This is a genomic window from Pseudonocardia sp. TMWB2A (assembly GCF_017312135.1).
The window spans coordinates 5001-62486 of record NZ_QKQY01000002.1; the positions used below are offsets into that span (position 1 = coordinate 5001).

General features: G+C 74.3%; 53 protein-coding genes (1 of these 53 cut by a window edge). 20 read left to right on the forward strand and 33 right to left on the reverse strand.

Going from position 1 to position 57486, the window contains the following annotated elements:
- The 9 genes in view from DMP17_RS14335 to argC are tightly spaced (at most 34 nt apart) and all read right to left on the reverse strand, a layout consistent with a single transcriptional unit that may run on beyond the window.
- A protein-coding gene (locus DMP17_RS14335; protein WP_374203849.1) for a DNA-3-methyladenine glycosylase crosses the window boundary here: on the reverse strand, positions 1–319 show its beginning. The gene continues 347 nt to the left of window position 1, outside the view; only the first 319 of its 666 coding nucleotides appear in the window; its start codon is at positions 317–319; its stop codon lies off the left edge, out of view.
- A gap of 2 nt (positions 320–321) precedes the next feature.
- Entirely contained in the window at positions 322–1545 is a 1224-nt protein-coding gene (locus DMP17_RS14340; protein ID WP_337829797.1) for an aminotransferase class I/II-fold pyridoxal phosphate-dependent enzyme, read from the reverse strand.
- Complete coding sequence (gene argH, locus DMP17_RS14345; protein ID WP_337829798.1) at positions 1542–2987, reverse strand: argininosuccinate lyase; 1446 nt, start codon at positions 2985–2987, stop codon at positions 1542–1544. Before argH ends, DMP17_RS14340 begins: the two co-directional genes overlap by 4 nt.
- Positions 2984–3541: an arginine repressor gene (locus DMP17_RS14350; RefSeq protein ID WP_226356508.1), complete on the reverse strand. Its 558-nt coding sequence runs from the start codon at positions 3539–3541 to the stop codon at positions 2984–2986. The genes argH and DMP17_RS14350 overlap by 4 nt, the downstream gene beginning before the upstream one ends.
- Complete coding sequence (argF, locus tag DMP17_RS14355) at positions 3534–4457, reverse strand: ornithine carbamoyltransferase (RefSeq protein ID WP_337829799.1); 924 nt, start codon at positions 4455–4457, stop codon at positions 3534–3536. The genes DMP17_RS14350 and argF overlap by 8 nt, the downstream gene beginning before the upstream one ends.
- A complete protein-coding gene (locus DMP17_RS14360) occupies positions 4457–5650 on the reverse strand; it encodes an acetylornithine transaminase (protein WP_226356506.1) in 1194 nt (397 codons plus the stop codon). Before DMP17_RS14360 ends, argF begins: the two co-directional genes overlap by 1 nt.
- Entirely contained in the window at positions 5647–6567 is a 921-nt protein-coding gene (argB, locus tag DMP17_RS14365) for an acetylglutamate kinase (protein WP_224387912.1), read from the reverse strand. The genes DMP17_RS14360 and argB overlap by 4 nt, the downstream gene beginning before the upstream one ends.
- A gap of 34 nt (positions 6568–6601) precedes the next feature.
- A complete protein-coding gene (gene argJ, locus DMP17_RS14370) occupies positions 6602–7774 on the reverse strand; it encodes a bifunctional glutamate N-acetyltransferase/amino-acid acetyltransferase ArgJ (RefSeq protein WP_337829800.1) in 1173 nt (390 codons plus the stop codon).
- Positions 7771–8805, reverse strand: a complete 1035-nt coding sequence (argC, locus tag DMP17_RS14375; protein ID WP_226356723.1) for an N-acetyl-gamma-glutamyl-phosphate reductase — start codon at positions 8803–8805, stop codon at positions 7771–7773. Before argC ends, argJ begins: the two co-directional genes overlap by 4 nt.
- A gap of 167 nt (positions 8806–8972) precedes the next feature.
- On the opposite strand from argC, the gene DMP17_RS14380 reads away from it, so the two are divergent.
- Positions 8973–9809, forward strand: coding sequence for a hypothetical protein (locus DMP17_RS14380; RefSeq protein ID WP_337829801.1), 837 nt, complete (start codon positions 8973–8975; stop codon positions 9807–9809).
- A gap of 39 nt (positions 9810–9848) precedes the next feature.
- Here DMP17_RS14380 and pheT read toward each other — a convergent pair whose 3' ends face one another.
- The 7 genes from pheT to uvrA form a co-directional block, all read right to left on the reverse strand.
- Positions 9849–12356 (reverse strand): phenylalanine--tRNA ligase subunit beta, encoded by a 2508-nt coding sequence (gene pheT, locus DMP17_RS14385; RefSeq protein WP_226356503.1) that lies wholly within the window; start codon positions 12354–12356, stop codon positions 9849–9851.
- Positions 12357–12394: 38 nt separating this feature from the next.
- A complete protein-coding gene (gene pheS, locus DMP17_RS14390; RefSeq protein ID WP_337829802.1) occupies positions 12395–13450 on the reverse strand; it encodes a phenylalanine--tRNA ligase subunit alpha in 1056 nt (351 codons plus the stop codon).
- Between the two features lie 37 nt (positions 13451–13487).
- Positions 13488–14324 carry a TrmH family RNA methyltransferase gene (locus DMP17_RS14395; protein WP_337829803.1) on the reverse strand — a complete coding sequence of 279 codons (837 nt, stop codon included), beginning with the start codon at positions 14322–14324 and terminating at the stop codon, positions 13488–13490.
- A 46-nt stretch (positions 14325–14370) separates the two neighbouring features.
- Positions 14371–14754, reverse strand: coding sequence for a 50S ribosomal protein L20 (gene rplT / locus DMP17_RS14400; protein ID WP_020623392.1), 384 nt, complete (start codon positions 14752–14754; stop codon positions 14371–14373).
- 77 nt (positions 14755–14831) lie between these two features.
- Positions 14832–15026 (reverse strand): 50S ribosomal protein L35, encoded by a 195-nt coding sequence (gene rpmI / locus DMP17_RS14405; RefSeq protein ID WP_020623393.1) that lies wholly within the window; start codon positions 15024–15026, stop codon positions 14832–14834.
- Between the two features lie 98 nt (positions 15027–15124).
- Positions 15125–15763 (reverse strand): translation initiation factor IF-3, encoded by a 639-nt coding sequence (gene infC, locus DMP17_RS14410; RefSeq protein WP_062402817.1) that lies wholly within the window; start codon positions 15761–15763, stop codon positions 15125–15127.
- 229 nt (positions 15764–15992) lie between these two features.
- The gene (gene uvrA / locus DMP17_RS14415; RefSeq protein WP_337832686.1) at positions 15993–18995 is read right to left on the reverse strand and encodes an excinuclease ABC subunit UvrA; all 3003 of its coding nucleotides are present in this window, start codon (positions 18993–18995) and stop codon (positions 15993–15995) included.
- 369 nt (positions 18996–19364) lie between these two features.
- Here uvrA and DMP17_RS14420 point away from each other — a divergent pair, with 369 nt between their 5' ends.
- Complete coding sequence (locus tag DMP17_RS14420) at positions 19365–20039, forward strand: MBL fold metallo-hydrolase (RefSeq protein WP_062404714.1); 675 nt, start codon at positions 19365–19367, stop codon at positions 20037–20039.
- A 3-nt stretch (positions 20040–20042) separates the two neighbouring features.
- Here DMP17_RS14420 and DMP17_RS14425 read toward each other — a convergent pair whose 3' ends face one another.
- A complete protein-coding gene (locus DMP17_RS14425) occupies positions 20043–20885 on the reverse strand; it encodes an AraC family transcriptional regulator (protein WP_337829804.1) in 843 nt (280 codons plus the stop codon).
- A 49-nt stretch (positions 20886–20934) separates the two neighbouring features.
- On the opposite strand from DMP17_RS14425, the gene DMP17_RS14430 reads away from it, so the two are divergent.
- The gene (locus DMP17_RS14430) at positions 20935–21378 is read left to right on the forward strand and encodes a DUF2000 domain-containing protein (RefSeq protein ID WP_226356500.1); all 444 of its coding nucleotides are present in this window, start codon (positions 20935–20937) and stop codon (positions 21376–21378) included.
- Here DMP17_RS14430 and DMP17_RS14435 read toward each other — a convergent pair.
- Entirely contained in the window at positions 21353–21652 is a 300-nt protein-coding gene (locus DMP17_RS14435; RefSeq protein ID WP_226356499.1) for a hypothetical protein, read from the reverse strand. The two genes, DMP17_RS14430 and DMP17_RS14435, sit on opposite strands and share 26 nt — an antisense overlap.
- A gap of 17 nt (positions 21653–21669) precedes the next feature.
- Complete coding sequence (locus tag DMP17_RS14440) at positions 21670–23043, reverse strand: MFS transporter (protein ID WP_226356498.1); 1374 nt, start codon at positions 23041–23043, stop codon at positions 21670–21672.
- Positions 23044–23265: 222 nt separating this feature from the next.
- Between DMP17_RS14440 and DMP17_RS14445 the strand changes: the two genes are divergently transcribed.
- The 12 genes from DMP17_RS14445 to pqqE all read left to right on the forward strand — a co-directional run bounded on the left by DMP17_RS14445 (position 23266) and on the right by pqqE (position 34502).
- The gene (locus DMP17_RS14445; RefSeq protein ID WP_337829805.1) at positions 23266–24660 is read left to right on the forward strand and encodes a hypothetical protein; all 1395 of its coding nucleotides are present in this window, start codon (positions 23266–23268) and stop codon (positions 24658–24660) included.
- A gap of 23 nt (positions 24661–24683) precedes the next feature.
- Positions 24684–25175, forward strand: a complete 492-nt coding sequence (gene rnhA, locus DMP17_RS14450) for a ribonuclease HI (protein ID WP_226356496.1) — start codon at positions 24684–24686, stop codon at positions 25173–25175.
- A gap of 24 nt (positions 25176–25199) precedes the next feature.
- A complete protein-coding gene (locus DMP17_RS14455; protein ID WP_226356495.1) occupies positions 25200–27296 on the forward strand; it encodes a prolyl oligopeptidase family serine peptidase in 2097 nt (698 codons plus the stop codon).
- Positions 27297–27554: 258 nt separating this feature from the next.
- Positions 27555–27761 carry a rubredoxin gene (rd, locus tag DMP17_RS14460; RefSeq protein WP_337829806.1) on the forward strand — a complete coding sequence of 69 codons (207 nt, stop codon included), beginning with the start codon at positions 27555–27557 and terminating at the stop codon, positions 27759–27761.
- A gap of 19 nt (positions 27762–27780) precedes the next feature.
- Positions 27781–28542, forward strand: coding sequence for a ribonucleotide-diphosphate reductase subunit beta (locus DMP17_RS14465; RefSeq protein ID WP_226356494.1), 762 nt, complete (start codon positions 27781–27783; stop codon positions 28540–28542).
- A 552-nt stretch (positions 28543–29094) separates the two neighbouring features.
- Positions 29095–29559 (forward strand): MSMEG_3727 family PQQ-associated protein, encoded by a 465-nt coding sequence (locus DMP17_RS14470; RefSeq protein ID WP_226356493.1) that lies wholly within the window; start codon positions 29095–29097, stop codon positions 29557–29559.
- Between the two features lie 13 nt (positions 29560–29572).
- Positions 29573–31261, forward strand: a complete 1689-nt coding sequence (locus DMP17_RS14475) for a PQQ-dependent dehydrogenase, methanol/ethanol family (RefSeq protein WP_337829807.1) — start codon at positions 29573–29575, stop codon at positions 31259–31261.
- 50 nt (positions 31262–31311) lie between these two features.
- Positions 31312–31404 (forward strand): pyrroloquinoline quinone precursor peptide PqqA, encoded by a 93-nt coding sequence (gene pqqA, locus DMP17_RS14480; RefSeq protein ID WP_060712366.1) that lies wholly within the window; start codon positions 31312–31314, stop codon positions 31402–31404.
- 67 nt (positions 31405–31471) lie between these two features.
- Positions 31472–32365, forward strand: coding sequence for a pyrroloquinoline quinone biosynthesis protein PqqB (pqqB, locus tag DMP17_RS14485; protein ID WP_337829808.1), 894 nt, complete (start codon positions 31472–31474; stop codon positions 32363–32365).
- Between the two features lies 1 nt (position 32366).
- On the forward strand, positions 32367–33074 hold the full coding sequence (gene pqqC / locus DMP17_RS14490) for a pyrroloquinoline-quinone synthase PqqC (RefSeq protein WP_337829809.1): 708 nt from the start codon (positions 32367–32369) through the stop codon (positions 33072–33074).
- Entirely contained in the window at positions 33061–33423 is a 363-nt protein-coding gene (gene pqqD, locus DMP17_RS14495) for a pyrroloquinoline quinone biosynthesis peptide chaperone PqqD (RefSeq protein ID WP_226365495.1), read from the forward strand. Before pqqC ends, pqqD begins: the two co-directional genes overlap by 14 nt.
- Entirely contained in the window at positions 33420–34502 is a 1083-nt protein-coding gene (gene pqqE / locus DMP17_RS14500) for a pyrroloquinoline quinone biosynthesis protein PqqE (RefSeq protein ID WP_337829810.1), read from the forward strand. The genes pqqD and pqqE overlap by 4 nt, the downstream gene beginning before the upstream one ends.
- Positions 34503–34530: 28 nt before the next feature.
- On the opposite strand, the gene DMP17_RS14505 is transcribed toward pqqE, so the two are convergent.
- The gene (locus tag DMP17_RS14505) at positions 34531–35187 is read right to left on the reverse strand and encodes an SMI1/KNR4 family protein (RefSeq protein ID WP_337829811.1); all 657 of its coding nucleotides are present in this window, start codon (positions 35185–35187) and stop codon (positions 34531–34533) included.
- Positions 35188–35306: 119 nt separating this feature from the next.
- Here DMP17_RS14505 and DMP17_RS14510 point away from each other — a divergent pair, with 119 nt between their 5' ends.
- Positions 35307–35684 carry an FKBP-type peptidyl-prolyl cis-trans isomerase gene (locus DMP17_RS14510; RefSeq protein ID WP_226356486.1) on the forward strand — a complete coding sequence of 126 codons (378 nt, stop codon included), beginning with the start codon at positions 35307–35309 and terminating at the stop codon, positions 35682–35684.
- The gene (locus DMP17_RS14515) at positions 35681–36184 is read left to right on the forward strand and encodes a metallophosphoesterase family protein (protein ID WP_226356720.1); all 504 of its coding nucleotides are present in this window, start codon (positions 35681–35683) and stop codon (positions 36182–36184) included. The genes DMP17_RS14510 and DMP17_RS14515 overlap by 4 nt, the downstream gene beginning before the upstream one ends.
- Before the next feature lie 6 nt (positions 36185–36190).
- On the opposite strand, the gene DMP17_RS14520 is transcribed toward DMP17_RS14515, so the two are convergent.
- The 4 genes from DMP17_RS14520 to DMP17_RS14535 form a co-directional block, all read right to left on the reverse strand.
- A complete protein-coding gene (locus DMP17_RS14520) occupies positions 36191–36430 on the reverse strand; it encodes a hypothetical protein (protein WP_226356485.1) in 240 nt (79 codons plus the stop codon).
- Between the two features lie 19 nt (positions 36431–36449).
- Positions 36450–37547, reverse strand: coding sequence for a sodium:calcium antiporter (locus tag DMP17_RS14525; RefSeq protein ID WP_337829812.1), 1098 nt, complete (start codon positions 37545–37547; stop codon positions 36450–36452).
- A gap of 180 nt (positions 37548–37727) precedes the next feature.
- Positions 37728–38822, reverse strand: a complete 1095-nt coding sequence (locus DMP17_RS14530) for a TerC family protein (RefSeq protein ID WP_226356483.1) — start codon at positions 38820–38822, stop codon at positions 37728–37730.
- Between the two features lie 260 nt (positions 38823–39082).
- Positions 39083–40777: a metallophosphoesterase gene (locus DMP17_RS14535; protein WP_337829813.1), complete on the reverse strand. Its 1695-nt coding sequence runs from the start codon at positions 40775–40777 to the stop codon at positions 39083–39085.
- 233 nt (positions 40778–41010) lie between these two features.
- Here DMP17_RS14535 and DMP17_RS14540 point away from each other — a divergent pair, with 233 nt between their 5' ends.
- A complete protein-coding gene (locus DMP17_RS14540; RefSeq protein ID WP_337829814.1) occupies positions 41011–44142 on the forward strand; it encodes an ATP-binding cassette domain-containing protein in 3132 nt (1043 codons plus the stop codon).
- Complete coding sequence (locus tag DMP17_RS14545; protein WP_337829815.1) at positions 44139–45035, forward strand: ABC transporter permease; 897 nt, start codon at positions 44139–44141, stop codon at positions 45033–45035. The genes DMP17_RS14540 and DMP17_RS14545 overlap by 4 nt, the downstream gene beginning before the upstream one ends.
- Before the next feature lie 45 nt (positions 45036–45080).
- Here the strand turns inward: DMP17_RS14545 and DMP17_RS14550 are convergent, their stop codons facing one another.
- From DMP17_RS14550 to uvrB, 4 genes are all read right to left on the reverse strand, one after another.
- Entirely contained in the window at positions 45081–45848 is a 768-nt protein-coding gene (locus DMP17_RS14550) for an acetoin reductase (RefSeq protein WP_062402766.1), read from the reverse strand.
- Between the two features lie 136 nt (positions 45849–45984).
- Positions 45985–47190 carry a GAF domain-containing protein gene (locus DMP17_RS14555; protein WP_255655657.1) on the reverse strand — a complete coding sequence of 402 codons (1206 nt, stop codon included), beginning with the start codon at positions 47188–47190 and terminating at the stop codon, positions 45985–45987.
- A gap of 169 nt (positions 47191–47359) precedes the next feature.
- Positions 47360–48649: a glycosyltransferase 87 family protein gene (locus DMP17_RS14560; RefSeq protein WP_337829816.1), complete on the reverse strand. Its 1290-nt coding sequence runs from the start codon at positions 48647–48649 to the stop codon at positions 47360–47362.
- 130 nt (positions 48650–48779) lie between these two features.
- Positions 48780–51020: an excinuclease ABC subunit UvrB gene (gene uvrB, locus DMP17_RS14565; protein ID WP_226356476.1), complete on the reverse strand. Its 2241-nt coding sequence runs from the start codon at positions 51018–51020 to the stop codon at positions 48780–48782.
- A gap of 81 nt (positions 51021–51101) precedes the next feature.
- On the opposite strand from uvrB, the gene DMP17_RS14570 reads away from it, so the two are divergent.
- Positions 51102–51626 (forward strand): DUF402 domain-containing protein, encoded by a 525-nt coding sequence (locus DMP17_RS14570; RefSeq protein ID WP_337829817.1) that lies wholly within the window; start codon positions 51102–51104, stop codon positions 51624–51626.
- A gap of 115 nt (positions 51627–51741) precedes the next feature.
- Here DMP17_RS14570 and DMP17_RS14575 read toward each other — a convergent pair whose 3' ends face one another.
- The 5 genes from DMP17_RS14575 to rpsA all read right to left on the reverse strand — a co-directional run bounded on the left by DMP17_RS14575 (position 51742) and on the right by rpsA (position 57240).
- On the reverse strand, positions 51742–52533 hold the full coding sequence (locus DMP17_RS14575) for a hypothetical protein (RefSeq protein WP_337829818.1): 792 nt from the start codon (positions 52531–52533) through the stop codon (positions 51742–51744).
- On the reverse strand, positions 52530–53315 hold the full coding sequence (locus DMP17_RS14580) for an RNA polymerase sigma factor (RefSeq protein WP_337832687.1): 786 nt from the start codon (positions 53313–53315) through the stop codon (positions 52530–52532). Before DMP17_RS14580 ends, DMP17_RS14575 begins: the two co-directional genes overlap by 4 nt.
- Positions 53316–53538: 223 nt before the next feature.
- A complete protein-coding gene (gene coaE, locus DMP17_RS14585) occupies positions 53539–54666 on the reverse strand; it encodes a dephospho-CoA kinase (protein ID WP_226356473.1) in 1128 nt (375 codons plus the stop codon).
- Positions 54667–54708: 42 nt separating this feature from the next.
- Positions 54709–55512, reverse strand: coding sequence for a hypothetical protein (locus DMP17_RS14590; RefSeq protein ID WP_226356472.1), 804 nt, complete (start codon positions 55510–55512; stop codon positions 54709–54711).
- A 237-nt stretch (positions 55513–55749) separates the two neighbouring features.
- Positions 55750–57240: a 30S ribosomal protein S1 gene (rpsA, locus tag DMP17_RS14595; RefSeq protein WP_208826920.1), complete on the reverse strand. Its 1491-nt coding sequence runs from the start codon at positions 57238–57240 to the stop codon at positions 55750–55752.
- Between the last annotated feature and the right edge of the window lie 246 nt (positions 57241–57486).

Consider the following 57486-nt stretch of genomic DNA (forward strand, 5'->3'; position numbering starts at 1 on the left):
CGGACAGGCACGAGACGTTCGCGCAGAAGTGCATGCCGTAGACGAAGTAGACGTACAGGTGCCCGGGCGGGCCGAACATCACCGCGTTGCGCGGGGTCCGGCCGCGGTAGCAGTGCGACGCGGGGTCGTCACGGCCCCGGTAGGCCTCCACCTCGACCAGGCGCACCGCGACCGTGCCGTCGGGGGTGTCGGCCTCGAGGACGCAGCCGAGCAGGCGTCGTGCGGCGGGCAGGACGTCGACGGCCAGGGCGGACCGGTCCAGCAGACCGGCGGGGCCCGGCCGGTCGTCCCGGCCGGGCCCCGCCGTGTGGTCGTCCACCGTCAGCGGCGCGCGAGCGCCAGCTGCACGCAGGTCACGACACCGGCCATGGCCTTCTCGACCTCGTCGAGCGGGGGCAGGGTCGGGGCGAGACGGATGGTCGCGTCCTGCGGGTCCTTGCCGTAGGGGTGCGTCGCACCGGCCGGGGTCAGGACGACCCCCGCCTCCTTCGCCAGCCGCACGACCTCCGAGGCGAGGCCGTCCGGGACGGTCAGGCTCACGAAGTAGCCACCCCGGGGCTTGGTCCAGGACACGCCCTCCACGTCGGAGAACGCCTCGGTCAGCAGCCGGTCGACCGCGGCGAACTTCGGCGCGATCAGCTCGCGGTGCGCGGCCATGTGCGCCCGCAGCCCGGCGGCGTCCTTGAGGAACAGGGCGTGCCGCAGGTGGTTGACCTTGTCCGGGCCGATCGTCTTCTTCGACGCCAGCTTCAGCCACCAGTCGACGTTCGCCTGCGAGGCACCGAAGAACGCGACGCCCGCACCGGCGAGGGTGATCTTCGAGGTGGACCCGAAGACGAACGGGCGGTCCGCGTTGCCCGCCTCGGCGGCCAGGGTGAGGATGTCGGCGATCTCGACCTCCTCGGTGGTCAGGTGGTGCACCGCGTAGGCGTTGTCCCACATGATCCGGAAGTCCGGGGCGGCGGTCGGCATGGTCGCCAGCCGGCGCACGACCTCGTCGGAGTAGACGGCCCCGTCGGGGTTCGAGTACTTCGGCACGCACCAGATGCCCTTGATCGACGGGTCGTCGGCGACGAGCCGCTCGACCTCGTCCATGTCGGGGCCGTCCGCGGTCATCGGGACGGTGACGAGGTCGATCCCGAGCCGCTCGCACACGCCGTAGTGGCGGTCGTAGCCGGGGACCGGGGCGATGAACGCGACCCGGCCGGCGTCGACCCAGCGGGTCGGGGCGCCGGGCAGCGCGGTCAGCAGCGCGTGCACGAGCGTGTCGTGCATCAGCTCCAGGCTGGAGTTGTTCGACGCCACCAGCTGCCCGACCGGGACCTGCAGCGACGGCGCGAAGATCTCCCGCAGCTCGGGCAGCCCCTGGCCGCCGCCGTAGTTGCGGGTGTCGGTGCCGTCGGCCGCGCGGAACTGTCCCGCGCCCGGCAGGCCGAGCAGCTCGTGGGACAGGTCCAGCTGCTGCGCGGACGGCTTGCCCCGCGTCAGGTCGAGCTTCAGGCCGGCGGCCTTGAGCTCCTCGTAGGCTGCGGCAGGGTCGGTCATGCGGTTCCTCCGGTGAACTCTCGCGCTGCTGCGACCGCGGTACGCAGGTCGGTGAGCTGCTCGGCGACCCGGTCGCCGGCCGTCCCACCGCGCGCGTTCCGCGACGCGATGGAGCCTTCCACGGTCAGTACGTCGCGGACACTCGGGTCGAGTGCCGGGTGCACGGCGGCCAGCTCGGCGTCGGTCAGGTCCTCCAGCCCGACGCCGCGGGCCTCGGCGGCACGGACGCAGCCGCCCGCGGCCTCGTGCGCCACCCGGAACGGGACGCCCTGCCGGACGAGCCACTCGGCGACGTCGGTGGCGAGGGTGAACCCGGCCGGGGCCAGCTCGGCGAGCCGCCCGGTGTGGAAGGTCAGGGTGGCCACCATCCCGGCGACCGCGGGGAGCAGGAGCTCCAGCTGCGCGACCGAGTCGAACAGCGGCTCCTTGTCCTCCTGCAGGTCCCGGTTGTAGGCCAGCGGGAGCCCCTTGAGGGTGGTCATGAGCCCGGCGAGGTTGCCGACGAGCCGGCCGGACTTGCCGCGGGCCAGCTCGGCGACGTCGGGGTTCTTCTTCTGCGGCATGATCGAGCTGCCCGTGGAGAACGCGTCGTCGAGGGTGACGTAGCCGAACTCGGCCGTCGCCCAGAGGATGATCTCCTCCGACAGCCGCGACAGGTCGACCCCGATCATCGCGAGGACGAACGCGGCCTCGGCGGCGAAGTCCCGCGAGGCGGTCCCGTCGATCGAGTTGGCCGAGGACCCGGTGAAGCCGAGCTCGGCGGCGACGGCCTCCGGGTCGAGCCCGAGCGAGGACCCGGCGAGCGCGCCGGAGCCGTAGGGCGACCAGGCGCTGCGCCGGTCCCAGTCGGCGAGCCGGTCGACGTCGCGCAGCAGGGCCTGGGCGTGCGCGGCCAGCTGGTGGCCGAGCAGCACCGGCTGGGCGTGCTGCAGGTGGGTGCGGCCGGGCATCGGCGCGCCGGGGTGGGCCTGCGCCTGGGCGACGAGGGCGTCGACGACGTCGAGCACGCCGGAGCCGACCCGTCGCGTGGCGTCGCGCAGCCACATCCGGAACTGGGTGGCGACCTGGTCGTTGCGCGAGCGACCGGCCCGCAGCTTGCCGCCCAGGTCGGCGCCGGCCCGCTCGATGAGGCCGCGCTCCAGTGCGGTGTGCACGTCCTCGTCGCCCGGGTCGGGGCCGAACGCCCCGGAGGCGACGTCGGCGGCGAGCTCGTCGAGTGCCTTGTGCATCCCCGACAGCTCCTCGTCGGTCAGCAGACCGGCGCGGTGCAGGACCCGGGCGTGCGCCTTCGAGCCGCGGATGTCGTAGGGGGCCAGTGCCCAGTCGAAGTGGGTGGACTTCGACAGCGCCGCGAGCGCGTCGGCCGGACCGGACGCGAACCGGCCACCCCACAGCGCTCCGCCACCGGCGGCCGCGCCCTCTCGGGGGTCCGCGTCGGTCATGTCGGGTCTCCTTCTCGTTCGTCGTGCGTCCCGGCGGCCGCGTGGGCCCTCCGGGGCAGGTCCTGCAGCCGTTCGGCCAGCTCCGCCCCGGTGAGGGGCTCGCGGGCGACGACGATGACCGTGTCGTCGCCGGCGATGGTGCCGACGACGTCGTGCAGTGCGGCCCGGTCGAGTGCGCTCGCGAGGTAGTGCGCCGCGCCCGGCGGGGTCCGCAGGACCGCCAGGTTCCCACTCGCGTCGGCCGACACGAGCAGCTCCCCCAGCAACCGGGCGAGCCGCCCGGTGCCGCCCTCGACCCCGCGCACGGGGCTGCCGTCCTCGGGGATGCGGTAGACGGGCTGCCCGCCGTCCGCGCCGCGGAGCTTCACCGCGCCCAGCTCGTCCAGGTCACGCGAGAGCGTGGCCTGGGTCGTCTCGATGCCGTGCCGCTCGTGGAGCAACCCGATGATCTCCACCTGGCTGCTCAGCTCGTAGTTCCAGACCACGTCGATGACGGCCGCCTGCCGGCTGGCCCGGCTCACCGGGTTCCTGCGGTCGCGGTCCCCCTCACCCATGCCGCAGGAGCCAGGTGAGCAGCGCCTTCTGCGCGTGCAACCGGTTCTCGGCCTCGTCCCAGACGGCGCTGGCGGCGCCGTCGAGGACCTCGTCGGTGATCTCGTCGCCCCGGTGGGCCGGCAGGCAGTGCAGCACGATCGCGTCGGGTGCGGCTCGCTCCAGCAGGGCGGCGTTGACCTGGTACGACCGGAACGGCGCGACCCGGTCCAGCCCGTCCTCCTCCTGGCCCATCGAGGTCCAGGTGTCGGTGACGACGACCTGGGCGCCCTCGACGGCGGCGAGCGGGTCCGCGACGAGCGCGACCGAGCCCCCGGTCTGCTCGGCGCGGACCTTCGCGTCGCGCAGCACCTCGTCGTCGGGGGTGAACCCGGCGGGCGCGGCGATCCGTACGTGCAGCCCGGCGGTGGCCCCGCCGAGCAGCAGCGAGTGGGCGATGTTGTTCGCGCCGTCGCCGAGGTAGGTCAGGGTGAGCCCGGCGAGGCGGCCGAACCGCTCCCGCACGGTCTGCAGGTCCGCCAGGATCTGGCACGGGTGGAACATGTCGGTCAGCGCGTTGACCACCGGAACGGTCGCCGCGGCGGCCATCTCCTCGATCCGCTCCTGGCCGCTGGTGCGCCACACGACCGCGTCGACGTAGCGCGACAGCACCCGGGAGGTGTCGGAGATGGTCTCGCCGCGCCCGAGCTGGCTGGTGGTGCCGTCGAGGATGATCGCGGTGCCGCCGAGCTGGGTGATCCCGGCCTCGAAGGACACCCGGGTGCGGGTGGAGGACTTGTCGAACACGACCCCCACCGCGCGCGGCCCGGCCAGCGGGCGCTCGGCGAACGGGTCGGCCTTGAGCCGGTCGGCGAGGTCGAGGACCTCGGCCTGCTCGGCCGGGGTCAGGTCGTCGTCGCGGAGCAGGTGGCGGACCATCAGTTCCCCTGCCCCTCGTGCTGGGCCGCGGCGGCGTCGAGGACCGCCGGGAAGGCCGTCAGGAACTCCTCCGCCTCGCCGTCGGTCAGGGTCAGGGCCGGGACCAGCCGGAGCCGGTCCGGGGTGGCGTTGTTGACCAGGATCCCGGCGTCGCGGGCGGCCGCGGCGGCCTGCGCGGCGACGGGCGCGGTCAGGCCGATGCCGATGTGCAGGCCGGCGCCGGAGACGTCGCCGACCAGGGGGTGGCCGAGACCCTCGATCCGGCTGCGGATCTCCTTGCCGAGCCGGTCGACGTGGCCGAGCAGCCCCTCGGCCGCGACCGTGTCGAGGACGGCGAGCGCCGCGGCGCACGACACCGGGTTGCCGCCGAAGGTGGTGCCGTGCTGGCCGGGCTCGAGCAGGGCTGCGGCGTCGCCGAACCCGATGCAGGCCCCGATCGGGAGTCCGCCGCCGAGGCCCTTGGCCAGGGTGACGACGTCGGGGACGATGCCGTGCGCCTGGTGGGCGAACCAGTACCCGGTGCGGCCGATCCCGGTCTGCACCTCGTCGAGGACGAGCAGTGCGCCGCGCTCGGCGGTGATCCGCCGGGCCTCGGCCAGGTACCCCTCGGGCGGCACGATCACGCCGGCCTCGCCGAGGATCGGCTCCAGGAACACCGCGGCGGTCCGCTCGGTGACGGCGGCGTCGAGTGCGGCGACGTCACCGAACGGGATGTGGGTGACCCCGGCGGGCATCGGCTCGAACGGGGCCCGCTTGGCGGGCTGCCCGGTCAGCGCGAGCGCGCCCATCGTTCGGCCGTGGAACGCGCCCTCGCAGGCGATGATCTCCGGCCGCCCGGTCCGGCGGGCGATCTTGAAGGCGGCCTCGTTGGCCTCGGTGCCGGAGTTGCAGAGCAGGGTGCGGGCGTCCTCGCGGCCGAGCAGGGCCTGCAGCCGCTCGGCGAGCTGCAGCGCGGGCTCGGTGATGAAGAAGTTCGAGGTGTGGCCCAGGGTGCGGACCTGCTCGGACACCGCCTCGACGACGGCCGGGTGCGCGTGGCCGAGCGCGTTGACCGCGATCCCGGAGTAGAGGTCGAGAAAGCGGCGCCCCTGCGCGTCCCACACCTGGGCGCCCTCGCCGCGGACCAGGGTCAGCGGCGGGGTGCCGTAGTTGTTCATCAGTGCGGCCTGCCACCGCTGCGCGTGCGTGGTCATGTCGTTCCCCCAGCTGTGGCGTCCGGCAGCACCATGGTGCCGACGCCCTCGTGCGTGAACACCTCGAGCAGGACCGAGTGCGGCACCCGCCCGTCGATCACGTGGGCCTGTCCGACGCCCGACCGCACGGCGCGCAGACAGGCCTCCATCTTCGGGGCCATGCCGCTCTCCAGGCGGGGCAACATCGGCTCGAGCTGGTCCGCGGTCAGCGAGGTGATGATCGACTCCGGGTCGGGGTAGTTCGCGTAGAGCCCCTCGACGTCGGTGAGCACCACGAGCTTCGCGGCGTCCAGCGCGCCGGCGAGCGCCGCGGCGGCGCTGTCGGCGTTGATGTTGTGGACCTGGCCGTCGGCGTCCGGCGCGATCCCGGCGACGACCGGGATGCGGCCCGCGGCGATGATGTCCAGCACCGCGTCCGGGTTGACCTTCGTGACGTCACCGACCAGGCCGATGTCGACGGGCTCGCCGCCGACCAGCGCGGTGCGCTTCTCGGCCGTGAACAGGCCCGCGTCCTCCCCGGACAGACCGACGGCGAGCGGCCCGTGGGCGTTGATCAGCCCGACGAGCTCGCGCCCGACCTGGCCGAACAGCACCATCCGGACGATCTCCATCGTCTCCGGGGTGGTGACGCGCAGGCCTCCGCGGAACTCGCCGGGCATGCCGAGCCGCTTCAGCATCGCCGAGATCTGCGGCCCGCCGCCGTGCACGACGACCGGGTGAATGCCCGCGAGCCGCAGGAACACCATGTCCCGGGCGAAGGCCTGCTTCAGCTCCTCGTCGATCATGGCGTTGCCGCCGTACTTGACGACGACGATCCGGCCGTGGAAGCGCTGCAGCCAGGGCAGCGCCTCGGCGAGCACGCCGGCCTTCTCCCCCGCCCGCTTCAGCCGGGCCGGGGTCTCCGGGGACGGCGCGATCTGCGGCTGCGGCAGCGCGTCCGGGGCGACCGGCTCAGGAGGAGTAGGCACTGTTCTCCTCCACGTAGGCGTGCGACAGGTCGGTGGTCCGGATCTCGGCGGTGTGCCCCTCGGCCCCGCCGGACAGGCCCAGCTCGACCTCGATCAGCACGTCCTTCCCGGACAGGTCGCAGTCGGCCCGGTCCCCGGCGACGACGGCGCCCTTGCACAGCAGCACGCCGTTGATCGTGACGTCGAGGCGCTCGGGGTCGATCTCGGCGTCGGCGTACCCGGCGGAGGCGGCGACCCGGCCCCAGTTGGGGTCGGACCCGAACATCGCGGTCTTGACCAGGGAGTCGCGGGCGATCGTGCGGGCGACGGTGACCGCGTCGTCCTCGGAGGCGGCACCGGTGACCCGCACGGTGATCCGCTTGGTGACGCCCTCGGCGTCGGCCTGCATCTGCTCGGCGAGGTCGCGGCACACGCGGGTGAGCGCGGCGGTGAACACCGCCGGGTCGGCCTCGACGCCGGACGCGCCGGAGGCCAGCACCAGCACGGTGTCGTTGGTGGACATCGAGCCGTCGACGTCGAGCCGGTCGAAGCTGTAGCGGACCGCCTCGCGCAGCGCGGCGTCGAGCGTCGCCCGGTCGAGGACGGCGTCGGTGGTGAGCACGCTGAGCATGGTCGCCATCGACGGGGCGATCATCCCGGCGCCCTTGGTGGTGCCCCCGACGGTCCAGCCCGCCGGGTCGGTGACCGCGGACTCCTTCGGGACGGTGTCGGTCGTCATGATCGCGGCGGCGACGGCGGACCCGGCCTCGGGCCCGGACGCCAGCTCCGCGGCGGCCGACCGGACCCCGGCGAGCACGGTCTCCCGCGGGAGCTGCTCACCGATCAGGCCGGTGGAGCACACGGCGACGTCGATCGCGCCGCAGCCGACCACCTCGGCGACCTGCTCCGCGGTGGCGTGCGCGACCTGGAAGCCCTCGGCGCCGGTGCAGGCGTTCGCCCCGCCGGAGTTGAGGACGACCGCGCGCAGCGAGCCGGTGGTCAGCACCTGCTGGGACCACAGGACGGGGGCGGCCTTGACCTTGTTGCGGGTGAAGACCCCGGCGGCCTCGGTGCGCGGGCCGTCGTTGACGACGAGCGCCAGGTCGGCCTTGCCGGACTTCTTGATCCCGGCGGCGATCCCGGCGGCCCGGAAGCCCTGGGCTGCGGTCACGCTCACGGCGCCACTCCCGTCGTCGGCAGGCCGGTGGTCTCGGGCAGACCGATGGCCAGGTTCATGCACTGGACGGCGCCGCCCGCGGTGCCCTTGGTGAGGTTGTCGATCGCGGAGACGACGACCAGCCGGGCGGCGTCGACGTCGACGGTGACCTGCAGCGCGACCATGTTGGAGCCGAGGGTCTGCGCCGTGGTGGGCCACTGGCCCTCGGGCAGCAGCCGCACGAACGGCTCGTCGGCGTAGGCCTTCTCGTAGACCGCCCGGACCGCCTCGGCGTCGGTCGCCGGGTCGATCAGCGGGGCCGAGCAGGAGGCGAGGATGCCGCGCGGCAGCGGCGCGAGCACCGGGGTGAAGCTCACCGACACGGGCGAGCCGAGCGCGGTGGACAGGTTCTGCGCGATCTCCGGGGTGTGCCGGTGCACGCCGCCGACGCCGTACGCCGACAGCGACCCCATGACCTCCGCGCCCAGCAGGTGCGGCTTGAGCGACTTGCCCGCGCCGGAGGTGCCGGTGACCGCGGTGATCACGACCTCGGGGGCGACAAGGCCGGCGACCAGGGCCGGGACCAGCGCGAGGCTGGTGCCGGTCGGATAGCAGCCCGGCACCGCGACGCGACGGGTGCCGGTCAGCGCGGCCCGGGCGCCGGGCAGCTCGGGCAGCCCGTAGGGCCAGTGCCCGGCGTGCTCGCCGCCGTACCAGCGGTCCCAGGCGGCCGGGTCGGTGAGGCGGTGGTCCGCCCCGCAGTCCACGACGAGCGTGTCCGGCCCCAGCTGCGCCGCCAGCTCGGCGGACTTGCCGTGCGGCAGTGCGAGGAACACCGCGTCGTGTCCGGCGAGGTTCTCCGCCGTGCTCTCGCCCAGGACGCGGTCCGCGAGCGGGGTCAGGTGCGGCTGGTGCTCGCCCAGACGCGTCCCCGCGTTCCCGCCGGCCGTGAGGGCGCCGATCTCCACCTCGGGATGTGCGAGCAGCAGCCGGAGGAGCTCTCCCCCGGCGTAGCCACTGGCTCCCGCCACTGCGATGCGTACCACGTGGATGAGTATGCACGTCGCCGGAAAGCCATGCAATCGGGATTCACGATCGCGACCGGGCGGTGCGGAACCGGGCCCGGCGGCTGCGTGCGACGCCTAGTTTCCCGCGGGTGCGGCGACGGGTGACACGCGGGGTGGGGCCGGGCGCGGGCGCGCCCGCACGGGGACGGTCGGTGGCCGTCACGGCGGCGGTCGCGGCGGTGCTCGCGGGGCTGCTCGGCGGGTGCGCGTCGACCGTGTCGGGGACGCCGTGGCCGACCGGCCAGGGGCCCGCGCTGCCGTCGTCCGGGGCGGCACCGGTGGAGCCCACGCGACGGCCGCCGACGTCGTTCACGGTGCCCGGGCCGCTGTCGAGCGGGCCGCTCGACGCCCCGACCACCGACGGCCGCCCGACCACGACGGTCCCGCCCGTCCCGGTGCCGCCCTCTTCCGGAACGCCGGTCCCGTCCGGTCCCCCCGACGGCGGGGCCGGTGCGGCGCGCACGGTGCCGCCGGTGCCGGTCGGGGACGGTGCGTCCCGCGTCCCGGACGGGCGGGCCCGGCCCGCCCCGGGAACGGCGCGCGCCACGGCCCGGCCCACCGCACCGGCCGCCCCGGCCCCGCTGACCTCGGACGTCGTGGCCGACGAGTGCCTGCTCGACCACGCCGCGCTGACCGGGCTGCTGGGCGGCCCGCCGGTCGCGCCCGCGACGAACGCCGTGGTCACCCGCACCGACGGCACCCGCACCCGGGCCTGTTTCGCGCTCGCCGACGGCGTGACGGTGTCGGTGAACGTGTACACGACGAACCGGGGCACGCCCGCCGGCTACGTCGCCGGCGCACGGCACGGCAGCACGGTGACCGGCCTCCCGGCGGGGACCTCCGCGGCGGTGCTCGACACCGTCGCCGGGCCGACCCTGCAGCTGGCCACCGCCCGGTACCTCGTGACGGTGGCGGTCGCGGGACGGACGCCGTCCCGCGACCAGTGGCGGGCCGCCGCGGTGGCCGCCGTCGCGGCGGCCCCGCGCTGAGCAGGCCGGGCCCGGCGCGGGCCCGCCACTGGCCGGGGGTCAGCGCAGCGCGGCTCCGTGCCGGGCCGTGGCCTCGGCGACCGCCGCGTCCCGCGCGGCGTTCGCCTCCTCGCTGGTCAGCGTGCGGTCCGCGGCGCGCAGCCGCAGCGAGAACGCCAGCGAGCGGCGACCCTGTCCGACCTGGTCGCCGGTGTAGACGTCGAACAGCCGCACCGACTCCAGCAGCTCCCCCGCGCCCGCGGTGAGCGCGTCGGCGAGGTCCGCGGCCGGGACCGCCTCGTCGGCGACCAGCGCGACGTCCACCGCGACCGGCGGGAACGCCGACACCCGCGGCACGGGCAGGTTCTCCCGCAACGGGACCGCGTCGAGGTCGATCTCGGCCGCGGCGGTGCGGGCCGGCAGCCCCAGCGCCTCGACGACCTTGGGGTGCAGCTCCCCGGCGTACCCGACGACGGTGTCGGTGCCCGCGACGACGAGCTCCGCGCACCGGCCCGGGTGCCACGGCGCCCGCTCGGCTCGGCGCGCCCGCAGCTCCACACCGGCGGCGGCACCGGTCAGCCGGGCCGCCTCGACCGCGTCCTCCCAGGCCGCGGGACGACCCTTGCCCCACCAGCCGCGCGGCTCGCGGTTCCCGGCCAGGACGACCCCGACGTGCACGGGCTGGTCGGGCAGCGCGGCGCGCAGGGCGGCGTACTCGGCGTCGGACGGGCGGCCGGTGACGGCCGGGTCGGGCATCGCGGGGGTGGTCTCCCTCGGCTGCACGACCTGCGCGATCGCGTACAGCGCGAGGTCCTCCGCGCCACGGGAACGGTTGCGCACCAGCATGTCCAGCAGGCCGGGGAGCAGGGTCGTCGTGAGCCGGGACCGCTCGGCGTCGAGCGGGTTGGTGACGGCGACGGTGCGGCGGCGCTCGTCGTCGGCGGGCAGGCCCAGGTCGTCCCAGACGGCGTCGGAGACGAACGGGAACGGCAGCACCTCGACATGGCCGGCCTCGGCCAGCGCGCGGGACACCGCACGGCGGCGCTGCTGTGCGGCGAACAGGCCGCGTCCGGCCGGGGCGGTGGGCAGCACCGAGGGGATGGCGTCGTAGCCCTCCAGGCGCAGCACCTCCTCCACCAGGTCGGCGGCCATGGTGAGGTCCGGGCGCCAGGTCGGCGGGGTCGCGACGACGACCCCCTCGCCACCGGCACCGGTGTCCAGCGCGACGGCGCAGCCGACCTGGGTCAGGCGGCGCACGGTGGCCCCGCGCGGGTAGTCGACGCCGGCGACGCGGTCGGGCATCGACAGCGGCATCCGCACGCTCGCGACGGCGGGGACCCCGCCCTCGTCGGTGCGGCCGTCGGCGAGGGTCCCGCCGCCGAGCTCGACGAGCAGCTGCGCGGCGCGCTCGGCCGCGACCGGCGGCAGCGCCGGGTCCACGACCCGCTCGAACCGCTTGGACGCCTCGCTGGGCAGCTTGTGCCGGCGCGCGGCGCGCGCGATCACCGGCGGGGAGAAGTGCGCGGCCTCCAGCAGCACGTCGACCCGGGCTCCGTCGGCGAGGTCCTCCGGCGCGGGGATCTCGGTGGACGCGCCGCCCATGACACCGGCGAGCCCGATCGGGCCGGAGTCGTCGGTGATGAGCAGGTCGTCGGTGTCCAGCGCACGGGTGTGGCCGTCGAGGGTCTGCAGCTTCTCCCCCGTCGTCGCGCGGCGGACCTCGATGGCACCGGTCAGGCGGGTCGCGTCGTAGGCGTGCAGCGGCTGGCCGAGGTCGAGCATCACGAAGTTGGTGACGTCGACGATCAGCGAGATCGGCCGCATCCCGGCCGAGAGCAGCGCGCGCTGCATCCACCAGGGGCTGGGAGCGGCCGGGTCGACGCCGTCCACCCGGCGGGCGACGAACCGGGGGCAGGCGTCGGCGTCGGCGAGCCGCACCGGCCACGCGTCGCCGGTGGTGTCCGGGACGGCGACCCGGGTGACCGGGTCGGTGTAGTCGGCGTCGAGCGAGGTCGCGAGCTCGCGGGCGAGACCGCGGACGGCGAAGCAGTAACCCCGGTCCGGGGTGACGGCGAGCTCGACGACGGGCTCGGACAGGCCAAGGACGTCGAGGGCGTCGTCGCCGGGCTCGGCGGTGCCGGGCGGCAGCACGAGGATGCCGCCGCTCTCGGCGCCGAGGCCGAGCTCCTTCGCCGAGGCGATCATGCCGTCGGAGACCTTGCCGTAGGTCGTGCGCTGGGCGATCGCGAAGTCACCGGGCAGCACCGCACCCGGCTCGGTGACGACGACGAGGTCGCCGACCGCGAAGTTCCGGGCGCCGCACACCACGTAGCGGTGGCGCTGCCCCTCGAAGCCCACCCGGCAGTACCGGATCGGCTTCTTGAACTCGGTGAGCTCCTCGATCTCCTCGACCCGGGCGACCGTGACCGGCCCGGTGACCGCGGGGGCCGGGTGGATCTCCTCGACCTCCAGCCCGACGCGGACGAAGGCGTCGCCGATCGCCTCGGGACCGGCGGGCAGCGCCGCCGGGTCGATGTGCCGGGCGAGCCAGGACGCGGACACTCGCACTGCTCAGAACTCCTCGTGTGGAAGCGGGGTGGGCCGGGTCAGACGCCGAACGCGGTCGAGAAGCGCACGTCGCCCTCGACCATGTCCCGCATGTCCGGGATGCCGTTGCGGAACATCAGGGTCCGCTCGATGCCCATGCCGAACGCGAAACCGGAGTAGACGTCGGTGTCGACGCCGCAGGCGCGCAGGACGTTGGGGTTGACCATGCCGCAGCCGCCCCACTCGACCCAGCCGGGGCCGCCCTTCTTCTGCGGGAACCACAGGTCCACCTCGGCCGAGGGCTCGGTGAACGGGAAGTACGACGGCCGCATCCGGGTACCGGCCTCCGGGCCGAACACCGCGCGGGCGAACGCGTCGAGCGTCCCCTTGAGGTGGGCCATGGTCAGCCCGCGGTCGACGGCGAGGCCCTCGACCTGGTGGAACACCGGGGTGTGGGTGGCGTCGAGCTCGTCGGTGCGGAAGGTCCGGCCGGGGCAGGCCACGTAGACCGGCAGCTCGCGCTCCAGCAGCGACCGGACCTGCACCGGCGAGGTGTGCGTGCGCAGCACCGTGCCCGAGTCCTGCCCGCGCTCGGGGTCACCCAGGTAGAAGGTGTCCTGCATGGTGCGGGCCGGGTGGTCCTTGCCGAAGTTGAGCGCGTCGAAGTTCAGCCACGACGCCTCGACCTCGGGACCCTCGGCGACCTCCCAGCCCATCCCGACGAAGATGTCGGCGATCCGCTCGGACAGCTGCGTGATGGGGTGGCGCGCGCCGCGCGGGCGACGGTCCCAGGGCAGCGTGACGTCGACGGCCTCCTCGGCCAGCACCCGGGCGTCGCGCTCGACGAGCAGGACCTCGCGGCGCGCGTCGAACGCGGCCTGGGCCTCCACGCGGGCGGCGTTGACCCGCTTGCCGGCGTCGGCGCGCTCGGGGCCGGGCAGCTGCCCCAGCGACCGGCGGGCCATCGGGATCGGGGCGCGGTCGCCGAGGTGCGCGGGCTTCGCCGCGGCCAGCGCGTCGAGGTCGCCCGCCTCGTCGAACGCCGTGCGGGCGGCCTCCACCGCGGCCGTCAGTGCATCCGGGTCGAGGGGGCTCGCCGTGTCGTTCTCACTCATGGTGCCCACGATCGTAGAGGGCGGCCGCGAGCCGGTTTCAGTCGCGCGCCGGGGACAGCTGCGGGGCGACGCCGGCGCGGGCCCCGACCGTCGCGTACAGGCAGACCGCCGCGGCGGTGGCGAGGTTCAGCGACTCGGCCCGGCCGTGGATCGGGACGCGGACCCGGTGGTCCGCGGCGGCGTGCACCGCGGCCGACGGGCCGTGCGCCTCGCTGCCGAGGATCCAGGCGACGGGCCCGGCGAGGGTCGGGGTGACGGCGGGGTCGTGCAGGTCGACCTCGCCGTGCCCGTCCGCGACGAGCGTGGTCAGCCCGGCCGCCCGGCACATCTCGACGACGGCGGGCGCGTCCCGGTCGCGGGCCAGCGGCAGGTGGAACACGCTGCCGGTGGAGGCCCGGACGGCCTTGCCGTTGTGCGGGTCGACGGTGTCCCCGGCCAGGAGGACCGCGTCGCAGCCCGCCGCGTCGGCGACCCGGATCACGGTGCCCACGTTGCCGGGGTCGGAGATGCCGTCGCAGACCGTGACGAAGCCGGGGACCCCGGCCAGTGCGGTGGCCACCGGAACGTCGAGCAGGTCGCAGACGGCGACGATCCCCTGCGGGGTGACCGTCTCGGACAGACCCGCGGCGGCCTTGTCCGTCACCGGGGACACCCGGGCACCGGAGCGCTCCGCGGCCTCGACCAGCTCGGGGTGGCGCTCGGCGGCGCCGCCGGTGACGAACAGCTCGTGCACCGTCACGGCGGCGAGGGCCTCGCGGACGGCCTGGGCCCCCTCGACGAGGAAACGCCCGGCCCGATCGCGCCCCGCGCGTCGCAGCAGCTTGCGTGCCGCTGCGACGCGGGGAGTGCGTTCGGTACCGGGCGTGGAGTCCACGGAGCGCTCGCCGGCGCCGCGCGACTCGATGTCGCCTCGGGTCACCTCAGGCCGCGGAGCCCTGCTCGGTGCCGACCGGCAGGTTCTCCTTCGCGACCGCGACGAGCGCGGCGAAGGCGGCCGGGTCGCTCACGGCGATCTCGGCGAGGTTCTTGCGGTCGACCTCGACACCGGCGGCCTTGAGGCCCTGGATGAACCGGTTGTAGGTCATGTCGTTGGCGCGGGCCGCGGCGTTGATGCGAGTGATCCACAGCTGCCGGAAGTCGCCCTTGCGCGCGCGACGGTCCCGGTAGGCGTAGTTCATCGAGTGGAGCATCTGCTCCTTGGCCTTGCGGTACAGCCGCGAGCGCTGCCCGCGGTAGCCGGCGGCCGACTCCAGCGTGGTGCGGCGCTTCTTCTGGGCGTTCACGGAGCGCTTCACGCGTGCCATGGGGTATCTCCTGGGGCTTCTCCGGCACTACCGCGATGGGGGTACGGCGTGCCGGGGTTCGTGAAAGGGGCGGAAGGTCAGTGACCGAGCAGCTTCTTGACGCGCTTCACATCGGCCTTGGCGAGCTCGACGGTGCCCGACAGGTCGCGCTTCTCCTTGCGCGACTTGACCTCGAGACGGTGCCGCAGCCCGGCCTGCTGGCGCATGAGCTTGCCGCCACCGGTGATGCGGACGCGCTTCGCGGTCCCCTTGTGCGTCTTGTTCTTCGGCATGACGTATCCGTTCGATGTCGGCCCCCGAGGTTCCGGGGGTCGGTGCGGGTACTGCGTGTCCCTCCCGTGCCCGGCTGCGGCCGGGCACGGGAGCGGGCTCACGCCTCGGCTTCGGCGGGGGCGTCGGCCGGGGCGTCGGAGCTGGCTGCGGCCGTCGTCTTGCGCGACGCCGGCTTCTTGGTCGGTGCCAGCACCATCGTCATGTTGCGGCCGTCCTGTTTCGGAGCGGCCTCGACGACGGCCATGTCACCGATGTCCTCGGCCAGGCGCTGGAGCAGGCGGTAGCCCAGCTCGGGACGCGACTGCTCGCGACCACGGAACATGATCGTGACCTTGACCTTGTTGCCGCCTTCGAGGAAGCGGATGACGTGACCGCGCTTCGTCTCGTAGTCGTGCTTGTCGATCTTCGGCCGGAGCTTCTGCTCCTTGATCACGGTGAGCTGCTGGTTGCGCCGGGACTCCCGGGCCTTCTGCGCGCTCTCGTACTTGAACTTTCCGTAGTCCATGAGCTTGCAGACCGGCGGGCGGGCCTGGCCGGCGACCTCGACGAGGTCGAGGTCGGCGTCCTGGGCCAGCTTGAGGGCGTCCTCGATACGCACGATCCCGACCTGCTCGCCGTTCGGGCCCACGAGGCGGACCTCGGGCACGCGGATGCGGTCGTTGATGCGGGGCTCTGTGCTGATGGGGTCTCCTGTGTGACTCGCTGTGTCGCTACTACCTGCTGCCGGCGACGACAAGCGAAGACCCGTTGATCGGCCCGCGACAGAATGCTGCCGCGAAGCCGGACCATGGACCCGGACACCGTTACGATCACGGCGCGGGTGGGAGCGGGGCTCCACTTGACGCCCGGAACACACGTGTCAACGCGATCCCGGGTGGTCGCATTCCCGAGGGTAACAGGCCGCCGGTGTGCCGGGAACGCGGGGTCCGGGCCGGAACCTGCGCGGACCCGGCCCGGGGCGGGGCTCAGCCCGCGCTGGTGGCCTTGGCCCGGCTGCGCCGTGCGGTCGTCGGCCGCCCCGCGCCCGCGGTGCCGTTGCCGTTCGACGACGAGGCCCGCCGCCGGACCGGCTTGACCGGGGTGTCGTCCGGGGTGACCAGGTCGCGCAGGAACCGGCCGGTGTGGCTGTCGGGGTGTGCCGCGATCTGCTCCGGCGTCCCCTGGGCCACCACGGTCCCGCCGCCCGAGCCGCCCTCCGGGCCCATGTCGATGACCCAGTCCGAGGTCTTGATGACGTCGAGGTTGTGCTCGATCACGATCACGGTGTTGCCCTTGTCCGCCAGCCCCTGGATGACGGCGAGGAGCTTGCGGATGTCCTCGAAGTGCAGGCCGGTGGTCGGCTCGTCGAGGATGTAGACGGTGCGGCCGTTGCTGCGCTTCTGCAGCTCGCTGGCAAGCTTGACGCGCTGGGCCTCACCGCCGGACAACGTCGGCGCGGGCTGGCCCAGCCGGACGTAGCCGAGGCCGACGTCGACCAGGGTCCGCAGGTAGCGGGCGATCGAGGTGATCGGCTCGAAGAACTCGGCGGCCTCCTCGATCGGCATGTCGAGGACGTCGGCGACGGTCTTGCCCTTGTAGTGGACCTCGAGGGTCTCCCGGTTGTACCGGGCTCCCTTGCAGACCTCACAGGGGACGTAGACGTCCGGCAGGAAGTTCATCTCGATCTTGATCGTGCCGTCGCCGGTGCACGCCTCGCAGCGGCCGCCCTTGACGTTGAAGGAGAAGCGGCCCTCGGCGTAGCCGCGGACCTTCGCCTCGGTGGTCGCGGCGAACAGCTTGCGGACCTTGTCCCACACGCCGGTGTAGGTCGCCGGGTTGGACCGCGGGGTCCGCCCGATCGGCGACTGGTCGACCCGGACGAGCTTGTCGAGCTCGTCGATGCCGTTGATCCGGGTGTGCCGGCCCGGTACCTGGCGGGCGCCGTTGAGCCGGTTCGCGAGCACCGTGGCGAGGATGTCGTTGATCAGCGTCGACTTGCCGGACCCGGACACCCCCGTGATCGACACCAGGCCGCCGAGCGGCACGTCGACGTCGATGCCGCGCAGGTTGTGCTCGCGGGCGCCGACGATGGTCAGCCTGCGGTCGTGGTCGAGCTCGCGGCGCTCGGGCAGCGGGATCGACTTGCGCCCGGACAGGTAGGCGCCGGTCAGCGAGGTGTCGTGCGACTCCAGGTCGGCGATGGTGCCGGAGTGCACGACGCGGCCGCCGTGCTCACCGGCGCCGGGGCCGATGTCGACCGCCCAGTCCGAGGCGCGGATGGTGTCCTCGTCGTGCTCGACGACGATCAGGGTGTTGCCCAGCTCCTTGAGCCGGGTCAGCGTGTCGATCAGGCGCCGGTTGTCGCGCTGGTGCAGCCCGATCGACGGCTCGTCGAGGACGTAGAGGACCCCGACCAGGCCGGAGCCGATCTGGGTGGCCAGCCGGATGCGCTGCGCCTCGCCGCCGGACAGCGTTCCCGCGGCGCGGTCCAGCGACAGGTAGTCCAGCCCGACGTCGAGCAGGAAGCCCAGCCGGGCCTGAACCTCCTTGAGCACCGCGCCGGCGATCATGGCCTGCCGGTCGTCGAGGACCATGCCGTTCAGGAACTGCGAGCATTCGGCGACCGACATGTTCGACACCTGCGCGATCGACCGCTCCCCCAGGTCGCGGTGCGGCAGGGTCACCGACAGCACCTCGGGGCGCAGCCGGGCGCCGTTGCAGGCGGGGCAGGGGATGTCGCGCATGTAGCCCTCGTAGCGCTCCCGCTGCGACTCGGACTCGGTCTGCTCCAGGCGACGCTCGAGGAACGGCATGACGCCCTCGAAGTTCGCGTAGTACGAGCGCTCGCGGCCGTAGCGGTTGCGGTAGCGCACGTGGACCTGGTCGTCACTGCCGTGCAGGACCGCCTTCTGAGCAGCGGCGGGCAGCTTGCGCCAGGGGGTGTCCATCCGGAACCCGACCGCGGTGGCCAGGCCGGACAGCAGCCGGCCGAAGTACTCCGCGTTGTGCCCGGACGACCAGGGCGCGATCGCGCCGTCGCCGAGGGACAGGTCCGGGTCGGGGACGACCAGCTCCGGGTCGACCTCCTTCTTGATGCCGATGCCGGAGCAGGCCGGGCAGGCGCCGTAGGGCGAGTTGAAGGAGAAGGTGCGGGGCTCGAGGTCGTCGACGGCGAGGGTGTGCCCGTTCGGGCAGGCCATCTTCTCGGAGAAGCGGCGCTCGCGCTGCGGGTCGTCGTCGGGCAGGTCCACGAAGTCCAGCACGACCAGGCCGTCGGCCAGCCGCAGCGCGGTCTCCACCGAGTCGGTGAGGCGCTGCTTGGCGGTCGCCTTCACCGAGAGCCGGTCGACGACGACGGAGATGTCGTGCTTCTCCTGCTTCTTCAGCTTCGGGGGGTCCGAGAGCTGGTGGACCGTGCCGTCGACGAGGACGCGGGAGTAGCCCTGGGCCTGCAGGTTCCCGAACAGGTCGACGAACTCGCCCTTGCGGGTGCGCACGACCGGCGCGAGCACCTGGAAGCGGCTGCCCTGCTCCATCTCCAGGACCTGGTCGACGATCTGCTGCGGGGTCTGCTTCTCGATCCGCTCGCCGCAGGTCGGGCAGTGCGGGATGCCGGCGCGGGCGTAGAGCAGCCGCAGGTAGTCGTGGATCTCGGTGATCGTGCCGACCGTCGACCGCGGGTTGCGGTTGGTCGACTTCTGGTCGATCGAGACCGCCGGGGACAGGCCCTCGATGAAGTCGACGTCGGGCTTGTCCATCTGCCCGAGGAACTGGCGCGCGTACGCCGAGAGGGACTCGACGTAGCGCCGCTGGCCCTCGGCGAAGATCGTGTCGAACGCGAGGCTGGACTTGCCGGAGCCGGACAGCCCGGTGAAGACGATCATGCTGTCGCGGGGCAGGTCGATGTCGATGCCCTGCAGGTTGTGTTCGCGCGCGCCACGCACGACCAGCTTCGGCCCTTCCGGGACCGGCGACGCGCCCGGGGACAGGGCGGTGCCGGCGTCGCGGCGGTCGGTGCTGTGGTCGCTCACGTTTCGCGCCTCCTGGGGTGGCGGTGCCGTCCGGGTGATACCCCGTCGTAGCGCCCGCAGGGCTGGGGGACATTCCGCGACCGGGCACCTGTGGCCGGTGAGGTTCGTCCCCACGTCCGCCGTCGATGCTAGGTCGACCCACCGACAGCGAGCCCGTCGAGCGGGCCCCGCAGACGGTCCGGCGCGGTGGATGTACGCCGGGACGCGCCGGTCGGTCCGCAGCGCACGGTACTCGCACGTCCGTTCGATCCGTCAGCGGCCCCGTGGGTGCGACCGGCGGGTTCTCCCCACCGCGGGATGTCGGTGCGGGCCGCTACCCTCCCGCTCGTGGACGTCCTGGAGAACTACACCGGTCACACCGACCCGGGCGGCGCGGCCATCCGCCGCGACCTCGAGCGGCTGAGCATCAGCAAGGTCTCGGTCGGCGAGATGGACAACAACGCGTACCTGCTCGTGTGCAAGCAGAGCAACGAGGCGCTGCTGATCGACGCGGCGGCCGAGCCGACCCGCATCGCCGACCTCATCGGCGCCGCCGACGAGCGCCCGGACCTGCGCCACCTGGTCACCACCCACCGCCACGCCGACCACTGGCAGGCGCTCGGCGCGATCGCGGGCATGTTCGAGCCGCGGCTGATCGCCCACCCGCAGGACGCCCCGGAGCTGCCGGCCCCGATGGACGAGTTCGTCGAGCACGGCGACACGATCACCTTCGGCGAGATCGAGCTGGAGGTCATCCACCTGCGCGGGCACACGCCGGGCTCGCTGGCGCTGCTCTACCGCGGGGAGGACCGGCCGCACCTGTTCACCGGGGACAGCCTGTTCCCGGGCGGGCCGGGGAAGACCTGGTCGGCGGAGGACAACGCACAGCTCATCGGCGACCTCGAGGAGCGGGTGTTCGACCGGCTCGACGACGACACCTGGTTCTACCCGGGCCACGGGGACGACTCGACGCTCGGGGCGGAGCGGCCGAGCATCCCGGAGTGGCGCTCGCGGGGCTGGTGACCCTCAGCGCACCGCCGGGCCGCTGCGGGCGTAGCGGCCCGGCGTGACCCCGACCAGCCGCACGAACCGGCGGTGCAGGTGCGCCTGGTCGTGGAACCCCACCGCCGCGGCCGTCGCGGCCGGCGGGGTCCCGTCCAGCAACAGCGACCGCGCCCGTTCGACGCGGCGGGCGTCGAGGTAGCGGTGCGGCGGCAGCCCGAAGCGCCGCGAGAAGGTGCGGACCAGGTGGCCGGGGTGGGCGTGCAGCAGCCGCCCGGCCTCGGCGAGGGTCACCCCGTCGACCAGCCGGGCGTCGAGCAGGTCCCGCAGCCGGCCGGCCAGGTCGTCCGCCGGTGCCGGGCCGGGCCCGGCGGCCGGGTCCAGGTGAAGGGCGAGGCGTTCGGCGACGAGCGCGAGCCTGCTCTCGGCGTGCAACTCCTCCCCCGGCACCACCAGCGCGCGGTGCAGCTCGTCGAGCCTGCGGCGCAGGACGGGGTCGGCCACGCCCGGCCGGTCGACCGCGGGGCCGACCAGACCGCCCGTCCCGGACGCCCCCGGGTCGAGCGCGGCGGGGTCGAGGTAGAGGACCCGCTTGCGGAAGCCGGAGCCGCCCGCCGCGCGTCCGTCGTGCGCGACCCCGGGCGGCAACAGCGTCACCGGGGCCTCCTCGGTCCCGTGCGGACGGCGGTCCAGGTCGTAGCGGACGGCGCCGTCGTCGACGATCAGGACGGTCCACGTGGAGTGCGCGTGCAGCGGGTACCGGTGCCGGACGAAGCGGGCGTGCAGCACCTCGGCGATGCCCGGCACGCGCTGCGGCCGCCAGGCGGTGACGGCCTCGTCCGGCGCCCGCGGCCCGGCCCCGTTCATGTGAGGAACGTACAAGAGTGCGGGGGTTCGGCCGTCGAGGATCGACGACGTGACCATCTCCGCCCCGCTCCCCTCCTCCCCCGCACGCCCCGCCACCAAGATCGCCGTCGTGCTGCGTGACGACCTGCTCGGCTGGCAGGTCGCGAACGTGACCGCGTTCCTCGCCGCCGGGGTCGCGGCCGGTGTCCCCGAGCTGATCGGCGAGCCCTACGCCGACGCCGACGGCACCGCCTACCTGCCGACGCTCGGCCTGCCGGTGCTCGTGCGCGCCGGGGACGCGACGACGCTCGCGGCCTGCCGGGCCCGGGCGGTCGGCCGCGGGCTGCCGGTGGCGGTGTTCACCGCGGCAATGTTCTCCACCGGCAACGACCACGACAACCGTGCGGTGGTCGCCGCGGCCCGGGCCGAGGAGCTCGACCTGGTCGGGGTGGCGCTGCACGGGCCGCGCAACGCCGTCGACAAGATCCTCAAGGGGACGACGACCCATCCGTGACGGCCGGCGGGGCCAGCCCGGCGTCGTCGAACAGCTCCCGCCAGCGCGCCGCCGGGAGCCGGTCCAGCGGGCGGTCCGCGGACGCCCACGCCTCGGCGACGGCGCCGGGCAGCAGGTCCGCGCCGACCAGCCCGGCGTCGGTGAGTTCGGCGAGCAGCTGCGGCAGGCGGTGCCCGCCGACCCGGGCGACGGCGGCGTCCCAGTCGGCCCGGGTGAGCGGGCGGTCGCGGTCGAGCAGCGCGTTGACGGTGATCTCGTAGAGGGCCTGGCTCACGCGGTCAGGATGCCCCCTCAGCCCAGCTCCTCCAGCGCGAGTCCGGTGGAGCGCGGACCGAGCAGGCCGACGTCGAGGCACAGCAGCACGATGAGCCCCGCCGCGCCGCCGAACACCGCGACCGGTCCGGCCGTGGCCAGCAGCGGGACGGCGATGAACGGGAGGAACGCCGACGTCGCCCGGGACAGCGAGTAGGCGATCCCGCCGGCGGTGGAGCGGATCGTCGTCGGGAAGATCTCGGCCTGGTAGATGTGGAACGCGTTGGAGAACACGTTGCTCACCGCGGTCAGCAGGAACCCGGAGCCGACGATCACCAGCGGTGTCGACCCGGCCGCGAACACGATGCCGAGCACGCCGATCGCGAGCGCCGAGGCGATGATCAGCCACTTCCGCTCGAACCGTTCGACCAGCGGGACCGAGGCGAGCGAGCCCAGCGGGTACCCGGCGAAGCTGAGCGCGGCGTAGCCGAGCGACTCGGTGATGTCGAAGCCCTTGGCCACCAGGACCAGCGGCGCGAGCGTGCCGAAACCGTAGTAGGCGACGGTCTGGAGCACCTGGAAGATCAGGAGCATCACCGTGCGGGTGCGGTAGACCCCGCTGAACGCGGTCCGCAGCACCGCCAGGGTCGAGCCGGCGCGCGGCTCCCCGGAGTCGGCCGTCGACACCTCCCCGTCGACCGGGGCGCCGGCCCGCCGGGCCACGTCCGCCGCGACGGCGGCGGCCTCCTCGCGCCGCCCGTGGGTGACCAGCCAGCGGGGGGACTCGGGCAGCACGCGGCGCAGCACCAGCACGAAGAACGCGCCCAGGCCCCCGGCGACGAGGAGCCAGCGCCAGCCGTCGACGCCCGCGATCGACTGCGCCGCGACGAGCCGGCCGCCGAGCAGCGCGGCCACCGGCACCCCGAGGAAGCCGACGGTGTACGCCCACGCCGTCCAGCGGCCGCGCACCCGCCGGGGCAGGAACTCCGCCAGGTAGGTGTCGACGAGCACCAGCTCGGCGCCCAGCCCGAGGCCGGCGAGGAAGCGCAGGACGAGGAACGTCTCCAGGTTCGGGGAGAACGCCGCCGCCACCGAGAACAGCGAGTAGGTCAGCAGGTTCAGCAGGAACACGGTGCGCCTGCCGAACCGGTCGGCCGCGATCGACAGCAGGACCGCGCCGACGAACATCCCGAGGAAGCCCGACGACACCACCGCCGCCTTGCCGATCGAGCCGAGCGCCCACTGGCGGGCCAGGATCGGGGCGAGCACGCCGCCGAGGAACACCTCGTACAGGTCGAAGAACGACCCGATCCCCACGAGGACGACGAGTCGCCGGTGCCATCCCGACAGCGGCAGCGACTCCAGCACCGCCGCGGGTCCGCTCGTGGCCGTCGTGGGCCGTGCCTCGGTCATCGCCGCCTCCCTCGCCGTCGTTGGCGTTGCTCACCATTACACATCGCAACGATGTCGTGCGGTGACCGGTACGGGACGGGCGGCGTCCGGCAGGACCGCCGGGAGGGGCGCGACGGACGGTCGTCGTGCACGGACGGTCACCGTTACGAGGCGACCGGCCGCCGTTACTGCTCCGAACGGCCGCTGTTCGGGGGCGGTCGGCCCGCTTAGCGTCCCGGACCGATGAGCGCTCCCCACGCCGACGACCGCACCCCCGCGCGCCCGGAGGGCCGCCGCAACGGGCATCCGACGACGCTGCTGACCGGCGCCGCGCCCACCGACGGCGACCCGGCCCCCGGCACCGCCGCACCCGCGCCCGGCACGCCCGGCCCGGTCCCCGCCCCGCGCGCCGGGGACGGGGCCGCCGACCCCGCCGGGACGCCGCCGGAGCCCGCACCGGAGCCCACCGAGCTGACCGGACCGGTGGACGTCCGGAACCGGCCGGGCCCGCGGACCCCGCCGATGCCCTGGCCCGCCGTGCCCGCCGAGGAGCGGCCGGTGGGCGGGGTCCCCGCACAGCGGACCGGCGCCGGCGGGGCCGGGAGCGACCGGACCGGCGGAACCCCGGGCGGCGGTCGACCGGGCCAAGCCCCGTCCGCGGACCCGACCGGCGCCCCGGCCGGCAGCGGAGAGATGCCGGCCGTCGCACCACACGCGGCTCCCGGCGCCGGACCGCGGTCGGTGCCGGACACGGGCCCGAACCGCGGACGTGCCGCGGGCCCGGGCTCGGCACCGACCGCGGGGGCCTCGGCCGGACAGCACGCGGCGCCGGGCGGGTGGTCCGCCGCGCACCCCGGGGCCCGCCCGGTCGCCGGTCCGCACGCACCGTGGGCCGCGGTGCCGACGCCCGGCCGCGCCCCCTTCCCCACCGCGCCCTGGGCGGCACCGGTGCCGGGCGGTCCGGTCCGGGGCGGCCCGCGCGCCGCCGCACCCGTGCCGGTCGTGTATCCGCCCGGCCACGCCGCGTCCGGGACCCCCGCCGGCCGCTGGGACGCCCTGCGCGACCGGCTGTCCGCGGCCCGGCTCCCCGACGGCGGGCTGCGTGGCGCCGTCCCGCACCGGGCCGCGGCGATCGCCGTGGCCGCGACGCTCGTGCTGGCCGCGGCGGTGGTCGTCGCCGCCTACGTGGGATCCGAGCGCACCGGCGACCCCGGCGCACCGCAGGGGTCCGGCACCGGTGCCGCACCGGTGGCGGCCCCGGCGGACCTGGTCGCGGGCACCACCGCGGCCGACCCGGCCGCGTTCGGGTCACCGGCGTCGTTCACCTCCCCGACCGGCAACATCTCCTGCCGCATCACGGGCGGCGCCGGGGACGGCGCTGTCCGCTGCGATGTCACCGCCCGCACCTGGTCGGCGGGTGACTGCCCGGACGCGGCGCTGGTCGTCGGCGGGCCGGCGGGTGCCCGCACCGAGTGCGGCGGCGCGCCCGTCGGCTCCGGTGCGGCGGTGCTCGACTACGGCACCCACCTCACCGAGGGCGACGTCACCTGCGTGAGCTCCCGGACCGGCGTCGAGTGCCGCGACGCCCGTACCGGCGCCGGGTTCACCGCGGCCCGGGCGGCGTTCCGGCTCTACTGAGCCGCCCGCTAGCGTCACCGGCCGTGAGCACCGCCGACCCGTCCGTTGTCGTCGAGATCTTCACCGACGGTGCCTGCGTCCCGAACCCTGGACCGGGCGGGTGGGGTGCGGTGCTGCGGTACGGCAGCCACGAGCGCGAGCTGCACGGCGGCGAGCCGGAGCGCACGACGAACAACCGGATGGAGCTGACCGCCCCGATCCGCGCGCTGGACGCGCTGACCCGGCGCAGCGTCGTCCACCTGCACACCGACAGCACCTACGTGCGCAACGGCATCACCCAGTGGCTGCCGCGCTGGCAGGCCCGCGGCTGGCGGACCGCCGCCGGGGAGCCGGTCAAGAACGACGACCTGTGGCGCGAGCTCGACGCCGCCGTCCGCCGCCACGACGTCACCTGGTTCTGGGTGAAGGGGCACGCCGGGCACCCGGAGAACGAGCGCGCCGACCGGCTCGCCGCCCGCGGCTGCGAGGAGGCGGGCGGACGCGCGTCCGGGAAGCGGCCGTCCCGCACGCGGTGACGCCGGGGAGATAGCGTCGGCCGCGTGGCCGACTCGTTCCCCCGCCTGCACGCCCGCACCCGCCGCTTCACCCTCGGGGTCCCCCGCGGGTTCACCGTCGCCCCGGACGGGTCGCGGGCGGTGTTCCTGCGCAGCCGGTCCGGCACCGACCCGGTCACCTGCCTGTGGTCGGTCGACGCCGCGACCGGTGCCGAGCGGCTGCTCGTGGACCCGGCGTCGGTGCCCGGGCTGCCCGGCGAGGAGGACCTGCCCGCCGCGGAGCGGGCCCGGCGCGAGCGGGTCCGGGAGCAGGCTGGCGGCGTCGTCGGGTACACCACCGACGCCGCGGTCACCCGCGCCGTGTTCGCGCTGTCCGGGCGGCCGTTCACCGTCGCGCTGACCGGGGAGCCGGACGTGCGCCCGCTCGACGTCGGCGGGATCGAGGCCGTGGTGGACCCGCGTATCGACCCGAACGGGGCCCGGGTGGCCTTCGTCGCCGAGGGCGCGCTGCACCTGCACGACCTCACGACCGGCACGACGACGGCCGTGCTCACCCCCGACGGCGACGACGTCTCCTGGGGCCTTCCCGACTTCGCCGCGGCCGAGGAGATGGACCGCCACCGCGGGTTCTGGTGGTCCCCCGACGGCGGCGCGCTGCTCGTCGCCCGGGTCGACGAGTCGCCGGTCGCGCGCTGGCACATCGCCGACCCGGCGCACCCCGACCGCGTCCCGGCCACGGTCCGCTACCCCGCCGCCGGCACCCCGAACGCCCGGGTGGGGCTGGTCGTCGTCGCGCTCGACGGCAGCCGCACCCCCGTGACCTGGGACGACGAGACCTACGAGTACCTCGCCACCGCGGGCTGGGACGCACACGGCCCGCTGCTGTCGGTCCAGCCGCGCGACCAGCGCGAGGTCCGCACCCTGGCCGTCGACCCCGCAACCGGGGAGACCACCACGCTGCACTCCCAGACCGACCCGGTGTGGGTGGAGAACGTGCCGGGCGTCCCGGCGCGCACCGCGTCCGGGGCCCTGGTGCGCGCCGAGGACTCCGGCGGGGCGCGCCGGCTCGTCGTCGGCGACACCTACCTGACCGGCCCGGAGCTGCAGGTGCGCGGGGTCGTCGGCATCGACGGCGAGACCGTCCTGTTCCGCGCCTCGACGGAGCCGACCTCGGTGGCCGTCTGGTCGGTGACCCCGGGGTCCGAGCCGGTCGCGGTGACGCCGACGACCGGGGTGCACGCCGTCGCCGCGGCGGGGGGCACCACCGTGCGCGTGTCCCAGGACCTCGCGACGGCGCCGCACGCCGTGCTCGTCACCGCCGCCGGGGCCGAGCACCCGGTCGCCGGGCACGCCGTCGACCCCGGATTCGACCCGGCCCCGGTGCTGCACTCCTTCGGTGAGCGGGAGCTGCGCACCGCGGTGTTCCTGCCGTCCGGCCACGTGCCCGGGACCCCGCTGCCGGTGCTGCTCGACCCCTACGGCGGCCCGCACTCCCAGCGGGTGCTGCAGGCCCGCAACGCGCACCTGACCAGCCGCTGGTTCGCCGAGCAGGGTTTCGCCGTGCTGGTCACCGACGGTCGTGGCTCCCCCGGCCGCGGCCCGGAGTTCGACCGCGCGATCCACGGCGACCTGGCGGGCCCGGTGCTGGAGGACCAGGTCGCGGCCCTGCACGCGGCCGCGGAGGCCTACCCCGACCTGGACCTGGGGCGGGTCGGGATCCGCGGCTGGTCGTTCGGCGGGTACCTGTCCGCGCTGGCGGTGCTGCGCCGGCCCGACGTCTTCCACGCGGGCATCGCCGGCGCGCCGGTCACCGACTGGACGCTCTACGACACCCACTACACCGAGCGCTACCTCGGGATGCCGGGCGGCGAGCCCTACACCCGCTCGTCGATCATCGACGACGCCGCGACCCCGCCGACCGCGGACCGGCCGCACCGCCCGCTGATGGTCGTGCACGGTCTCGCCGACGACAACGTCGTCGCCGCGCACACCCTGCGGCTGTCCTCGGCGCTGCTCGCGGCCGGGCGTGCCCACCAGGTGCTGCCGCTGTCCGGCGTCACCCACATGACGCCGCAGGAGGTCGTCGCTGAGAACCTGCTGCTCCTGCAGGTCGGGTTCCTCCGGGACGCGCTCGGCGCCTGAGCGCGAACACGTGTTTCACCGATTCCGACGATCACCGGCGCCGGCCGGACCTGATCTCCGGACACCGCGTCGTCGCAGGTGAGGGCGCCACGCGTCCGTCCGTGACCGGACGCGCGGCGGTCCCCGGTGCCCGCGACGGGACTCCGGGCCCGCTTGCGACCCCGCTCACACTGTGGCTCCCTGGGCCGGAGGGACACCTCCGCCGGACCCGGTCACGGGCGACCGGCGGGCGTGGGCGACGACGCCGTGGGGAGCAGCATGACGATGTCCGACCAGGCCACGCGGTCCCTGTGGATCTGCGAGCCGTGCGGCTTCGTCTACGACCCGGAGGAGGGCGACCCGGACGGCGGCATCGAGCCGGGCACCCCCTTCGAGGACATCCCCGACGATTGGATGTGCCCGATCTGCGGCGCCGCCAAGTCGGACTTCCGCCCGTTGGAGCCGGGAGAACAGTTCCCGGGGTGAGGACACCGAGACCATGGTCATGATCGCCGGATACGACCATTTCGTCCAGCTGGCCGAGTCGCTGCAGTGGGACGAGACCGACCTCGACCTGGGCCCGGACCGCGACGCGTGGACCCGGCTCGCGCCGGACGAGGCGGCGACCGTGCGCGGGCTGGTCGCCGGCTTCTGCATCGCCGAGGCCTCGGTCGCCGGGCAGCTCGGCTCGTACCAGGCGGCGGCGCTCGACGACACCATGCAGGCCGCGTTCCGCGCCCAGGCCCGCGACGAGGCGCGGCACGCCCGGTTCTTCGACCTGGTCGCCGCGCAGGTGCTGGGCGTCCCCGGCGACACCCCGGCCGACCGGCTGGACGTGCTGCGACGCGAGGTGAGCTCCGAGCTCGTCGACCTGTTCGAGCACCGGCTGCCGGCGACCGCCCGCGGGCTCGCCGAGGACCACACCGGACTGACCGGGGCGGTCGGGCTCTACCACATGGTCATCGAGGGTGTGGTGCTGCTGGCCGGGCAGCACGCGATGCTCCAGACCCTGGACCGGCTGTCCGTCCCGCTGCCGGGCGTGCACCGCGGGACCGAGCTGGTCCTGCGCGACGAGCGCTGGCACATCGGCTTCGGCTCGCGGGTCGTGCAGAGCGCCGAGCTGGGCGGCGAGGAGGCCGACGCGCTGCTCGAACAGGGCGAGACCGCGTCGAAGGTCTGGGGCGGGCTCATCACCCCCGAGGCCATCGCGCTCGCGGTGAAGCAGCACCGCCGTCGGCTGAAGGCGGCGGGCATCAAGTTCTGGTGACACCCCCACGCCGGTCGTCGCCCTTTCGGGAAACATGTGTTTCATTCCTCCGGGCCGGCCGCGTGACCTGCACGGAATGGGCGCGGACGGTTCCGCGGGCGAGGACCGCGGGTGTCCACACCGGAGCCCGCGGCGCCGTCCCGGGTGCGGCGCCGCACGTCACGGCGGGGACGGCCGCCCCGGCCCCCGCGACGGTGCTTGTCGCCGCACCGACGTCACCGATCTCCGGCGGCCACGATTTCCGGGGCGCCCGCCCGCATTTTCCCAGCATTTTCCCGACGCCCCACGGGGCGGTCCGCAGAATTGTTCCCACTGTTTCCGGGCAATCGATTCCGGGCCGCGAGGCCGACACCGCGTAGCCGGTCCTGACCTGCGGGAAGATCGTCCGAGCCGAGCCCGTGACGCTCGTCGGAGATCATTCCGCATTCGAACTCGCGCGTTCATGATCGTCGGCGCAGAATCGGATGGACGCGCGGGGTTGACGCTTACCACCGTGCGATGTGAAGGTGATCACGTACCCACCGACGAATTGCGCTCGGGAGGAAAGTGTCAATGACGACCACCGACAACGAACGCGCCGAACAGCTGGAAGCCGCAGGTCTCGGCGGGCAGAACCGGCTCGCACTCGGCCGGCTGCTCGGCAGCGGGACCATCGGCTACGCCGAGGAGGGACCCGACGGCGTACTCCGCGCGACGATCCGGATCCCCGAGGACGAGATCTGCTACGAGCCCGGGGTCCTCATCCTCCCGCACGGCGGCGACATCGAGCTGACGCTCATCAACGACGACAAGAACACCCACTGCGCGGTGCTGCCCAGCAACGGCGACCCGAAGTTCATCTGGCTGGTGAACCACTCCAAGGGCACCGCCAAGATCAACCTCGACGGGCCGGGAACGTACTACTACGGCTCCGCGAGCGGCAACGACGAGGGCCGCGGTCTCACCGGGTCGATCGTCATCGGGGGCGAGGTACCCGACCACGCCAAGCTCGACCGTCCCCCGCAGCCGCGACCGTAGGAAGGATCCCGAGATGACCGACTACGTCGACGCGGGTGAAGCGATCCCGCACGTGCAGCTGACCAACGTCCGGGGCGAGGCCCCGGCCACGTCCACCGTGGACTACGACCGCATCCGCGGCGCACGCTCCGAGCCGCAGAACTGGCTGACCTACTACGGCACCTACGACGGACAGCGCTACAGCGAGCTCGACCAGATCGACAAGGACTCGATCCGCCGGTTGTCCCCCGCCTGGGTCTTCCAGGCCGGGGCCGTCGGCATGCAGTCCGGTGCGTCCACCTACTCGTTCGAGGCGTCACCGATCGTCATCGAGGGCGTCATGTACGTCTCCGGTCCCGACGGCCGCGCCTGGGCGATCGACGCGAAGACCGGCGAGGAGCTGTGGCGGTACAAGCACGCCTCGCCCTACGACGTGTCGCTGTGCTGCGGCAACGTCAACCGCGGCCTCGCCGTCGGGCACGGCAAGGTGTACATGTACACCCTCAACGCGCACATCGTCGCGCTCGACGCGACGACCGGGAAGATGGTGTGGGACACCGTCAACGGTGACGTCCGCGCCGGGGAGAGCGGCTCGGTCGCGCCGCTGATCGTCAAGGACCTGGTGATCGTCGGCAGCGCCGGCGGGGAGTTCGGCGTCCGCGGCCACCTCGACGCGTTCGACGCGGAGACCGGTGAGCGGCGCTGGCGCTGCTACACCGTCCCGAAGCCGGGCGAGCCCGGCTCGGAGACCTGGCCCGACGACGGCGAGGCCTGGCAGCGCGGCGGCGCGAACTGCTGGGTGACGCCCACCTACGACCCGGAGCTGGAGCTGCTGTTCCAGGGCACCGGCAACCCGGCGCCGGACTTCGACGGCGATATCCGCCCCGGCGACAACCTCTACACCGACTCGACGATCGCGGTGGACGTCAACACCGGCGAGATCAAGTGGCACTACCAGTTCACCCCGCACGACCTGTGGGACTACGACTCCACGATGGAGAACGTCCTGTTCGACGCGCCGGACGGGCGCAAGCTGCTCGCCCACGCGGACAAGAACGGCTACTTCTTCGTGCTCGACCGGACCAACGGCGAGCTCGTGCGGGTGTTCCCGTTCGTCGACCGGATCACCTGGGGCGAGATCACGCCCGACGGCAAGGTGACGCCGAAGATCTACCCCGACGAGGAGGGCGTCCCGGTGCACTTCTGGCCGGGCCCGGCGGGTGGCAAGGAATGGACACACATGTCCTACAACCCGCAGACCGGGTTGATGTACGTGCCCGTCCAGGAGGTCGGGGCGACCGCCACCCGGCGTCGCCGTGAGTTCAAGGAGTCCATCCCCTACTGGGGCGCCGGCGTCGCCGTCGACATCGAGGACTTCTACGGGTTCGTCGCCGCGATCGACCCGCTCACCGGCGAGGAGAAGTGGCGCTGGAACAACGAGTACCCGATGTGCGCCTCGACGCTGACCACCGCGGGCGGCCTGGTCTTCCAGGGCACCCCGACCGGTGAGTTCGTCGCGCTCGACGCCTCGACCGGGGAGAAGCTCTGGTCGTTCCAGTGCGGCAGCGGGCACCACTCCAGCCCGACCACCTTCGAGGTCGACGGCAGGCAGTTCATCGCCGTGCCGACCGGGTGGGGCGGCTGGGTCGAGGGGTTCCTGCCGGGCCTGCTCGGTGCGGCCGCGGGCGACGCGTTGTTCTGCTTCGCGTTGCCCGAGCAGTAGATCCGGCCGACCCCGGGGACCCGAGACGCTGTGAGAAGGGAGGTGATCGCATGGAGTCGACCACCGAGTGGGAGGCGCCGGAGTTCGAGGAGATCGGCTGCGCGCCCGAGGTGACGATGTACATCGCCCGGACCGAGGCGTGAGGTGACCGACGGCCGGGGGCGCGCGAGCAGCGCGCCCCCGGCCGTCGCCGTGCAACGAGGGGGTGCCATGAGGATCCGGGTCCTCGGATCGGCGGCGGGCGGCGGCTTCCCGCAGTGGAACTGCGGCTGTCCGGGCTGCCGGGCGGTGCGCGACGGGTCGCGACCGGCGACACCGCGCACCCAGTCCTCGATCGCCGTCTCCCCCGACGGGCGGCGGTGGTGGCTGGTCAACGCCTCCCCCGACGTCCGCACCCAGCTCGCCGACGCACCCGCGCTGCACCCGACCGGCGACCGGACGACCCCGCTGCAGGGCGTGCTGCTCACCGACGCCGACATCGACCACACCCTGGGGCTGGTGCTGCTGCGCGAGGGCCGCGGGGTGTCGCTGCACGCGACCGCGGCGACCGAGCGGACCCTGCGCGAGGGATCCGGGCTGCTGCCCACCCTGGAGCGGTTCTGCCCGGTGACCTGGACCGAGGTCGTCCCCGGCACCGCCCACGACCTCGGTGGGCTCACCTACCGCGCGTTCGACGCGCCCACCGGCAAGCACGACCGGTTCGGCACCGCCGAGGGCCTGCCCGGCCGCGTCGTCGGGTACCGGTTCACCGACACCGCGTCCGGCCGGTACGCGGTGTACCTGCCCGGCGTGCAGGAGCTGACCCCCGCCGTGCAGGACGAGATCGACGGCGCCGACCTGCTGCTCGTCGACGGCACGACCTGGCACGACGACGAGCTGGTGCGGCTCGGGCTGGCCCGCAAGACCGCGCACGACATGGGACACCTGCACGTCGGCGGCCGCGGTGGCAGCCTGGAGGTGCTCACCGCCCTCGGTGTGCCCCGGATCGTCTACGTGCACGTCAACAACACCAACCCCGTCCTGCTGGAGGACTCCGCCGAACGCGCCGCGGTCGAGGCCGCCGGGGTCGTCGTCGGGTTCGACGGACTGGAACTGGAGGTCTGACATGACCGCTCCGGACACCGCGCTGGTGCGACGGCTGCGGGCGCACGCCGCGCAGTACCACTCGGCGCACCCGTTCCACGTCCGCATGAACGACGGCACCCTCACCCCGGACCAGATCTGCGGCTGGGTCGCGAACCGGTTCGCCTACCAGGAGGCCATCCCGGTCAAGGACGCGGCCATCCTGTCGAACTGCCCCGACGTCGGGGTACGCAGGCGGTGGATCCGCCGGATCCTTGATCATGACGGGGTCCACGACGGGCAGGAACCGGGCAGCGGGAACTCCGGACAGGGGGGCATCGAGGCGTGGCTGCGGCTCGGCGAGGCGTGCGGGCTGAGCCGGTCGGAGATCACCGACCACCGGCACGTCCAGCCCGGGGTGCGGTTCGCCGTCGACGCCTACGTCGGGTTCGCCCGCACGAGGCCGTGGGTCGAGGCGGTCGCGTCGTCGCTGACCGAGCTGTTCGCCCCGGACCTGATGGCCGAGCGGCTGGCGGCGTTCGAGAAGTACTACACCTGGATCGACCCGGACGGGCTCCAGTACTTCCGCAACCGGCTGTTCCAGGCCCCGCGGGACTCCGAGCACGCACTGGAGGTCGTCGTCGCGCACTGCCGCACCCCCGCCGAGCAGGACGCCGCCGAGGCCGCGCTGTCGTTCAAGTGCGACGTGCTCTGGGCGATCATGGATGCGATCGACCATGCCTACGCGTGACGGGTCGACCGCCGCCGGCGCGGCACGGGTCCCGGCGCCGCGACGCGGCGAACGGGCCGCCCGCACGCCCGCGGTCACCGGGGACTCCCGGCCCCGGCTGGGCCGGCACGTGCGGATGCGACCGGACCGCCCGACCGGCGGCTGGGTGCTGCTCGGGCCGGAGACCGTCGTCGTGCTGAACCGGACCGGGCACGCGGTGCTGCGCCTGTGCGACGGCGAGCGCACCGTCGACGACATCGTCGCCGCGCTGGTCGCGGACTTCGACGAGGCCGACGCCTTGGTCGTCGGCGACCAGGTGCGCGACTACCTGGCCCGGCTCGTCGCCCGGAACCTGGTGGCGCTCGGATGAGCGCCCCGCGCCCGTTCGGGCTGCTCGCCGAGCTCACCTACCGCTGCCCGCTGGCGTGCGCCTACTGCTCGAACCCGATCGAGCTGGCCCGCTACGACGACGAGCTGTCCACCGCCGACTGGCAGCGCGTGTTCGGCGAGGCCGCCGCCATGGGCGTGCTGCAGTGCCACCTGTCCGGCGGGGAGCCGCTGCTGCGCCGGGACCTGCCCGAGCTGGTCCGCACCGCCTGCGACCTGGGCATGTACACCAACCTCGTGACCAGCGCGATCGGGCTGTCCCGGCCGCGGGCCGAGGCGCTGCGCGCGGCCGGGCTGGACCACGTGCAGGTCAGCGTGCAGGCCGACGAGCCCGCCACCTCCGACCGGATCGCCGGGATCCGCTCGTTCGACAAGAAGCTGGAGGCGTGCCGGCTCGTCCGGGAGCTGGGCTGGCCGCTGACGGTGAACGTGGTGCTGCACCGGCAGAACATCGAGCGGATCGGCGCGATCGTCGACCTCGTGGAGCGCCTCGGCGCCGACCGGGTGGAGCTCGCCAACACCCAGTACTACGGCTGGGCGTGGCGCAACCGGTCGTCGCTGCTCCCGACCCGCGAGCAGCTCGACCGGGCCGAGGAGGTCGTCACCGCCGCCCGGGCGCGCCTCGCCGGGTCGATGGAGGTCGTGCACGTGCTGCCCGACTACTACTCCCGCTACCCCAAGCCGTGCATGGGGGGCTGGGCGCAACGCCAGCTCACCGTCGCCCCGAACGGCGACGCGCTGCCCTGCCCCGCCGCCCAGACCCTGCCGCTGCCGCGGGCCTCGGTCCGCGACACCGGCCTGGACGAGATCTGGACCTCTGCGCCGCTGTTCACCGCCTACCGCGGCGAGGACTGGATGCAGGAGCCGTGCCGGACCTGCGACCGTCGCGAGGTCGACCTGGGCGGGTGCCGCTGCCAGGCGTTCCAGCTCACCGGCGACGCCGCGGCCACCGACCCGGTGTGCCACCGGTCGCCCGAGCACGGGCTCGTCGAGGACGTGGTGTCCGAGGCGAACCGGCCGGCGCGGGTGGACCTGGAGCTGGCGCCCCGGCCGCACCGCTGAGGCCGGAGCGGCAGCGGGCCGCGCCGGGTCAGCGCAGGTGCGTGGCGTCCCAGAAGCGGTAGGGCCGGTCCGAGGGGTCGACGACCGCGTCGTCGACCTCCGGTCCGGCGGCGATCAGCCGGCGCAGGTAGTCCCCCACGCCGGTCCCGACCACGCGGCGCTCGTCCTCGTCCGGACCGGCGACGACGATCTGCCCGACGGCGCCACCGGGCTCCGGGACGGTGTCGACGACCAGGGCGTTCCCGCCGCCGTCGACGGCCAGCGGCCACCAGCCCGCGTCCCAGTAGTGGGCCAGCACCGGGTCACCGGCGCGCACGGTCACGTGGTCGTGCCCCATGTCGGCGACGACGTCGAGCCAGCCGCGGTACTCCCGCGTCGCCTCGGCCAGGGGCACGAAGCGGTAGGTCGCGGGGAACAGGCTCGTCGCGACCTCCGGGTGCGGGCCGGGGGCGCGCGGGTGGTCGGCCAGCTGGCCGTCGGCGAGCGAGTAGAGCGCCCGCAGCGCGGCCGGGAACTCCCGGCCGAACACCGCCTCGGCGTCGGCCACCGCGCCGGGCTCCGCGGGCGCGCGGAGGTTGGACGAGGCCGGGATCCCGGCCCGTTCCAGCACGTCGAGCCAGCGGGGCCAGTCGGTCGCGACGCCGTCGTCGGGAGCGCCGCCGGAGAGGTCACGGTCACCGGTCACGGTGTGCAGCCTGCCACGACGGGCGGGCCCGGGACGCACCCGCCGGTGGGTTCTGGCAGGGTCGTCGCGCACCCCCGGCCCGCCCCCGCGGGCCGTCCCCGTCCGTGAGGAGCACGTCCGTGTCCGCACCGCAGAAGCCCGCCGTCGAGATCGTCGACGGCCCGCTGCCCACCGACCTCGTGACCGAGGACCTGACCGTCGGCGACGGCCCGGAGGCCAAGCCCGGTGACACCGTCGCCGTGCACTACGTCGGGGTCTCGCAGTCCACCGGCCGCGAGTTCGACAACTCCTACGACCGCGGCCAGCCGCTGCAGTTCGGCCTCGGCGCCGGCCAGGTCATCTCCGGCTGGGACAACGGCGTCGCCGGGATGAAGGTCGGCGGCCGCCGCCGGCTCGTGATCCCGCCGCACCTGGGCTACGGCGCCCGCGGCGCGGGCGGCGTCATCGCCCCGAACGAGACCCTGATCTTCGTCTGCGACCTGGTGGGCGTGCGCTGACCGCGCTCCTGCTGATCTCCGACACCCACCACCCGAGCCGCGGGGCCGCCCACTCCGGTGGGCTCCCCGGGCCGGTGTGGGAGGCCGTCGACGCGGCCGACGTCGTCGTGCACGCCGGTGACTGGTGCTCGGTGGAGCTGCTCGACCGGGTCGAGGGCCGCGCGGCCCGGCTGCTCGCCTGCTGGGGCAACAACGACGGCGACGAGCTGCGCGCCCGGCTGCCGGAGACGGCCCGGGCGACCCTCGACGGGGTCCGGGTCGCGGTGACCCACGAGACCGGCCCGAAGCAGGGCCGCGAACGCCGGGCGCTCGCCGCGCACCCCGGCACCGACCTGCTGGTGTTCGGGCACTCGCACATCCCGTGGGACTCCGCGGCGGACGGGCTGCGTCTGCTCAACCCGGGGTCGCCGACCGACCGGCGCCGGATGCCGACCCACACCTGGATGACGCTGACCCTGCACGACGGCCGGATCGACGACGTCGTGCTGCACCACCTCTGACGCCGGTCAGCCGTCGTCGTCATCGTCGTCGGGCTGCTGTTGCTGCTGGCCCGGCGCCTGGTCCTGCGGGGCCGGGGCGGCCGGGGCCTGCCGGTCGTCGTCGTCCACCCGGGTGGCCGACGGCGGGCCGCCCGCCGGGGCGTCGTCGTCGTCGCGGGCGCCCTCGCCCGTGCCGAACACGAGCACCAGGCCGACCAGCGCGGCCACGACGACGAGCGCCGCGGCCATCCGGTCCTTCGTGAGCATCGGGTCTCCCTGCGGGTGCTCAGTCGTCGACGGGGACGCCGCCGAAGACGGTCAGGCTGATGACGAAGTAGGCGAAGTAGAGCGCGAGCAGCACCACGCCGTGCCAGCGGCGGATCCGCCCGGTGCCCAGGAACACCGCGGAGAGCACGGTGAGCCCGAGCAGCACCGGCAGGTGCCAGACCAGGGCCGTCGGGTCGACCACGATCGCCCCGCCGACCAGCAGGATCACGCCGAGCTTGCCGGTCACCGAGAACACGACGCTGCCGAGCACGTTCGCGACGGCGATCTCGGGCGCGCCGCGCCGGGCCGGCTCGACGGTGATCAGGATGTCCTCGAGGGACAGCGCGAGCGTCGCGATGGTGACCCCGAAGACCGTCCCGCTGATCGCCCAGGTCTCGAGGATGCCCTCGGTGCCCTGCCCGGCGATGAGCGCGCCGACGACGAGCCCGATCAGCGCGATGACGGCGAACAGGATGGTCCGCCCGGGCGGCTGGGCGCGGGCCTTGAGGAAGCCGTCGTCGACGCGCAGGTCCTCGGGCAGCCGGAACCCGGGGCTGCCGGCCGCCGCGTCGGTCCGCGGCGGGCCGCTCGGCGCGACCGTCGCCGTCGTGCTCCCGCCCGCGGCGACCCCGGCCTTCTCCAGCTGCTCGTAGACCTCGGCGTTGCGCCAGACGGGCCGCCGGGCGGAGTACTCGCGGTAGGCGATCCAGCCGACGAAGGCGACGAACAGCAGGATCAGCACGACGCCGGTCCCGGCGGTGAGCAGCCCGCCGAGCGCGAGCAGGAACATCACCACCGGGGCGGCGACGTAGAGCGCGAGGTAGTCGCGCGGGACCTCGACCCGGGTCGGCGCGATGATCGCGGCGAGCGCGAGCACGATGCCGGTCAGCGCGATCGTGGTGCCGATGACGGTGCCGAGCGCGACGTCGCTGAGGTCCTCCATGTTCAGCACGACCCCGAACGCGAGGTCGTCGAACTCGATCCCGGTGAAGACGACGGCGATCAGGAACAGCGAGATCGCCCAGCGACTCGCCACCCCGACCAGATAGCCGATGAGCTTCTCCGCGCTGTAGACCAGCACGGCGACGCCCAGGACGAACTCGATCACCGGGATCATGCGTCAGCCCCTCGCTACGACGCCAGGATCACCCGATAGTGAACTGGACCACGTGACGAAGCAACACTTGACAATCACCGGGCTGGACGTTTCGCCTGGTCACAGGCGCGGCGCGCCGGGCGGGGCGGATCCGACACGGCCCCGCCCCGGTGTCCGATGCGGATCCGAGGGGCCGGGGTCTCAGTCGCGCGGGGGCGCGCTCACCCGGTGGTCGGCCTGCTCGTCCTGGGCCTCGATCTGCGCGGCCTCCTCCTTGGTGCGGGCCAGCGGCGGCGCGGTGATCCCGCTGCCCTGCTCGGCCAGCTCCGGCTTCATCCGGACCGCGATGAGGCTGACGATCGTGGTGAGCGCGAGGACGCCGACGATGACGCCGAGCGAGAGTCCGATCCCGACCTCGGGGACCGGGACCGGCTGCCCGCCGTTGATGAAGGGCAGCTCGTTCTCGTGCAGGGCGTGCAGGGCGAGTTTGACGCCGATGAAGGCGAGCAGCACCGCGAGGCCGTAGGAGAGGAAGACCAGCTTGTTGAGCAGCCCGCCGAGCAGGAAGTAGAGCTGGCGCAGCCCCATCAGCGCGAACGCGTTCGCGGTGAAGACGAGGTAGGGCTCCTGGGTGAGGCCGAAGATCGCCGGGATCGAGTCCAGGGCGAACATGATGTCGGTGACGCCGATGGCGATCATCACGATCAGCATCGGGGTCAGCCAGCGCTTGCCGTCGATCTTCACGGTGGTCTTGGCGCCGTGGTAGTCGTCGGTGACCGGGAAGGCCTTGCGGACCCACTGCAGGACCCGGCCCTCCTTCCACTCCTCGTCGTCGCCGCCGGCGGCCTGCTTGACCAGCGAGACGGCGGTGTAGATGAGGAACGCGGCGAAGAGGAAGAACACCCAGCTGAAGCGGTCGATGACCGCCGCGCCCGCGGCGATGAAGATGCTCCGCATGATCAGCGCGATCACGATGCCGACCAGCAGCACCCGGTGCTGGTGGAGGACCGGCACCTTGAACGCGGACATGATGATGAGGAAGACGAACAGGTTGTCGACCGACAACGAGTACTCGGTCAGGTAGCCGGCGAAGAACTCGCCGGCGTAGGTGCCCCCGGAGAAGAACCAGACCCCGCAGCCGAACGCGACGGCCAGCGCCACGTAGAAGACGACCCAGCGGGTGACCTCGCCCAGGGTCACGGCGTGCGGCTTGTGGTCGTTGAGCCACAGGTCCGCGCCGATCACCAGCACGAATCCGACGATGGTGACCAACCAGACCCACAGGGGGACGTTCACGGAGTTCCTCCAGACCAGGGCAGCAAGAGACAGCCCGAGGTCTCTCCCGCCACGGCAGCCCGTTCCTGCGGCTGCCGAGCGTGGCCGGTGGTGCCGGGTCCGCTCGCGAACCACGCTCGCGACGACACCGTGCTGACGACACCACCGCGGTAGGGATACTCCCCTGCGGTAGGTGAAGTGTCCTCCCTGGTCCGTTGCATGGCGAGTCGGGGTGACCCAGGGCACCCGGTCGGGGCCGGAAGTCGTCCGTTGTGTCCGGTTCAGCGGTGCGCGCGACGGCTGAGCCGGACCATGTCGATCTCCTCGCCGAGGTCGGTGATCGCATGCACGACGAGACGGGAGTCGGTGCCGCCGGAACCGGGGACCACCGAGCAGCGCAGGTAGGCGTAGCCGAGGTAGCGGGTCCGCGACCAGGTGACGGTCTCGGCCTGCTTCTGGTCGTCGGGACCGGCCAGGAAGCTCGTGACCGGCGCCTGCCCGGTCTCGTGGCCGCGGAAGCTGTCGGTCTCGCCGGGCTGCCAGCGGTAGCGGGGCCGTCCGCCGGAGCCGACGCAGACGTAGGTGGTGCCGTCGGTCTCCGGGTGGACGGTGGAGCGGTCCGGCGCCGGGCGGGTGGGGCGGCCGTCGCGGATGGGGTCGGTGCGCTCGTACTGGTGGTTGTGGCCCTGCACGCACAGGTCGACCCGGTAGCGGTCGCACAGCGGCGCCAGCGCTCGTCGCACCCCGGCGTCGGAGGCGTGCGAGCCCGAGGTGGCGAACGCGCAGTGGTGGAAGAACAGCACGATCCACTCGATGTCCGGGTCGGCGCGCCAGCCGGCCAGGGTCCGCTCCAGCCAGGTCAGCTGGGTGCCGCCGGAGTAGCCGGCGTTGGTCGGGATCTCGGTGGAGAGGTCGTTGGCGTCCACGCTGACGACCCCGACGGTGCCGTGGGTGAACGCGTACACCGAGGGGCAGCCGCGGGGGCCGGTCCCGGGCAGCGCGAGCCGGGCGGCGTGACCGGCGTAGCCGTGCGCGGGGCCGTCGGCCCGGTTCAGGTCGTAGAGCGCCTCCATGTCGTGGTTGCCGGTGGCGAACATCCACGGGGTCGACGCAGCCGAGCGTTCGATCGCGGCGAAGTAGGTGCTCCAGACGGTGGGGTCGAAGCTGTCGTGGGCCTCGTCGTCCTGCGGGGCGCCGTTGCGGACGGGCCTGCCGGCGCCGGAGGGGTCGGCGTAGCAGATGTCGCCGGCGAGCAGGTGGAACGCGGGTGCCTCCGCGGCGACGAGCGCGGTCAGCGCCTCCGCGGGCGCCGGGCTGCGGTGGGTGTCGTCGGGCTTGTAGTGGTTCGGCTCCCCACCGGTGCTCACGCCCTGGTCGGCGAAGGCGGTGAAGGTGAACCGGTGCCGGGTGCCGCGGGGTGCGGCCGTGCGGAAGGTGCTGGTGGCGGTGGTCGTCGTGGTGCCGCCGGGGCCCTCGATGCGGAACCGGTAGACGTAGCGGCTGCCGGGGGCGAGGCCGTCGGCGCGGGCGTGGGCGAACCACTGGCGGGTGCCGCGGATGCCGCCGTCGGCCTGCGGGACCAGGCTCTCCAGCGGGCGGACCTGCACCGGGAGGGTGAGCCCGAACCCGGAGTCGGTGCCGACGTCGACGACCATCCGGCCGGGCGGCGGGGCCGTGGTCAGCTCCCCGGAGAACGACATCGAGCGGGCCGGGTCAGGCCCGTAGGCCAGGTGCCGTCCGACGACGGCGACCGGCGCGGGTGCGGCGGCCGCGGCCACCCCGCGCGCCCAGGGCGACCCGGACGCCGCGAGCGTCGCCAGGACGCCGGCGCCGCCGCGCAGCGCGGTGCGCCGGCTGACGGGGTGGCGTCGCAGGAACGCGGCGAGCCAGTCCTGCTGGTCGGCGATCGTCATGTCGACGGCGAGTGCCCGCGGGACACCGACGCCGGGGGTCTCTCCGGTGGGGTTCACGCTCACACCCGGTGACGGTGCCGGGCCGCGGCTTCCGGTCGGCGTTGCACGGCGGAACGTCGGGTGAACGCCCGGCGTCACCCGGGGGTCGCGCGCCGTTGGTGCGGCATTCATCCCGGGTGCCCGGTTCCCGGGGCCGGTGCCGGTTCCCGCGCCGGAACGGTGCCGGGCCGCGGGCGTGGCGGGACGCACCCGCCGCCCGGCGACGCGGTCGCGGCGATCTGCGTAGTTTCGATGACGTGCACGTGCTCCCCCGGACCCGGTGGGTCCGTACCCCGATCGTGGCGGCGACGGTCGCCGCCCTGGTGCTGACGTTCGCCCCGGCCGCGTCGGCCGCACCCGGCGTCCCGGTCGCCGCGCCGGCGCCCGCCGCGGCGGCGGCCGACGACGGCGGCGCGGTCGCCGTGACCGAGGAGAAGGTCGCCGTCCCGGCCGGCCCCGGGCAGCCGGGCACGATCGACCTGGACACCTCGCTCTACGTCCCCGCCTCGGCGACCGCGGCCTCCCCCGCGCCCGCGGTGCTGGTGGCGCACGGCTTCGGCGGCAGCAAGGCCTCGGTCGACTCCGACGCCCGCGAGCTCGCCGCCCGCGGCTACGTGGTGCAGACCTGGACCGCGCGCGGTTTCGACGCCTCCGGCGGCTCGATCGGGCTGGACGACCCCGACCGCGAGGTCGCCGACGCGTCACGGCTGGTGGACCGCCTCGCCGCACGCGCCGACGTGCAGCGCGACGCCGACGGCGACCCCCGCGTCGGGGTGACCGGCGGGTCCTACGGCGGTGGCCTCGCCCTGCTGCTGGCCGGGTACGACCGGCGGATCGACGCGATCGCGCCGGTGATCACCTGGAACGACCTGGGCCAGGCGCTGTTCCCGAACAACGCCGTCCCGGCCGGTGCGACGCCGCCGGGCACGCCCGCGGCCGGTGCGGGCGCCGGCGACGGGGTGTTCAAGAGCGGCTGGGCCGGGGTGTTCTTCGGCTCCGGTGGCCGGGTGCCCGCGGGCGGGGACTCCCCGGCGGGGGCCGCCGCCGGCTCCTCCGGGGGCCTCGGCGGCTCCGGTTCCGGCGGCGGGGGCGGGTTCGGCTCGTCCTCGGGCGGCTCGTCCTCCTCCTCCTCCGACGGCACCGGCACCGGAACCGGAACCGGAACCGCGGGCGCGTCCGGGCCGGACGGCGCCGGCGGCGCCGCGGGACCGGGCACCGCGGCCGGTCCGGAAGGCGCCACCGCGCCCGGCGCGGCCACCGGCCGGACGCCGGACGCGTCGCGGCCGGCGTCGGACCCGATCTGCGGACGCTTCGCCCGCGACGTCTGCGCCGCCTACGGCGAGGCCGCCCGCACCGGCCGCGTCTCCCCGGAGCTGGCCGAGCTGCTCCGCCGCTCCTCCCCCGCGACCGTCACCGACCGGATCACCGCGCCGACGCTGCTGGTCCAGGGCGAGCAGGACACCCTGTTCGGCCTCGACCAGGCCGACGCGAACGCCCGCCAGATCGCCGCGAACGGCACCCCGGTGTCGGTGCTGTGGTTCGCGGGCGGCCACGACGGCGGCGGCCCCGACTCCGAGGTCCGCGCCCGCATCGCCGACTGGTTCGACCAGCACCTGCGGGGCCTGCCCGCGGCGCAGGGCACCACCGGCGGCCTCGCCGAGGCCCCCTTCGCCTACCAGGTCCGCAGCACCGTCCGCACCCGTGGCGACACCCCCACCGGCCGGACCGTCCTCGCCGACGCCTACCCCGGCCTGACCGCGGGCTCCGGGCCCGCCCCGACGACCGCGCTGCCCCTCGAGGGCGGCGAGCAGACCGTCGTCCACCCGCCGGGCGGGAACCCCTCGGCGCTCACGTCGCTGCCCGGCCTCGGCTCGGCGCTCGGGTCGCTGGGCTCGCTCGGCGGCCTGTCCGGCCTGACGACGCCGGGCCAGTCCGCCCGGTTCCTCACCGCACCCGTCGCCGACGCGATGCAGCCCTCCGGGGCGCCGCGGGTGACGGTGCGCGTCGCGCGGGTCGCCGGGCAGCCCGCCCCGGACACCGCGGTGCTCTTCGCGTCGCTCACCACGCTCACCCCCGACGGGCGCAGCACGCTGCTGGGCAACGCCGTCGCACCGCTGCGGATCGCCGTCCCCGCCGACGGCTCCCCCGCCGAGGCGACGGTGACGCTGCCCGGCGTCGTCGCACCGGTGCAGGCGGGCAGCCGCCTGCTGGTGCAGCTGTCGACGACCGACCAGGGCTACGACTCCGGCGCCGACCCGGCCGTGTGGCGGGTCGGGCTCGCCGGGGACACCGCGCTGTCGGTGCCCCAGGTCCCCGGCCGCACCGAGTCGGCGGGGACCGTCCCGCTGTGGCCGGTGCTCGGGATCGCCGCGGTGCTGGCCGCGGCGCTCCTGGTGTGGCTGGTGGCGCGGCTGCGGTCGCGCCGGACCGAGCCCTCCGACGACGACGTGCCCGACGACGCTCCGCCGCTGGTCGTCGGCGGGCTGGCCAAGACCTACCGCAACGGGTTCGCCGCGGTGTCCGACGTGTCGTTCACCGTGCCGCGCGGCGCGGTGCTCGGCCTGCTCGGCCCGAACGGCGCCGGCAAGACGACCGTCCTGCGCATGCTCATGGGCCTGATCGCGCCCACCGCCGGGACGATGACGGCGTTCGGCCGCCCCATCCGCCCCGGCGCGGCGGTGCTGTCCCGGATCGGCGCGTTCGTCGAGGGCCCGGGGTTCCTGCCGCACCTGTCGGGCGCGGAGAACCTGCGGCTCTACTGGGAGGCCACCGGCCGCCCGCCGGAGCAGGCGCGGATGGAGGAGACGCTGGAGATCGCCGGGCTCGGCGACTCGGTGCACCGCCGCGTCGGCACCTACTCCCAGGGCATGCGGCAGCGCCTCGCGATCGCGCAGGCGATGCTGGGCCTGCCCGAGCTGCTCATCCTCGACGAGCCCACCAACGGGCTCGACCCGCCCCAGATCCACGCGATGCGCGAGCTGCTGCGCCGCTACGCCGCGGGCGGCCGGACCGTGCTCGTGTCCAGCCACCTGCTGTCGGAGGTGGAGCAGACCTGCTCGGAGGTCGTGGTCATGCACCGCGGCACGGTCGTCGCCGCGGGGACGGTCGCCGAGCTGATGGCGGCCGGGGGCGGCTCGTCGTTCACCGTGGACGACACCGGCCGGGCCGAGGCCGTGCTGGCCGCCCTCGACGGCGTCACCGACGTCGTCACCGGGGACCAGCCGGGCGTCGTGCACGCCCACCTCGACGGCACCGCCCGCGCCGACGCCGTCGCCGCGCTGGTGTCCGGCGGGGTCGCGGTCAGCGCGGCCGGGCCGCGCGGACGGCTGGAGGACGCGTTCCTGGAACTGGTGGGCCCCGAGGGGCGCGACGTCGGAGGTACCTCGTGAGTGACGACCGTCAGCTCTCGACCCGCCGCGGGCACGTCGGCGACCTCGTGACCGGCCGGGCCGCGCCGCCCGCCGTCCCGGGACGGACGATGCCGCTGCGCACCGAGCTGGTCCGCCAGCTCCAGCGCCGTCGCACCCAGGTCGCGTTCGCGCTGGTCGTGGCGATGCCGATCATCCTGTGGGCCGCGTTCTCCGTCGGCGACGACGAGCCCGGCGCCCGTGGCCCGAGCCTGGTCGACCTGGCGTCGGGCAGCGCCGCGAACTTCGCGGTGTTCACGCTGTTCGCCTCGGCGAGCTTCCTGCTGGTGGTGCTGGTCGCGCTGTTCTTCGGGGACACGGTGGCCTCGGAGGCGTCGTGGTCGTCGCTGCGCTACCTGCTGGCCGTCCCGGTGCCGCGGGCGCGGCTGCTGCGGCAGAAGGCCGTCGTCGCGGGGGTGCTGTCGGTGGCGGCGCTGCTGCTGCTCCCGGTCGCGTCGCTGGTGGTGGGGGCGATCGCCTACGGCACCGGGGACCTGGTCTCGCCGATCGGGGAGTCGCTGCCGTTCTGGAGCGCGGCCGGGCGGGTGATGCTCGGCGCGCTGTACGTGACCGTGCAGCTGAGCTGGGTGGCCGGTCTGGCGCTGCTGCTGTCGGTGAGCACCGACGCCCCGCTGGGCGCGGTCGGCGGCGCGGTGATGGCCTCGATCGTTTCCCAGATCATCGACCAGATCGAGGACCTGGGGATCATCCGGGACTTCCTCCCGACCCACTACGGCGACGCCTGGTCGGCGCTGCTGGCGACCGACGTCGACTGGTCGGACATGACCTACGGGACGTTCTCCGCGGTCTGCTACGCCACCGCGTTCCTGGGGCTCGCGGCGTGGCGGTTCCGCACCAAGGACATCACCAGCTGACCGCGGTGCCGGGCCACCCGCGCGGCCCGGCACCCCGGTGGGCCCTCAGACCATGACCACCCCGCCGTCGATCATGACGGCCTGGCCGGTCATGTAGTCGGAGTCCGGGCCGGCGAGGTAGGAGACGAAGGCGGCGACGTCGTCGGCGGTCTGCACCCGGCCCAGCGGGATCCCGGCCGCGTACTGCTTCAGCGTCTCGCCCTTCCCCGCGCCGCTGCGGGCGCCCATCTGCTCGTCGATCAGGTCCCACATGTCGGTGCCGACGATCCCCGGGCAGTACGCGTTCACGGTGATCCGGTGCGGCGCCAGCTCCTTGGCCGCGGCCTGGGTGAGGGCGCGGACGGCGAACTTGGTCGCCGAGTAGTGCCCGAGGAGGTCGAAGCCCTGGTGCCCGGCGATCGACGCGGCACTGACGATCTTGCCGCCGGTCCCCCGGTCGATCATCACGCGGGCGGCGGCCTGCAGGCAGTAGACGACGCCGAACACGTTGACGTCGAAGATGGTGCGCAGGTCGTCGGGGGTCACCTCGAGCAGCGGCTTGACCTGCGCGATACCGGCGTTCGCGACCATCACGTCCAGACCGCCGAGCTCCTCGGCGACCTGGCCGACCATCGCGGTGACCGCGTCGGGGTCGGTGACGTCGGCCGGGTAGGCCACCGCGGTCCCGCCGGCCGCGCGGATCTCCTCGGCGACGGCGGTGGCGCCGTGGGCGTCCCGGTCGTTGACGGCGACGGCGTGCCCGTCGCGTGACAGGCGCAGGGCGATGCCCCGCCCGATCCCGCGTCCGGCTCCGGTGACCACGGCGACACCCATGTCGGCCTCCCAGTTCGCTCGCGCGGGCCGCCGGGGGCGGCGTCCCTGCCGCGGCGGGACGTTCCCGCGGACCCCAGTCCAGCCGGTGACGCGGGTCACGGACAGCGTTGCAGGCGGGTTGCAGCGGCGGGGGCGCTCAGTCGCGGCGCAGGGCGGCCACGCCCGGCGCGGTCGACTCGCGCACGACCCGGCTGCCCGCCAGCCCCGTCAGGTCCAGCTCGACCTCGGGGGCGATCCGGTAGGGGCGGGCCAGCAGGATCCCGCCCAGGTTCCGGCGCAGCCGCGACATCTCGGCGCGGACGGTGACCAGGTGCGCCCGGTCGCCGTAGAGCCCCTGGGACAGCGTGGCCGCGTCCAGCCCGCTCGCCCCGGCCCGGGCGAGCAGCACCAGGACCTCGGCGTGCCGGGTCGACAACGGGTGCACCCAGCGGGTCGTGCCCTCGATGACGGCCTGCGGCGGACGGCCGTCCAGGTCCAGGCGCAGCCGCATCCGCCTGCTCCCGCCGGATGCCGGGCGCAGCAGCCAGCCGCCGGGCACCGGCTCGGGCAGGCACGGCCCCAGCCCGTGCACGGCGATCAGGCGCTCCGGCACCGGTGCGGCGACCCGTTCGACGCCGGGCAACCCGGACGCGGCGGCGACCCAGCCGTGGTCGTCGACGACCAGGCCCGGCCCGGTGTCGCCGGCGAGCATCGGGGCGCCGATGGTGCGCAGCGCGTCGAGGCGGGCCTCGTGGCGCTGCCACAGCCCGGCCTCGGCGAGCCGCACCGCGGTGTCGACGAGCGCGACGGTCGTCGGGTGGATGGTCTCGGCGGGCCCGGACAGGTCGACGACGCCGAGCAGCTCACCGCTGCGCGGGTCGTGCACGGGGGCCGCGGTGCAGGTCCAGCCGTGGTGGCTGCGCACGAAGTGCTCGGCGGAGAAGATCTGCACCGGCCCGCCCTCGGCGAGCGCGGTCCCGATCGCGTTGGTGCCGACCGACTGCTCGGACCACTCCGCGCCCTCGGTGAACCCGAGCGCGTCGGCGCGGCGGCGGACGGCGGTCGAGCCCTCCCGCCACAGCAGGACCCCGTCGGCGTCGCAGACGACCATCACGTGCCGGGCGTCCTCGGCGACCGAGGTCAGCGCGGCCCGCAGCGCGGGCAGCACCGGGACCAGCGGTGACGTCGCGCGGCGCTGCTCGACGACGGCGGCGTCCAGCGGGCCGGGCGGCTCACCGGCGTCGGGGTCCACGCCCTGGGCCCGGACCCGGTCCCAGGAGCGGGTGACCAGCCGGCGTCCGCGCGCCGTGTCGTCGGGGCGGGCGTCGCCGGACAGCACCGCGTCGTGCAGCCGGGACAGCATGCGGGCGTGCCGACCGAGGTCGGTCCCCGGGCGGACGGCGCACACGCCTGCCCGGTTCCGGTCGTCGTCGACTGGCTCCACCGGCACCTCCGGCTCCCACAGTAGGCGGGTGTCCGTGACGCGCGCCATAGTCGCGGGCGGTCGTGCCCGGGCGGGCCCCGCCGGAGGGTCAGGAGCCGACGCGGTGCCGTTCGGGGTGCGGGGCCCGCGGACCGCCGGGACGGCCCGGGCCCCGGGTGACGTACCAGCAGCCCAGTCCGAGGGTCAGCGCGGCGGGGATGACGTAGCTGGCCCCGAGGAACTGCTCCCAGAGGCTCCACTTCATCTCGACGCCCCACACGTTGGGCATCCAGCGGAACGGCGCGATGTAGAAGATCGCGGCGATCACCGCGCCGACCGCGGCCCACCCGGCGCTGCGGTACCGCAGGGCGTGCGCACCGATCCCGATCAGCGCGGGCACGACCCACACCCAGTGGTGCGACCAGGCGGTCGGGGTCGCCATCAGCACGACGGCGGCCGTCGCCGACATCGCGATCACCGGCTCGGAGCGCCGGATGACCGGCACGGCCAGCGCCAGCAGGACGGCGACGATGCCCAGCCACAGGATGTGGAACCAGGGGTCGGGGACCTCCTGGCGGGCGAGCACGGCCTGCACGGTCTCGTTGGAGAAGAACGTCGAGCCGCTGACCCCGGCCGCCGGTCCCCCGACGAACCAGTACCGCACCGAGGAGTCGAGGTCGACCACGAACCCGAGGCCGGTCGCCAGGATGCCGGTGACGACGGCGACGCCCGCCGCCTTCCAGTCCCGCCGCACCAGGAAGTACAGGACGAACCCGCCCGGGGTCAGCTTGATCGCCGCGGCCAGGCCGAGCAGCAGCCCGCGCGGCCACCAGGTCCGCGGGGCGAGCAGGTCGACCAGCACGAGCAGCATCAGCACGAGGTTGATCTGGCCGAAGGCGAAGGTCTGCGCGACCGGCTCCATGAGCAGCACCGCGGCCAGCACCGGCACGCCCAGCACGAACGGGGCCCGCAGCCCGCCCGCGGGCCACGCGACCCGGATGGTCAGCGCGATGCAGACCGCCAGCGACAGCACCGACGCGACGAACTGGGCGGTGAACGCGACGGCGTAGGGCACCACGGTCAGCGGCACCATCGTGATGGCGGCGAAGGTCGGGTAGATGAAGGGCAGCTCGGGCCCGTGCAGGGGCAGCGGGAGCCGCCCGTACATGTCACCGCCGTCCAGCCAGACCTGCACGCCGATCCGGTAGACGTCGAGGTCGAGCGCGTAGTCGCGCAGCCGGACCCAGGACCAGTACAGCGCCGCGGCCAGCAGCGGCACGGTGACCACGAGCGTCCAGGGGCTGAGCGCCGCCGTCCGCAGCCGTCCGACGAGGACCGCGGCGGCCCCGCCGCGAGCGGCGGGCACGTCGGGGTCGTGCGGGGTGCGGGTGACGGTCACGCGGGCTCCTCCGTGTGCGGCCGGGCCGGACGGGTACGGGCCGCGCGACGGGCGGAGCCCGGCGGCCGCTTGGGGACGACGGTGGACCACGGTAGCGGGGCGCGACCCCGCGCCCCGCCGCGGGACCCGCCTACGACACCCCGGCCGCGTCCATCCCCCGCAGCTCCTTCTTGAGGTCGGCGATCTCGTCGCGGAGCCGGGCCGCCAGCTCGAACTGGAGGTCCCGTGCGGCGGTGAGCATCTGGTCGTTCATCTGCTGGATGAGGTCGGCCAGCTCGGCACGCGGCATGCCCGCCGTGTCCTTCGCCGCCACCCCGGAGCTGCCGGCCGGGGCGGGGGCGCGCCCCTTCTCCCCCGCGGCCCGCTTGCCGCGCGAGGCGTTGCGGCCCGACCCGCCGACCGGGACGGCCTCGGTGTCCTCGGCCTCGCGGTAGACCTGGTCGAGGATGTCGGCGATCCGCTTGCGCAGCGGCTGCGGGTCGATGCCGCGCTCGGTGTTGTAGGCGACCTGCTTGGCGCGGCGGCGGTCGGTCTCGTCGATCGCGTACTGCATCGAGTCGGTGATCCGGTCGGCGTACATGTGCACCTGGCCGGAGACGTTGCGCGCCGCGCGGCCGATGGTCTGGATCAGCGAGGTGCCGGACCGGAGGAAGCCCTCCTTGTCCGCGTCGAGGATCGCCACCAGCGACACCTCGGGCAGGTCGAGGCCCTCACGGAGCAGGTTGATGCCGACCAGCACGTCGTACTCGCCGGACCGCAGCTGGCGCAGCAGCTCCACCCGGCGCAGGGTGTCGACCTCGGAGTGCAGGTACCGGACCTTGATCCCGAGCTCGAGCAGGTAGTCGGTGAGGTCCTCGGCCATCTTCTTGGTCAGCGTGGTGACCAGGACCCGCTCGTCCTTGTCGGTCCGCTCCCGGATCTCGGCGACCAGGTCGTCGATCTGGCCCTTGGTCGGCTTCACGACGACCTCGGGGTCGACCAGGCCGGTGGGGCGGATGACCTGCTCGACGAACTCGCCGCCGGTGCGGTTGAGCTCGTAGGGACCCGGGGTCGCGGACAGGTAGACGGTCTGGCCGATCCGGTCCGCGAACTCCTCCCAGGTCAGCGGCCGGTTGTCGACCGCGGAGGGGAGGCGGAAGCCGTACTCGACGAGGTTGCGCTTGCGGGACATGTCGCCCTCGTACATGCCGCCGATCTGCGGCACGGTCACGTGCGACTCGTCGATGACCAGCAGGAAGTCGTCCGGGAAGTAGTCGATCAGGGTGGCCGGTGCCGTGCCGGCGCCGCGGCCGTCGATGTGGCGCGAGTAGTTCTCGATGCCCGAGCAGAACCCGACCTGGCGGATCATCTCGATGTCGTACTGGGTCCGCATCCGCAGCCGCTGGGCCTCCAGCAGCTTGCCCTGGTTCTCCAGCTGCGCGAGGCGCTCCTCCAGCTCGGCCTCGATGGCGCGCACGGCGCGCTCCATCGCCTCCGGGCCCGCGACGTAGTGCGTCGCCGGGAAGACCTTGATCTCGTCGACCTGCTCGACCTCCTCCCCCGTCAGCGGGTTGAGGTAGTAGAGCGCCTCGATCTCGTCGCCGAAGAACTCGATCCGCAGCGCCAGCTCCTGGTAGGCGGGGATGATCTCGACGGTGTCACCGCGGACCCGGAACGTGCCGCGGGTGAAGGACATGTCGTTGCGGGTGTACTGCACGTCGACCAGCAGCCGCAGCAGCCGGTCCCGTTCGACCTCCTCGCCGACCCGCAGCGAGACGGACCGGTCGAGGTAGGACTGCGGGGTACCGAGGCCGTAGATGCACGACACCGAGGCGACCACGACGACGTCGCGCCGGGACAGCAGGTTCATCGTCGCCGAGTGCCGCAGCCGCTCGACGTCGTCGTTGATCGAGCTGTCCTTCTCGATGTAGGTGTCGGTCTGCGCGATGTAGGCCTCGGGCTGGTAGTAGTCGTAGTACGAGACGAAGTACTCGACCGCGTTGTTCGGGAGCATCTCCCGCAGCTCGTTCGCCAGCTGCGCGGCCAGGGTCTTGTTCGGTGCCATCACCAGCGTCGGACGCTGCTGCTGCTCGATCAGCCACGCGGTGGTGGCCGACTTGCCGGTACCGGTGGCGCCCAGCAGGACGACGTCCTCCTCGCCGGCACGCAGCCGCCGGTCCAGCTCGGCGATCGCGGTCGGCTGGTCACCGGCCGGGACGTGCTCGCTGACCACGCGGAACGGGGCCGTGCTGCGCTCGACCGCACCCACCGGGCGGTGCTCGGAGTGCGCGCGCGGGGTGTCCGTCGGGGTGGTGCCCGCGTCCGGGTGTGCAGCGTCCTCCCGGGCACGGGAGTCCGCCGCGCTGCCCGGGACCTCGGTCGCGAATGCCATGACACCAGGGTACGAGCGACCCCCGACACTTTCCCGCCGTGCGCCCCCGCCGGGACGGCCGGACCGGCAGGATGGGCGACCGTGCACCCGCCCAAGACGCAGACCTTCGACCCCGAGCGGGGCGTCCAGGTCGACACCAAGGGGACCCACCGCGAGATCGCCACGCTGCGCGAGGAGGCCTGGGGGCTGTACCTGTCCCGGCCCGTCGTCGCCCGGCCGAACGCCTGGTGGATCGAGACCTGGGTGCTCCCGGAGCTGGGCGTGTGCCTGTCGGACTGGCGGTGGCGGCCGGGGCACGAACGCGACCAGGACGTGTACGTCGACGTCGCCGCGATCACCCGCGAGGGCAGGCGGCTGCACATGACCGACCTCTACCTGGACCTCGTGGTCCGCCGCGGCCGCGGGACCGACGTCATCGACGTCGACGAGTTCGTCGCCGCCGTGGCACAGGGGCTGGTCGGGACCGACCTGGCCGAGTACGCCCTGGAGCGGTCGCACGCCGTGCTCGACGGGCTGGTCCGCCACGACCACGACCACGTGGCCTGGCTGGCGTCCCTTGGGATCGACCTGGGGCCGCGGGACCGGCCGGAGGACGCTCCGGACTGACCGGCGCCACCGACCCGCGACGGCGGCCGGTCCGCGCGGCGCGTCCGGGGCACCGACCGGCCGTGGCGGGTGGGTCGGGGCACCGGCCGGCCGTGGCGGGGCCGGCCCGGGTGGGTCAGAGCGCGGAGGACTGCGCCGGGCCGAGGCCGACGGCGCTGGTCGAGGTCTCCGGCGTCGTGGTCCCGGTGGTGGTCGTCGGGTCGGGCGAGGTGGTGGTCGGCGCGGCCGAGTTCGTCGTCGTCGGGACCGGGGAGGTCGTCGTCGGCTCCGGGGTGCCCTCGTCGGTCGGCTTGGGCGTCGAGGTCGGCGGAGTCGTCGTGACCGGCGGAGGCGTGGTCGTCACCGGCGGCTTCGTCGTGGTCGGCGGCGGAGGCGTCGTCGGCTCGGGCGAGCCCTCGTCTGTCGGCTGCGGCTGCGTCGTGTGCGGCGGCGGGGTCGGCTGACCGCCACCGGTGGGCGGCGGCGGGAGCACGGGCGCGCCGGGGGTGCCGGGCGCGGGGGCCGGACCGGGCGCGGGCGCGGCGTGCGAGCCGCCACCACCGGGCAGCGCGCCACCGTGGGTCGCCGCGACGGTCGGGTCGAACGCCGGCGGGAGGCTGCCGTCACCGGTGGCCGCACCGCCCGCGTCACCGGCCTCGACCGGCTCGGGGGTGGGGCCGCTCTCCTGCGGCGCGGCGATGGCGAAGGGCGGCCCGACGAAGCTCCCGTCGGGCGCGGCCGCGGTCGCGACGGCGGTGATCCCGCCCAGCGACCCGACGGTGAGCACCGCCGCGGCCGCGGCCGAGGTGGCCCGGCGCGCACCGGCGGCGCGGGAGATCACGTCGTCGACGGCCGGCAGCGGCACCGCCGCGGCCAGGACGTCGTCGAGCCGGTGGAACTCCCGGTCGATGTCGGCGAACCCGTTCATACCCGTCCCCCCTCGGTGGCGGGTGGGTACCCGCCACGCAGGTCGTACTGCGGCGCCCCGTGACCCGGCGGCGGTCCCCCGACCGCGCCACCCGCCGGTCCGATGATCTCCTCCAGCACCTCGGCCATGCCCTCGGTCACGACCTCGCGACCGCGGACGAGCCGGCGCCGCACCTCGTGCTCGGTGACCCGCTCGAGCTCGGCGACCGCGCCGGTCGACAGGCCGGCCATGTGGTGCAGCACCACGGCCCGGCGGTCGACGGGTGCGAGCCGCCCGAGCGCCTCCAGGAGCGCCCCGGTGCGCGGGTCGGTCTCCTCCGGCGACGGCCTGCGACGGCGGCGCAGGATCCGCCCCCGCATCGACGTGCGGATCGCGACCCGCCGGACCCAGCCGACGGCCGCGTCCTCGTGGTCCGGGCCCGCGGGCTCGGCGCGCAGCGCGGCCCAGCGTCGCCAGGCCCGCGAGTAGGCGTCCTGCACCGCGTCGTGCGCGTCGTGCGGGTTGAGCGTGATCGCGTAGAGCTGCGCGACCAGGCGCGGGTAGTGCGTCTCCAGGTGTGCGCCGAAGTCCGCACGGAGCTCACCGTGCGGGAGCGTGCGGTGCTGCTGCACGACGGCGCCGCTGATCGGCGGGGCCTCGTACTCGGCGCCGGTCCACGCGTCGTGGTCGATCGCGCCCGGCTCACCCGGCTCCGGCGCACCGCCGTACTCGTCCGTGTGGGGGAACGCGGGCGCGCGCTCGGGCTCGGCGAACTCGCCGTCCGCCCCGAAACGCTGGGCCACTGTGCTCAACCCCGTGTCCTCTCGTCGCCGTCACCGGACCCTCCGGTCCGGTGCCGATCACCCCGGTGACCGGCCCGATCGACGGGTACCCGCAGGTACCGCGGCCGATCCGGGCAGGAGCACCCTCTGCCCCGCCTGATCGACCAACGAGCGTGCGGCGTTACAGAAACGGGTCCGGCGCGACCCGATCGTCACGTTCCGCGTGATCTGCGTCCCGACATGCTCAGCCGTTCGGGTCGGATCGCCACTCAGCCGTGTACGCACGGTAGTGACGCGGGTCCGGGTCGTCGGCGTGCCGTTCCGCCGCCGCGCGCTTGTGCGCGGCGTAGCCGGCACGGGCGGTCGCGTCGGCGCGCAGCCGGTCCCGCAGCTCGACCGCGTGCCGCCAGGCGGGCGAGCCGTGCACCCGCACGGCCACCACCGCGGCCCGCCCCGGGTCGGCCGAGCGGTGCACCCGCACCGTGCCCGTGGTCTCCTCCGGGGCGGCGGCGTCGACCGGGAACCCGGCCGCGACCAGGGCATCGGTGACCGTGCCGGCGTCGGCGGGCGACTCCACCGCGAGCTGCAGGTCGAGCACGTCGCGGGCCGGGAGCCCCGGGACGGCCGTCGACCCGACGTGGTCCACCCCGCGGCCGGGACCGCCCGCGGCGACCGCGACGCGCTCGGCGAGCCGGTGGGCCTGCGCCGCCCAGTCCGGGTCGTGTTCGACGAGCCGGGGCGGCCCGTCCGCGGCCGGGCGGCCCGTGCGCAGGTTCTCCTCGAACCCGGCGAGCCGCCCGTCCCACAGCGCGTCCACCCGGCGACGGGTGTCGTCCGGGTCCCCCGAGTTGTCCAGCCAGACGTCGGCGACGGCGCGGCGCTGCTCGTCGGTGGCCTGGGCGGCGATCCGGGCCCGGGCGTCCTGCTCGCTCATCCCGCGCGCGGACACCAGCCGCCGGACCCGCTCCTCGGCGTCCACCCCGACCACCACGACCAGCGGGAACGCCGGGGCCATGCCGCCCTCGACGAGCAGCGGGATGTCCTGCACGACGATCGCGTCCGCCGGGGCGGCGGCGATGAGCTCGTCGGACCGGGCCCGCACCAGCGGGTGCACGATGCCGTCGAGGGTGCGCCGTGCCCCGGCGTCGGAGAAGACGACGGCAGCGAGGGCGGGCCGGTCGAGCCGGCCGTCGGCGTCGAGGACGTCCCGGCCGAAGGCCTCGACGATCGCCGCCAGCCCCGCGGTGCCCGGTTCGACGACCTCGCGGGCGATCACGTCGGAGTCGACCAGCACCGCCCCGCGTTCGACCAGTCGCGTCGCGACCGTCGACTTGCCCGCACCGATTCCGCCGGTCAGCCCTGTCCGCAGCACGTGATCACCGTAGCGGGCCGTGCCGGGTCGCCCCGGCCGCGCTCAGGTGGTGCCGCGTGCGTTGCCCGCGACACCGGTGCCGGCCTGCGGGGCGGGCGCCGCCGGCGGTGCGGCGGGCGTCGGCCGCGCGGACGGCGGCTGCGTCGGCGTCAGCGCCGGGATGATGCGCTGGGCCAGGTCGGGCAGGGTCTCGGCCGCGGACCGGGTCTGCCCGGGGGCGGCCACCGGCAGGATGAACGTCAGCGTGTCGACGCCGTAGACCAGGGCCAGGGTGGTCTCGTCCGGCCGCTCGACGAGGACGCCGGGGACCGAGCCCACGGTGATGTCGCGCGAGGCGGTGGCCGAGCCGCGCTCGGCGTTGGTGTTGAGCTGCCACTGCCGGGTCGCGGACGCGGTGTCGCCGTAGCGGCCGATGTTGAGCTGGAACAGCACCGGGCCGGAGTTGCGCGCCCCGCCGAAGGCCTGGGCCTGGCCGCCCGCGCGGTAGGTGCAGGCGGTGCGCTCGGTGCGGTTGACCGACGCCTCGGGGACGCCGCGGACCGACTGGACCGACACCGACCCCAGGACCTGCCCGAACAGCGCTCCGGCCTGCTCGGGGTCCATCAGCTGCACGCAGTCGGTGGGCAGCGCGATCGGGATCGGTCCCCGCCCGGCCTGGGCGGCGCCGGACTGCTCGGCCGGGAACGTCGGGACCGCGATCCCGGTGTCCCCGGACGCCGTGCCGCATCCGGCGAGGACCGCGGTGAGCAGGACGCCCGCGAGTGCGGACCGCCCGCGGCGCAGGAACGTGCGGTCGTGGGACAGGGACTCGCCGGAACGCGTCCGGCGGACGGTACGGCCGGCCATGCACCCAATCTAGGCCGACCCGAAGATCGACTCCGGACCGGTGCGCGCGCCGTGACCAACCGCAGCCGAACCGTGATCTGCACCTGGCGTGTCCGCTCTGACACGCCGAGCGACGTGAACGGGCGTCGACCGGGCCCCGTAGGGCCCCCGGAAACGGGCCGGGCCCCGGTGACCGTGACGGTCACCGGGGCCCGGTGTAGTGCTGTCGCCGGTCCGCGTGGGACCGGCCGGGGGCTGTCAGGCCCCGCCGGAGAGCTTCTCGCGCAGTGCGGCGAGCTGCTCGTCGCTGGCGAGCGAGCCACCCGACTCGGCCTGGCCACCGCCACCGCCGGTCGAACGGTCGTCGTCACCGCCGGAGGAGTAGTTCGCCGGCGCGATGTCGTCGCCGCCCTCCGCCTCGGCCTCGGCGGCCTTGCGGATCTGCGCCATGTGCTGGTCGTAGCGGGCCTGCGCCTCGGCGTACTGCTTCTCCCAGGCCGCGCGGGCCTCGTCGAAGCCTTCCTTCCAGTCGCCGGAGTCGACGTCGAAGCCCTCGGGGTAGATGTAGTTCCCCTGGTCGTCGTACTCGGCGGCCATGCCGTAGCGGGTCGGGTCGAACTCGGTGTCGACCGTCATGCCCTCGTTGGCCTGCTTCAGCGACAGCGAGATGCGACGGCGGTCGAGGTCGATGTCGATGACCTTGACCATCGCGTCGTCGCCGACCTGGACGACCTGCTCCGGGATCTCGACGTGGCGCTCGGCCAGCTCGGAGATGTGGACCAGGCCCTCGATGCCCTCCTCGACGCGGACGAACGCGCCGAACGGGACGAGCTTGGTGACCTTGCCCGGCACGATCTGGCCGATCGCGTGGGTCCGGGCGTACAGGCGCCACGGGTCCTCCTGGGTCGCCTTCAGCGACAGGGAGACGCGCTCGCGGTCCAGGTCGACGTCGAGGACCTCGACGGTGACCTCCTGGCCGACCTCGACGACCTCGCTCGGGTGGTCGATGTGCTTCCAGGACAGCTCGGAGACGTGCACCAGGCCGTCGACCCCGCCCAGGTCGACGAACGCACCGAAGTTGACCACCGAGGAGACGACGCCCTTGCGGACCTGACCGCGCTGCAGCTGGTTGAGGAACTCGCTGCGGACCTCGGACTGGGTCTGCTCGAGCCAGGCGCGGCGGGACAGGACCACGTTGTTGCGGTTCTTGTCCAGCTCGATGATCTTGGCCTCGATCTTGCGGCCGACGTACGGCTGCAGGTCGCGCACGCGGCGCATCTCGACCAGCGAGGCCGGGAGGAAGCCGCGGAGCCCGATGTCCAGGATCAGGCCGCCCTTGACGACCTCGATGACGGTGCCCTCGACCGGCTCGTCGGCCTCCTTGAGCGCCTCGATCGTGCCCCAGGCGCGCTCGTACTGCGCGCGCTTCTTGGACAGGATCAGCCGACCCTCCTTGTCCTCCTTCTGGAGGACGAGGGCCTCGACGAACTCGCCGACCTCGACGACCTCGGCGGGGTCGACGTCGTGCTTGATCGACAGCTCGCGCGAGGGGATGACGCCCTCGGTCTTGTAGCCGATGTCGAGCAGGACCTCGTCACGGTCGACCTTGACGATGGTGCCCTCGACGATGTCGCCATCGTTGAAGTACTTGATCGTCTGGTCGATGGCGGCGAGGAAGTCCTCCTCCGACCCGATGTCGTTGATAGCGACCTGCGGCGTGGTCGGGGCGGCGGTGGTGTCGGTGGACATGTAGTGAGGTGCTCCGATGGATTTCTCTGGCATGGTCGGCCCGGTCGGCTCTGCTGCAGCAGCGCGCCCCGGTTCTGGTACGTGTAGCTGTGACGTTGTAACAGTCACCCTCTGGCGTCGATTCCCGTGGTCGGAACATCGGTGCACGGACATCCGCGAGACCGGCGCTGGAGTGGCGCCGCGCGGTCGGCCGACACGTTGACCACGGTGCGGGAAGAATGCTACGCGGCCCGCAAACCCCCCGGC

What these genes read in the sequence shown, in the direction of transcription:
- DMP17_RS14340 (WP_337829797.1), bottom strand. Translation starts at nt 1,545, where the DNA reads ATGACCGACCCTGCCGCAGCCTACGAGGAGCTCAAGGCCGCCGGCCTG.
- DMP17_RS14525 (WP_337829812.1), bottom strand. Translation starts at nt 37,547, where the DNA reads ATGATCCCGGTGATCGAGTTCGTCCTGGGCGTCGCCGTGCTGGTCTAC.
- rpmI (WP_020623393.1), bottom strand. Translation starts at nt 15,026, where the DNA reads ATGCCGAAGAACAAGACGCACAAGGGGACCGCGAAGCGCGTCCGCATC.
- DMP17_RS14475 (WP_337829807.1), top strand. Translation starts at nt 29,573, where the DNA reads ATGACCGACTACGTCGACGCGGGTGAAGCGATCCCGCACGTGCAGCTG.
- rpsA (WP_208826920.1), bottom strand. Translation starts at nt 57,240, where the DNA reads ATGTCCACCGACACCACCGCCGCCCCGACCACGCCGCAGGTCGCTATC.
- pqqC (WP_337829809.1), top strand. Translation starts at nt 32,367, where the DNA reads ATGACCGCTCCGGACACCGCGCTGGTGCGACGGCTGCGGGCGCACGCC.
- DMP17_RS14425 (WP_337829804.1), bottom strand. Translation starts at nt 20,885, where the DNA reads ATGAACGGGGCCGGGCCGCGGGCGCCGGACGAGGCCGTCACCGCCTGG.
- DMP17_RS14555 (WP_255655657.1), bottom strand. Translation starts at nt 47,190, where the DNA reads ATGCTGTCCCGGCTGCACGACGCGGTGCTGTCCGGCGACGCCCGCCCC.
- pqqA (WP_060712366.1), top strand. Translation starts at nt 31,312, where the DNA reads ATGGAGTCGACCACCGAGTGGGAGGCGCCGGAGTTCGAGGAGATCGGC.
- DMP17_RS14465 (WP_226356494.1), top strand. Translation starts at nt 27,781, where the DNA reads ATGATCGCCGGATACGACCATTTCGTCCAGCTGGCCGAGTCGCTGCAG.
- DMP17_RS14575 (WP_337829818.1), bottom strand. Translation starts at nt 52,533, where the DNA reads ATGAACGGGTTCGCCGACATCGACCGGGAGTTCCACCGGCTCGACGAC.
- pqqE (WP_337829810.1), top strand. Translation starts at nt 33,420, where the DNA reads ATGAGCGCCCCGCGCCCGTTCGGGCTGCTCGCCGAGCTCACCTACCGC.
- argH (WP_337829798.1), bottom strand. Translation starts at nt 2,987, where the DNA reads ATGACCGACGCGGACCCCCGAGAGGGCGCGGCCGCCGGTGGCGGAGCG.
- DMP17_RS14470 (WP_226356493.1), top strand. Translation starts at nt 29,095, where the DNA reads ATGACGACCACCGACAACGAACGCGCCGAACAGCTGGAAGCCGCAGGT.
- DMP17_RS14445 (WP_337829805.1), top strand. Translation starts at nt 23,266, where the DNA reads ATGAGCGCTCCCCACGCCGACGACCGCACCCCCGCGCGCCCGGAGGGC.
- argF (WP_337829799.1), bottom strand. Translation starts at nt 4,457, where the DNA reads ATGGTCCGCCACCTGCTCCGCGACGACGACCTGACCCCGGCCGAGCAG.
- rplT (WP_020623392.1), bottom strand. Translation starts at nt 14,754, where the DNA reads ATGGCACGCGTGAAGCGCTCCGTGAACGCCCAGAAGAAGCGCCGCACC.
- rd (WP_337829806.1), top strand. Translation starts at nt 27,555, where the DNA reads ATGACGATGTCCGACCAGGCCACGCGGTCCCTGTGGATCTGCGAGCCG.
- DMP17_RS14440 (WP_226356498.1), bottom strand. Translation starts at nt 23,043, where the DNA reads ATGACCGAGGCACGGCCCACGACGGCCACGAGCGGACCCGCGGCGGTG.
- pqqD (WP_226365495.1), top strand. Translation starts at nt 33,061, where the DNA reads ATGCCTACGCGTGACGGGTCGACCGCCGCCGGCGCGGCACGGGTCCCG.
- DMP17_RS14550 (WP_062402766.1), bottom strand. Translation starts at nt 45,848, where the DNA reads ATGGGTGTCGCCGTGGTCACCGGAGCCGGACGCGGGATCGGGCGGGGC.
- pheS (WP_337829802.1), bottom strand. Translation starts at nt 13,450, where the DNA reads ATGAGTGAGAACGACACGGCGAGCCCCCTCGACCCGGATGCACTGACG.
- DMP17_RS14520 (WP_226356485.1), bottom strand. Translation starts at nt 36,430, where the DNA reads ATGCTCACGAAGGACCGGATGGCCGCGGCGCTCGTCGTCGTGGCCGCG.
- DMP17_RS14360 (WP_226356506.1), bottom strand. Translation starts at nt 5,650, where the DNA reads ATGACCACGCACGCGCAGCGGTGGCAGGCCGCACTGATGAACAACTAC.
- DMP17_RS14350 (WP_226356508.1), bottom strand. Translation starts at nt 3,541, where the DNA reads ATGGGTGAGGGGGACCGCGACCGCAGGAACCCGGTGAGCCGGGCCAGC.
- uvrB (WP_226356476.1), bottom strand. Translation starts at nt 51,020, where the DNA reads ATGGCATTCGCGACCGAGGTCCCGGGCAGCGCGGCGGACTCCCGTGCC.
- pqqB (WP_337829808.1), top strand. Translation starts at nt 31,472, where the DNA reads ATGAGGATCCGGGTCCTCGGATCGGCGGCGGGCGGCGGCTTCCCGCAG.
- DMP17_RS14590 (WP_226356472.1), bottom strand. Translation starts at nt 55,512, where the DNA reads ATGGCCGGCCGTACCGTCCGCCGGACGCGTTCCGGCGAGTCCCTGTCC.